Genomic DNA, 57,671 nt, shown 5'->3' on the forward strand with positions numbered 1-57,671 from the left:
GATTTGACACTCATACTCTGGCACATCTGATGCCGTTAAGATGGAGCGTCCATCTCATTATCCATGGCGCAAACGCTTTACTCTTCTATTCCGTTACTCCCGTTTTCATTCGGCAAATAGGTTGTCAACGATCTGAAGGCGCGGATTCCGCGCCTTTTTCGTAATGATTTTCTTATCTGTCGTTACCGCTTCGGTCCTGCTTTGACCAGCGCTGCGCCTGCCGGCGCATCGGTGTACTTATCGAAGTTGGTGATAAAGCGCTGTGCCAAATCGTCCGCTTTTTCCTGCCATTGTTCGACGCTGGCATAGGTATCACGCGGGTCGAGAATGTCAGGATTGACGCCAGGCAGCGAGGTCGGAATCGCCAAATCGAAGACAGGCAGCGTCTGCATTTCTGCATCATCAATACTGCCGTTCAGAATGGCATCAATAATCCCGCGCGTATCCTTAATGGAGATACGTTTGCCGCTGCCGTTCCAGCCCGTGTTCACCAGATAGGCCTGTGCGCCAGCCGCCTTCATGCGTTTCACCAGCACTTCAGCGTACTGCGTCGGGTGCAGCATCAGGAAGGCTGCACCGAAGCAGGCGGAGAAGGTCGGTGTCGGTTCCGTCACGCCGCGCTCGGTTCCTGCCAGTTTGGCGGTAAAGCCGGACAGGAAGTGATACTGCGTTTGATCGGACGTCAGGCGAGAAACTGGTGGCAACACGCCGAACGCGTCCGCCGTCAGGAAGATCACTTTCGTTGCATGGCCCGCTTTGGAGACCGGTTTAACGATATTCTGAATGTGGTAGATCGGATAGGAGACGCGGGTGTTCTCGGTTTTGGAACCGTCGTTGAAGTCCACTGTGCCGTCTGCCAGCACGGTGACGTTCTCCAGCAGCGCATCGCGTTTGATGGCACCGTAGATATCCGGCTCTGCTTCCTTAGACAGCTTGATGGTTTTGGCATAGCAGCCGCCTTCAAAGTTGAAGACGCCGTCGTCGTCCCAGCCGTGCTCGTCATCGCCAATCAGCTGGCGTTTCGGATCGGTGGACAGCGTGGTTTTGCCCGTACCGGACAGGCCAAAGAAGACCGCCACATCACCTTTTTCGCCGACGTTTGCCGAACAGTGCATGGAAGCGATGCCTTTCAGCGGCAGCAGGTAGTTCATGATGGAGAACATCCCTTTCTTCATTTCGCCGCCGTACCAGGTGCCGCCAATCAGCTGGATGCGTTCTGTCAGGTTGAACGCGACAAAGTTTTCGGAGTTCAGCCCCTGTTCCTGCCAGTTAGGGTTGGTGCATTTTGCGCCGTTCATCACGATGAAATCCGGCTCAAAGCCTTCCAGTTCTTCATCACTCGGGCGGATAAACATGTTTTTGACGAAATGCGCCTGCCACGCCACTTCCGTGACGAAGCGTACGCTGAGACGGCTGTCTGGGTTAGCACCGCAGAAGGCATCGATGATGAACAACCGCTTGCCGGACAGCTGTGTCGTGACCAGTTGCTTCAGGTGTGTCCAGGTTTCCTGGCTCAGCGGGTGGTTATCGTTCTTACCTTTGCCTTGATCGGACCACCACACGGTGTCGCGTGTGACGTCATCGCGCACGATGTATTTGTCTTTCGGGGAACGGCCGGTAAAGATGCCGGTATCGACGGCTACCGCACCCAGTTGGGTTTCGATGCCGCGTTCATAGCCTTGTAGGGTAGGGGAGCGTTCTTCTTCAAAAAGCAGTTCATAGCTGGGATTGTAGACAATATCGCGGACATCGTGGATTCCATAAGCCGTCAGGGCTTGCGGGGTAAGACCGTTGATCAGCATGTTGCTACTCCTCAAGTTATAGTCGTACTACTAAACATTGTAGGGAGTGAGCTTATTTTAACCGCGATAGCAATCATAAAATTAAATAAATTCATTAATAACTTTGCTTATTTAGGGTGTTTGAAAAATAATCACGTCGGTTGACAGATGGGAAAATAAGCAAAATAAAACGGGTACTGTCGTACCCGTTAAAAAGATTAATGCAACAGATTTCCTGATGAATCCTGCCGTATGGCGCGGATGTCCAGCGAATTAAACAGGTAGTGCGTACCGCAATAATCACAGTGCATATCGATTTCACCGTCCTGCTCGATCATCTCGTTCACTTCCTGATCGGACAGCGTCATTAATGCATCTGCGCAACGATCGCGCGAACAGTGACAGCGGAACTCGACATCCTGCGGCTCATACACGGTGACTTCTTCCTGATGATAAAGGCGGTACAGCACCTCGGTAGCAGGCAGGGTAAACAGCTCGTCGGCTTTAACCGTCGTGGTGAGCTGTGCCAGATGATCAAAATCATTACGGTCGGCATCCTGTGCGGGCAACACCTGAAGCAGCATGCCTGCGGCTGCCTGCTTCCCGTCGTGTTGACCAGTGCGGATAAACAGCCGTGTCGGCAACTGTTCGGACTGCTGGAAATAGCTCTCCAGACATTCGGCCACGGTTTCACCTTCTAAACCGACGACGCCCTGATAACGCTCGCCATCAGTCGGCGTAATGGTAATGACCAGATAGCCATTGCCGACCATTTCTTTCAGCGAACTCCCCGGAGCGATATCCCCTTGCAGACGGGCAACGCCGCGCATCTGCTGCTGGTGATTACCATTAATCACCGCCAGTTTCAGTGGGCCATCGCCCTGAAGCTGAACGGTAATATCGCCGCTGAATTTCAGCGTGGCCGTTAACAGGCTGGTGGCAACCAGCATTTCACCTAGTAGCGTTTGTACCGCAGCTGGGTAGTCGTGGTTGGTCAAAATACGTTGATACGTTTCGTTAACTGTCACCAACTCGCCACGAACGGCATAATTTTCAAACAGATAACGATGTAGTTGGTCATGAGCCATAATATTTTCTCGTCGTTGTGCGGAGATGAGTCGTGCGGCGATGAGTGGTGCGGCAATCGCTGGGTCTTCTCTCTATTGTCAGCAGTTTGATGACCAACAAATGAAGAGCGGAGCGTTATTCCTGATCGCTGTATTTAAATTTAATCAGATCGCGTCGCTCTTTTTTATCAGGGCGGCGATCGGGGTGTGGCATCGTCAGCGCATTCATTTTCCGCGCCTGTGCCAGCTTTTCTCGTTTCTCAATGCTTGCGGCTGTTTCCTGATACAGCGCCTGCGCCTCTGTCGCGCTTCTGCGCTGGCCGCTGACGGCTAAAATGACCACGGTGCGTTCATCATTGCCCTGACGCAGTTTGATCTCGGCATTCAGTTCGACCTGTTTGCTCGGCTTACCGCGTTGCCCGTTATAGTGCACTTTGCCGCCGTCGATCATTTCGCGAGCTATCGCCCGGGTTTTATAGAAACGGGCGGCCCAAAGCCATTTGTCCAGACGAACGGCGTCGTCGGCCTGTTCGGTAGCTTTCACCATAAATCCCCCTGATTACCCTAATGCCGATCGTTTAAGGATCGCGTTACTGGGGGCGACCACGGCGCGAGGCATCCCTGCGGGAACCTCATCTCCGTGTTTCCCCCTCAGGCCACCTGCATTACCCTGCGTTAACGGAGTGGCGCAGGGCTGGTAGCAGCGCAAGGTAGTCGTTCATTGACGGATGTTGCAGGAATGCCTTTTCCTGCTGGCCGGAATCGGGATTACGCACGCCCAGACAGTAATGGATACCGAACGTTTTCGCGGCATCCAGAATCGGTTCGCTGTCATCCACGAATAACGTTCTGGCGGGGTTGAAGCCAGTCTGCTGCTGTACGGCCTGCCACAAGCGCTGATTCTCTTTCGGATACCCATAAGTATGGGTGGAAAGTAATAAATCAAGGTGCTGATCCAGCCCGGTGTGTTCGATTTTTACCGCCAGACTGTGTGGATGGGCGTTGGTCAGCAGAATCGTCTCTTTACCGCATTCGCGCAGCGCCGCTAAAAACGGCGTCGTGTCATCGCGCAATCGGGCTCGCGTGCCGATATCCGTCGTCATTTGATAGATATCCAGATCGAGACGTTCTGACCAGTAATCGAAACAGTACCAGTTTAGCGTGTGCTGAACGGCCCGGTATTCCTGTTCGATAAGCTGGTGCGCCTGTTCAAGGCTGATGCGACGTTTTTCACTGAGCGACTGCGGCACCAGTTGAAGCCAGAAATAGCTGTCAAACGCCAGATCGAGCAGCGTGCCATCCATATCCAGTATCACGGTGTCGATGTCGTGCCAGTTAACGTGGGGATTCATAACGACTCCAGATGTCGCGTCGTGCTATAGGGGTGATGCAGCAGAAGACGCGCAATGCAATTGTGACAAGAGTGACGGCCGCTAGGTTAGCATAACCACAGAGCGGGCACGATGCCGTTAGCGGGGAAGCTGTGGGCGATTGTCCGGGAACGAATTCGTCATCATATTGAACCGTGAGGCGTAATAGCGCTGAATATCGGTCACTCGCTTCTGGCTTTTACGCATCTTAATCCCGGTCAAAACCGCATTAACGATAAACGTTGCAGAAAAGAGCAGCAGCAGCAGACACGTGCCGAGATAGCGCCAGACGGTAATCACGTCAGGTTCGCTGTGCAGGTTGATGTGCTGGGTTCCGTTGGCATCGGTATTCAGCTGCGTGATCACACCCGTGGCATTAAACGGTGTATGCAACAGCATCGCGGAAAGCCGCTGGAGTTCCTGCCACTGGTCCGATGGACGATATTCATTCAGCGGCATCGGAGGAAGCGGATGGTTAACGAACTGTCGGCCTTCGTCGCTGCGAATCAGGAATCCACCGGGCGGCGGACTGTTCAGTGAATCTGCCGCGTTATTGATTTCCTGATAAAAGAATTGATCGGTAGAACTGTTGACCAAGGATTCCAGCGTTTCTGCGCTGACGGCAGGCAGCACCACATTCATACCCTTCAGCGTGCCGGAGTTGGCGTCTTTTACCAGCGTATTCCAGTTTTTGACGTCGCTCAGATTCACCAGCGCATTTTTCAGGCGGGAGCAATCGTTTTCCTGTTTACACAAATCTTGTGTTCTCAGAACAACTTCAGCGAAGTTTTTCATCAGAATCAGCCCTGATTTCTGGATCGTAGACGCTAACTGAGAGTTAACCTGCCCTTCTTTTTCCGCTTGCGGATGGAGCTGGCTGTTGACGGATTTCAGTAAGGCAGAGGCTTTTTCAATCGTCTCGGATTCCGGTAATGGCAGCGGCGCCGCTTTATTCCAGTAAATAGCGGAGCAGTCAAAAGGGCTGAACGCATAGGAAGACGGTGCGGAAACGGGATGAATGCCTGCGGGCACATAGCACATGCCGTTGCCACGTACCGCCAGCGTGTCGCCAATGCGGAGCTGAGTGGTTTCCAGATCGCTGACCTGCGTGACCTGAATGCGCTGCGCACCTTGAAGCCAGGCTAGACTGAGCTTGAGCGGCAGTTCAAGCTGTACGTTAGTGACGAGCAAAATCAGGCTGAGCAGTGAACCAGCGGCCAGCAGCAGATTCCTGCCCCAGCGCTGTAGTGGGAAATGTTTCACTTCATCATGCAGCGACAGGTGCTCTCCCTGACGGATCACCTGTCGGTTGAGATAGATATCGACATCTGTTTTTCGCCCGAGATCCTGCGTGATATAGGGCTGCCAGTGAGGCGGGTAAATCAGATCGATATTACCGAGCGAGATATTACCGAGTGGCCCCTGATTGGATTCGCCAAACAGACCCAAGCCTTGCGGCGTGCCGTGAAGGCAGTGCACATCGCGCAGCTCCTGAGCGGACGGCGAGCGGAAAAGCTGCCACAGGCTCCAGCCTGCTAATAATGATGCGGTACCGATCAGCCAGGGGAGCAGGGCGATAGGGCTATTCAGACTGATGAACAAAAGCAGAAAAGACACGCAGAGCACGGCGGTTTCCTTCAAGCCCCCAGAGTGGTGCATGGCGTGTTCTTCACGTGTTTCCTTACGGATAGTGACCAACTCGGCATGCTCACTCCCTTCCTGGCGGATGGAGGCGTTCGGGACAGGGACTTCGCTCGGCAGTGGGGCGAGTGGACGATCGTCGAGACACTCGGTTAGTGAGTGTCCGTTCAAGGAAATAACCAGCGGGATCGAGCGCGTCTTAATCAGCTCGACGGTGTTATTTTCGGTAATGAACGGTTCCCAACTGGGCGGCAGATGGACTTCTTGCGTATCAATATAGTAGCGCCACTTATTCTGAGCATCAGTGCTCAGGCCATAGCGTGTAATCGTATGGGTGATGGGGTAAACCCGATTACTTTGCAGGGAACGCGGCAGTTTTGGCTGCTCGTTGGGCGTATCAAGCGGCGTGGTTTGCTGGCTGTTTTCCTGAGCCAGATAACGCTCAATCGCGATCCGTTCGTCTTCAGTTAACCGTCGGGGAAGCGATTGCGAAACGGGTAACGGCGGAGCTGAGAAGAAACGGTGTCGCATACGGTAGGCGATAAGACCTCCGACAGCGATCAGACAGGCAAGCAATATCGCCAATAGGGTAAATATTGTGCTCATCTCATCTCCATTCCAAAACGCGATGCTCCTTGTTCTCGTCGGAGTTTAACAAAATTATACAATCGATGATAACCCGTATGGCATTGTTTTCTTAGATTAATAACGTAATTGTGAATGGAATTAATCGCATAAGGTGATGATAGTAACAAGCAAAAAACGCCTCTTGAATGAGGATATTCCTATTTTTTTTAAGTTATTGACTTTTTCTGGTGGTTTCTCATACAGGATGTATCCTTCATGTTGCCCACACGTAAATTCATCGTCACGATAGTTGCAGCGAAGGTGACTGTTAACGCACAATGTGAACAGAATCAAAAAAGCATATTTACGATCTCTTCTTATTCAACAGCATGGCATATTCAGGCTGCGATAAACGCAGTCTCTCATGCGCGTTGGGCTAAGGTGCCGTTCTGGTCGTAACTCTCTGGGGGGCATCAATGAGTCATAACCTGAAAAAACCTAAAATCCTCAAGGTAGAAACGGTAGCGCATTCGCGCCTGTTCAATGTGGAATCCGTCGATCTTGAATTTAGCAACGGGGTACGTCGGGTTTATGAACGGATGCGCCCAAGTGGCCGACAGGCGGTGATGATTGTCCCGATCATTGATGATGAACTGCTGTTGATCCGTGAATACGCCGTCGGCATTGAAGAATACGAACTGGGCTTTCCCAAAGGGCTGATCGATCCCGGCGAAACGGTTTTCGAAGCCGCTAACCGCGAGCTAATGGAAGAAGTCGGTTTTGGAGCGGAAAAGCTGGAGTTGCTGGCGACGTTAACGATGGCCCCCTCCTATTTTTCCAGCCAGATGAATATCGTTGTGGCGCGTGGGCTGTATCCGCAGAGTCTGGAAGGCGATGAGCCGGAGCCGATGCCGCAAGTCCGCTGGCCGATAGATAACATGATGTCGTTGCTGCAAGAGCCTGATTTCCGCGAAGCGCGTAATGTCAGCGCGCTGTTTCTGGCCCACGACTGGCTGCGCCGCACACCTCGCTAATTTCCTGTGACATAACGGAGAGCGTACGTCTTTTCCGGTGAGGTTGGTCACACATCCTTTTTTCATTCGTTGTCGTGACAGGTGCAGGCGTCTATAACGTCTGCACAGGGCGTGACTGATAAATGAAGGCGAACCTGCCGTGGATAGCAAAACCTGCTATTCACGGCGGGTTTTTTTGTTTTTCAGCCCTGATAAATGTGTAAAACAACACCGACGAAAGAAGGAGATAAGATGAACATACCTAAGGGGATCATACGTGCGCCGTTGATGTTACTGGCGCTGGTGAGCACGCTGCTATTGCCTGCACTGGGGCAGGCGGCGGAAGCTGTGCCGGAGAAAACCCGAATACTTATCCTGACGGACATTGGCAATGAGCCGGATGATTCGCAGTCTTTGGTTCGTTTCCTGCTCTACAGTAATGAATTCGATGTTGAGGGAATTGTGGCAACCACCTCAACCTGGCTGAGGGATAAGGTCAACCCAGAGATGATCATGCAGCGCCTTGATGCGTACGAAAAGGTGTTGCCTAACCTGCGCCAGCATGCGTCCGGTTACCCGTCTGCGGAGGAGTTGCGTCAGGTTGTCAGATCTGGCCGTGCCGGATTTGGCATGGACGTCGTGGGTGAGAATAACGCGACGGAGGCCTCTCGGTTGATTATTCAGGCGGTGGACAAACAGGATGCGCGCCCGCTGTGGATCACGGTATGGGGCGGTGCGGTAGATTTAGCGCAGGCTCTCCATGACGTACGCGCTACCCGCACGCCGGATCAGGTAGCAACGTTTGTCAGTAAGATTCGCGTGTACGCGATCTCCGATCAGGATAATACCGGTGCCTGGATTCGGGCGAATTTCCCGACGCTGCGTTACATCACCAGTATCCACGCCTGGAATGATTACTTTATCTCCACCTGGATTGGCATGTCCTCGTCGTTTGCCGAAGGTAGCGACATGAGTCAGGTGAATAACGAATGGCTGAGCAAACATATCCGTAGCAAAGGCCCGCTCGGTGCGGTCTATCCTGCGATTGAATATACGATGGAAGGTGACACGCCTTCATTCCTCTACCTGATCCAAAACGGGCTTGGCGATCCAGAACACGCGGAATACGGCAGTTGGGGAGGACGCTATGCGCCCATCGTACCGGGCGACGCCAGCGGGCTGCGTGTCAGCACCTCCGATCAGGTCATGAGTAAAAATGGCAAAATGTACCGTACCGCATCGGCCACGATCTGGCGCTGGCGTGACGCATTCCAGAATGATTTTGCCGCCCGTATGGACTGGACGCTGCCGAAGGAGAGTAGCAAGGCTAACCATAATCCTGACCTTGTACTGAATGGCCAGGCTGGGCGTTCTATTGTGACGTTTAGTGTGAAATCGGGTGAGACGGTGACGCTGTCCGCCGATGGTTCGCACGACCGCGATGGCGCCAAGGTGAATTATACCTGGTGGCAATATAAGGAACCCACGGCCACCGCGATAGGCGTACATTTTGCACCAGAGGTGAAGTTGGCCAACGAGTCAGGCATGCAAACGCAGTTTGTCGCCCCAGACGTTAAAGTACCGACGCCTTTCCATATCATTTTGCAGGCGAAAGATGAGGGAACGCCGAACCTGTTTTCCTATCGTCGGGCGATTGTCACCGTGATGCCGAAGTGATGTGCTGTGAAAGGCTAAGAGATTGATTGCTGACAGCGCCACAAACAGGCAATCGCGCTGAGCGCGCCATAAAAAATGGCCTTCCGTCAGGAAGGCCATCAATAATGTGATGCCGGATATTAGAAAAGTTCTTCGCTTTGTCCGTTATCCATCAACGTGGTGCCGACTTCATGCACTTCGTATTCTTTCGGCTGCGTTCCATCAATGAAGTACTCGGAACGGCTATTCCCGCCACCGTTGGACAGCTTGCCGCTGCTGCGGTCAATGACCACACTGACGATGCCAGGCGGCGGCGTCAGCGGTTGCTCCGGTACGCCATCCAGCGCGGCTTTCATGAAATCATCCCACGCAGGCTGTGCTGATTTCGCACCGCCTTCATAACCGGAGATCTGATCTTTGATGACGCCAGATGCGCTGCTGGCACCCAGATCGCGACGGTGATCGTCGAAGCCAATCCAGACTGAGGTCACCAGATTCGGGCCATAGCCGGAGAACCAGGCATCCTTGGAACTGTTCGTGGTACCGGTTTTACCGCCGATATCACGACGTTTCAAATCACGGCCCGCACGCCAGCCCGTTCCCATCCAGCCCGGTTCGCCGAAGACGTTGCTGTTCAGCGCGTCTTTAATCAGGAACGCCAACGGCGTGTTGATCACGTGCGGTGCATAAGGCTGTGCAGCGCTTTGCTGTGCGGCTTCTGGCGTAACAGGTTCCAGTTCCGGCTGTGGCAGGCCTACCGGCGGCGCTTCGTTTGATGTGGCAACATCTTCAACGTTAGTGGTCGCTAACACTGGAGAACGTGGCGTTTCACCGTAAACCAGCGGTAGGTTACAGGTATCACAGACCACTTTCGGCGTCGCGGTAAACACCGTACCACCTGCTTCGCTCTCTATCTTACTAATCAGATAAGGGTCGACCAGATAGCCGCCGTTTGCCATGACGGCATAGCCACGTACGACCTGTAGCGGCGTAAATGAGGCGGCACCCAGTGCCAGCGATTCGGTATGGACGATATTCTGCGCCGGGAAACCGAAGCGTTGCAGGTAATCCGCGGCATAGTCCACGCCCATCGCACGCATGGCACGCACCATCACCACGTTTTTGGATTGACCCAGCCCCTGACGCAAACGGATCGGACCATCGTAGGTTGCCGGTGAGTTTTTCGGCCGCCAGTCAGAGCCTGCACCGGCATCCCAACGGGTGATCGGTACGTCGTTCAGAATCGTTGCCAGCGTTAAACCTTTGTCCATCGCAGCGGTATACAGGAACGGTTTGATGTTGGAACCAATCTGACGCAGTGCCTGCGTCGCACGGTTGAATTTGCTTTGGTTAAAGTCAAAACCGCCAACCAGCGCTTCAATCGCCCCGTTTTTCGGGTTAAGCGAGACGATGGCAGAGTTGACGTCCGGCACCTGTGCCAGCCACCAGTCATCATTCACTTTACGCACCCAGACCTGCTGACCTGCCTGTACCACGTCCGTGACGCGCTTCGGTGTTGGCCCTTGCTGCGTATCGGAACGGTATGCACGTGCCCAGCGCATGCCCGCCATCGGCAGGGCAATGTTGCTGCCGTCAGACAGGATCGCAATCGCGTTGTCAGCCGTAGTGCTGGTGACGATGGCCGGATAGAGCGGGCCGTAGACCGGCAACGCTTTCAGGGCGGCAATCATCTTCGCCTGATCCCAGACGCCTTCGCCTACCTTCCAGAGCACTTTGCTCGGGCCGCGGTAACCGTGGCGCATGTCATAGGCGAGGATGTTATTACGCAGCGCATCCTGTGCGGCGGTTTGCAATTTTTTGGTGACCGTCGTGTAGACCTTATAACCGTCGTTATAAGCATCTTCGCCGTAGCGTTTGACCATCTCCTGTCGTGCCATTTCTGCGACATACGGGGCGGAGAACGAAATATCCGGTGCGTGATAATTCGCGACCAGCTTTTCGTTACGTGCCGCATCGTATTGCGACTGCGTGATGTAGTTTTCATCCTTCATACGTGCAAGGACGACGTTGCGACGGGCAACGGCACGGTCGTAGGAATAGAGCGGGTTGAACGTCGATGGTGCCTTCGGCAGACCGGCGATCATCGCCATTTCGCTCAGCGTCAACTGGTCAACAGGGCGGCCAAAGTAAACCTGTGCCGCCGCGCCAACGCCATAAGCGCGATAGCCGAGGTAAATCTTGTTCAGATAAAGCTCAAGGATTTCATCCTTGGTCAGCAACTGCTCAATACGGATAGCCAGAAACACTTCCTTGATCTTACGAATCAGGGTGCGTTCCGGGCTCAGGAAGAAGTTCCTGGCGAGCTGTTGCGTAATGGTACTCGCCCCTTGAGAGGCGTGACCCGATGTGAGTGCGATAGACGCGGCGCGGATGATCCCGACGGGATCGACACCGTGGTGATCATAGAAGCGGCTGTCTTCGGTCGCGATGAAAGCGTGTACCAACTCCGGGGGAACCTGATCCAGCTTGAGTGGGATACGGCGTTTTTCACCAAACTGAGCGATCAGTTCGCCATCGGCGCTGTAAACCTGCATAGGCGTTTGCAGCCGAACGTCTTTCAGCGTGGCGACATCGGGCAGTTGGGGTTCGATATAACGGTATAAACCGTATATCGAGGCAGCTCCCAGCAGAATGCAAGAGACTGCAAGGATGAGTAGATACTTTACGAACTTCACCTGGGATTTTCCATTCAGTAGCGTTTGGACAGTTTATAAACAACCGGGCGCTAGTATAAAGGTAAGCCAGCACTGTGGATATGTTTATTGGATAAGGAAATCGGGTTGAACATGGGTTATCACATCTGGCGGGTTGGCGTTGATATACAAAACGGCTTCATGCGTGCGCTGGCGGTTCAGCGCCGCCGCGATGGCTGGCAGCTTCGTCACTGGTGGCAATATCCGCTACCAGACGACACCTTGCGCACGGGTAGTCTACACCATACTGAGGCACTTTGTGAGGCCTTGCGAACATGGCGTCGTTTACTGCCTGGACACATTTCGCTACGGGTAGGGTTCCCTGCTCAGTTGATTTTACAGCAGCATTTACCGATGCCCGACCCGCGTTTACAGGAGCCGGAGCGTAGTCTCTACATCGAAACTATGGCGGCTCGTAAGCTACCGATCAGCAGCGAATCGCTGGCGATAGACTATCGAGAAGATCCGCAGATGCGGGGTTCGCTGCTGGTGACGGCCGCGCGCCGACAGGAGGTCGATAACTGGCTGGCATGCCTGAATAGCGCGGGGCTACACCCCGATGTGCTTGAGGTTTCAACCTGTGCGCTTCGGGCGATGGCGCAGCGGGCCGGGCTTGAAACTCACCGTCTGTTGCTGCATCGCTTGTTGGATGGCTGGCTGTGGGTTTCCCCGTTGAACCATGCTTTTCACTCGGGCGTGATACTCCTTGATGAGCTGAATGGCGAGGCTGATATCTTATCGGTTGTAAGCACTCGCTATCAGAATGATGTCGATGACATAGCCTATTACTCTAGCGTCTCGCCCGATTTACCCAGCCAACAGACCGACGTATTACAGCCGTGGTCGCCGTTAACGGTGTTTAACCATATGCAGCCGCCGCTGCCGAGTTGCCCCTCGGCTTTTGCGATTGCGGGTGGATTGGCATTGCGTCCTGAGGATGCCTGACTATGTTGCTGATTAATCTTTTACCCTGGCGCAACACTCGGATGCGTCAGCGGGCACGTCGTTGGTTAGGGCTGCTGTGGCTACAGACGGGGTTGATGCTATGCCTTATTGCGGCGAGCTATCTGCTTTGGCAAAACAGACAGCAACGCGCGCAGGATGAACTCAATGCGGTGCTGGCTCAACAGCAGCAACTGACGGTGCAGTATCAACAAACGCATCAGGCGCGAGAAGCGCTGCGTCGCTATCTGGAACAGGAGCGTGTCGAGACGATAGTCCAGCACGACAATCGTCGTAACCTCCATCTGTTAGATCAGCTTGCTGGCATGGTTCCCGCGCGTCTGTGGCTGACGGAAATTGCTGACCGCGGATCGCATCTGCTGCTGTCCGGTGTAAGTGAAAACTATCACGATATCATTACGCTACAGCACGCGTTATCACGTCATGTTTCCGTCGAGCGTGTGCAGTTGCTGCATACGTCCCGAGAGCGTGGTGTGAATACCCCGTTGCGCTTTTCCTTTCAGACCAACTGGCGCGATACGGGTGTTTCCTTACCGGGGGAAGACCATGATTAATCAAGCGATCGTGACTGCCGTCGTACTTAATCGGCCTGGGCTAGTGAATAAACCGCTTTGGCAGCAGCTAGCGCTTCAATTGGCGTTTGTCGCTGCTGCTGGGCTGTTAGCAGGCTGGTTCCTCATCGGTGAAGTACGGCAGGCGGTGATTGGCATAGAAGAGCAAACTGTTCAGGCGCGTCTGGATATAGGGGAACTCCAGCAAAAGCTCGATGCGATGCCGCTGCTCTCGGTGCTACGCACGCAATTAGCGGAGAAAACCGCGCAAGACGATCCCTTTCAGCCTGACAGGCTGGCACAGCTTATCGTTGAGCCGCTGTCGCTGGCGGGGGCGTCGCTTCTATCCTGGCAGCCTGCTCCGCCTCATGCGGGAGCACCCCATCAGGAACGTTGGCAATTGGCATTTAGCGCGAATTACACGGGCGTATTGCAGGTGCTTCGTGCGCTGACGGCATTACCTTATGTGCTGCGAATAACGCAACTGACCGTAAAGCCTGATGGCGCTCCAGCGGAGCAGTCAACAGAAATACCACGGTTGCAGGTTGAGCTATCGCTAATCAGGCCGGAGATGTCGCCATGAGCCACATAACACGTTGTATCGCATTGATATTGCTCTTACCCCATAGCGTGCAAGCGGAAAATCACGCAGAACGTATCGACCCTTTCCAGCCTCTGGCTGCTTCACGCTGTCTGCCCTCAGCGACACTGCCAGCGTGGCAGCTAAAAGGCGTGATTGGTTCTGGCGACCGTTGGACTGGCTGGTTAGCGCAGCCGGAGGCTGGTTGGCTCAGGCTGACACGCGGCGAGACGATCCCTCCGGGGAATTGGGTGGTCAGTCAACTGGATAAATCAGGGGCCAAACTTGTCCCGATAGCGCATGAGGCAGGCTGTGACGGTCTGCCAGAGAATCTGCTGCTGATTTCTCCGTTTATCACTAAGCCAATGGAATAGATGCAGTCTGCCTGACGTACGTATTTTGAACGCCGTCTTTGGACAACCGTTTTTTGAAAACAGTGCTGGCAACAGCGTATCGCGATAACAAGGAAGGTTATGAATATGAGGATGTTATGTCGGGTGGTGGTGTGGAGCGGGTTACTTCTTCTCGCCGCGCCGTTTCAGGCCAGTGCGGAAAGTTCGGTATCGATGGCGTTTGAAGATTCACCGATACCTCGGGTGCTACAGGCGTTAGCCGATCACCAACAGCTCAATGTGGTGATCGCTCCGGGCGTGACGGGGAATCTTAGCCTGAGGCTGGCTGATATTCCCTGGCAGCAGGCATTGGATATTGTTCTACGTATGGGGAAGCTCAGCGTCGAGCGGAACGGTAACGTGCTGATGGTTTTCCCTGCTGGGCACCTTGAATCCTTACAGAAAGAACGAGACGAACAGGCGGCGGAGCAGGCGCAGAAATTGCCGCTGCATAATATCTCTGTTGCATTGCAATATGCTGATGCGGCGGAAGTGGCGGCCAGCGTTCAGGCTCAGCGTGGAACGCTACTCTCTACGCGTGGCAGCGTAACCGTGGATAAGCGGACGAACACTTTATTGATTCGCGATACGGAAGAGGCTCTGGCACAGCTCGAACCGTGGGTGAAAGAGCTCGATCTGCCACTAGCGCAGGTACAACTGGCGGCGCATATCGTCACCATCAGTAGCGAGCACCTGCAGGCGCTGGGCGTGAATTGGGGACTGGGTGAAGGGAACGCGGCGAGCAAGGCGCTCAGGCTGAATAATTTTAACGTTGGCCTGCCAGTCGATGCGCCCGCGATCAATGCCGGATTCCATTTGGCGCGCTTGAATGGTCGCCTGCTGGACCTGGAATTAATGGCGCTGGAACAGGAAAGTCAGGTCGAGATTATCGCCAGCCCTCGCTTGTTTACCGCGCACCAGCAGACCGCCAGTATTAAACAAGGCACGGAAATTCCGTATCAGGTCTCCAGCGGTGCCAGCGGATCGACGTCTATCGAGTTCAAGGAGGCGGTATTAGGGATGGAAGTTACACCCGACATTCTGCGTGCCGGACGGATTACTCTGAACCTGAAAATCAGCCAAAACATGCCGGGGCAGACGATTAAGCAGGGCGATAATGGCGAAGCATTAGCGATCGATAAACAGGAAATCCAAACCCAGGTGACGGTCGCTGATGGAGAAACCATCGTTTTAGGCGGTATTTTCCAGCAGCAAAAAAAGAACAGCGACAGACAGGTCCCCATATTGGGCGAGGTTCCCGTATTTGGTCATCTGTTCAGAAACCATACTCAGCAGCATACGCGGCGAGAATTGGTCATTTTCATTACGCCGACGCTGATACCCGCATCATCGTGAGCAAACTCAGGCGGGCTCTGATGTCATGCGGTGTTTTTTTTTCGGATTGGGCGCAATATTTTGTCACGTTCGTCGCTTATGAGTTTGACGCTGCGGCGGATTTAGCTTACAAGGGTTAGCGAATTGAGCACTGAAGTGTTGTTCCACCGAAAATGTCGATAAAACATACTACATTGACCCCCTGTGGTCGGTGTGACATTTTATTCGGTTGCCAAACTACCCTGAGTCTTGAGATAATTTTTTGTCTGATTCTCGCACTATCGCTCATGAGGTTTCAGTTTAGGTCCCGCCGCTGGGTTGATTGGCGGGGCGGGTTATCATTAACGAATTGTCTTAGTAATACCAAAAAACATGGCAGAGAAACGCAATATCTTTCTGGTTGGGCCTATGGGTGCCGGCAAAAGCACTATTGGCCGTCAGTTAGCTCAGCAACTCAATATGGAGTTTTTCGACTCCGATCAAGAAATTGAGCGACGCACTGGGGCTGATGTGGGCTGGGTATTCGATGTGGAAGGCGAAGAAGGCTTCCGCGATCGTGAAGAGAAAGTCATTAATGAATTGACGGAAAAGCAAGGCATCGTACTGGCGACAGGCGGTGGCTCAGTCAAATCACGTGAGACGCGCAATCGTCTTTCCGCGCGCGGCGTTGTCGTTTATTTGGAAACGACAATCGAGAAACAGCTTGCCCGCACGCAGCGTGACAAGAAGCGTCCGTTACTTCAGGTTGAAACCCCTCCACGTGAAGTATTGGAAGCGTTGGCGAAAGAGCGGAACCCGCTTTATGAAGAAATCGCTGACGTTACCATTCGGACTGACGAGCAAAGTGCCAAGGTCGTTGCTAACCAGATTATCAATATGCTGGAAAGTAACTAAGAGCATACCTTATCCGCATTGAGCGGATCCTGAACGGGTTGTTTAACGCGCATGGAAAGAATTACCGTAACACTAGGGGAACGTAGTTATCCCATTACGATAGCCGCTGGATTATTTGATGATTCGGCTTCTTTTATGCCGTTGAAAGCGGGGGAGCAGGCCATGCTGGTGACGAACCAGACGTTGGCTCCTCTGTACCTTGACCGCGTTCGTGGCGTGTTGGAAAACAGTGGCGTGCATGTCGATCAGGTTATCTTACCTGACGGCGAGCAGCACAAATCGCTGACCGTATTGGATCAGGTTTTTACCGCGCTGTTGGCGAAACCGCATGGTCGTGATACGACGATTGTTGCCTTGGGTGGCGGTGTCATCGGCGATTTAGCCGGTTTTGCCGCGGCCAGTTATCAGCGTGGTGTCCGGTTTATTCAGGTGCCGACAACGCTGCTATCGCAGGTAGATTCTTCCGTCGGTGGTAAAACCGCCGTCAATCACCCGTTGGGTAAAAACATGATCGGGGCGTTCTACCAGCCCGTATCGGTTGTGATCGATCTGGACTGCCTGAAATCTTTACCGGCACGGGAATTGTCATCCGGGCTGGCGGAAGTCATCAAGTACGGCATTATTCTGGATCGCGATTTCTTTCTTTGGCTTGAAGAAAACATTGAAGCCGTGCGTGCGCTACAGCATGACGCGCTGGCTTACTGCATTCGACGCTGCTGTGAAATCAAAGCGGCGGTGGTTGCAGCAGATGAACGCGAAAGCGGTATGCGTGCGCTGCTCAACTTGGGCCATACTTACGGGCATGCCATTGAAGCAGAAATGGGCTACGGTAACTGGCTTCACGGCGAAGCGGTTGCGGCAGGCATGGTGATGGCTGCACATACGGCACGTCGCCTTGGGCAGTTCTCCGTTGAGGATGTCGAGCGAGTCAAGTCTCTGCTGATTCGCGCTGGCTTACCCGTAAACGGCCCAACGCAAATGACACCTGAATCCTATCTTCCTCATATGATGCGCGACAAGAAAGTGCTGGCGGGCGAGTTACGTCTGGTGCTGCCAACGGCAATCGGTCAATCTGAAGTTCGTGGCGGCGTTGCGCATGACATGGTGTTGGCGTCGATAGCTGATTGTCTTGCCTGATGCGTAATGCTATCGGGTTATGAAAGACAATCCGTTATGAAAGACTGACAGTTATGAAAGATAAGTATTAACGACAGACACGCCCTGATGGGTTATGGTTAATAAAATACAATGCGTTACGATTCAATGATTCGCCTTGGCGACCGCGTGGTGAATTCGAGCTTTTTAGTGGGGAGATGTTAAATGGATGAGTTCAAGCCGGAAGATGAGCTGAAGCCTGATACCAGTGACCGTCGACCTACTCGTCAGCAGAAAAGCAGCAACTTCGCGGTACCTAAAATCGCGCTTTCCAGACAGCACCTGATGATTGGCATCGGGATTGTGGTGCTGGTGTTGCTGATCGTGGGTATTGGATCGGCCTTGCAGGCACCTTCTCAGCCACAAACCTCACAGACGCAGAATCAAGCGAGTGGCGAGCGAAATATCGATCTCTCTTCCTCGTCCTCCATGACCCAGAGCACGCAGCCTTCCTCTCCGAGTGAAAGCCCCGCGGTCGTTTCCGGCGAGGCCAGTCATGGTCAAATGTCAGGGCAGGCGTCTTCTCAAACGCCGACGTCGCCTCAGACATTGAGTGCTCCACCGATTTCCGGTACGCCGACGGATGCACAGATTCAACCGCCGGTGGCAGGCCAGCAGCGTATTGAGCTGCCGGGCAATATCACTGATGCGCTGTCGCAACAGCAAGGGCGCGTGAGCGAATTCTCTCAGGGTGCGGCAGGAAACTCGACGTTGCCAACAGCACCTGCGACGGTTGCTCCGGCGGGGAAAACGCCTGCGGCCTCATCTGCTAAAAATACGCACAACACGACGCCTGCACACGCTAGCAACGCTAAGCCTGCTGCGAACAGCGCGCCAAAAGCGCCAGTAGCAAGCAAACCCGCAGCTAACGCAAAAGCGGCTCCTGCAGCGGCCGGGCAGAACGTTTCCGTACAGAATGCGCCCGCCAGCAGTTTTACGTTGCAACTGAGCAGCGCATCACGCTCGGATACGCTGAAAGCCTACGCAAAACAACATAATCTCGCCCATTCTTGGGTGTATGAAACGAAACGAGACGGAAAATCCTGGTATGTGTTAGTGACCGGAGTCTATGCTTCTTCTGCGGAAGCGAAACAGGCAATTGCCGCGTTGCCCGCAGAGGTACAAGCGAAAAAACCATGGGTTAAGCCGATCCGCCAGGTGAAGCAGGACTTGAATAAGTAACACCAATTTTAGCCCTGATGTGCTGTCTGACACAGAGTACAATCCGCGGCTCTGAAACGTATGAGTAACTAACGACGGCATGAAGAAGAACCGCGCTTTTTTAAAATGGGCTGGTGGTAAATATCCGCTGGTAGAAGAAATTCGTCGCTATTTACCCGCAGGAGACTGTCTCATTGAGCCCTTTGTTGGCGCGGGTTCCGTGTTTCTGAATACGGAATACGATCGCTACATACTGGCTGATATTAATAGCGACCTGATTAATCTCTACAATATCGTTAAATCGAATGCAGATGAGTTTGTTACCGACGCCCGTAAACTTTTTACGGATGAGGTCAACACGTCAGAGACGTTTTATCTGCTGCGTGACGAATTTAACCTTTGCAGCGATGCCTATCGGCGCGCGCTGCTGTTTCTCTATTTGAATCGCCACTGCTATAACGGCCTGTGCCGTTACAATATGCGCGGTGAATTCAATGTTCCTTTCGGGCGCTACAAGAAGCCCTATTTTCCTGAAGAAGAAATTCGCTGGTTCGCCTTCAAAGCGCAAAATGCCACTTTCGTCTGTGAGCATTATCAGGACACGCTGGAAAAAGCAGAGAAGGGATCGGTCATTTATTGCGATCCGCCTTATGCGCCGCTGTCTGCGACCGCGAATTTTACGGCCTATCACACCAATAATTTCAGTCGTGCCGACCAGCAGAGCTTGGCGCAATTGGCGCGCCGTTTATCAGCAGAAAGCCAGATTCCGGTACTGATTTCCAATCATGACACGTTACTGACTCGTGAGTGGTATCAGGAAGCGGTGCTTTATGTTGTTAAAGCACGCAGAACGATTAGCCGTAATATTTTAGGGCGTAGTAAAGTAAACGAGTTATTAGCCCTATATCGGTAATACCGTTTGGGGTAAACAGAGCGCGGTGAATCGGTTAATGCCGTCTGAGAGGCGTCATTAGCCGGGAATAGGTTACCCGCAGGCATTCAGACTTTACCGTTTGGAGAAATGAATGAAACCGTTTTTAATCGCGCCGTCCATTCTGTCGGCTGATTTTGCCCGTCTTGGTGAAGATACCGCTAACGTATTGGCTGCCGGGGCGGATGTGGTCCATTTTGATGTCATGGATAACCACTATGTGCCAAATTTGACGATTGGCCCGCTGGTCCTGAAATCCCTGCGCGATTACGGCATTACTGCGCCGATTGACGTCCACCTGATGGTGAAACCGGTCGATCGTATCATCCCGGATTTCGCCAATGCGGGAGCCAGTTTCATTACCTTTCATCCCGAAGCCACGGATCATCTCGATCGTTCACTGCAACTGATCAAAGATCACGGCTGCAAGGCTGGGCTGGTGTTTAACCCAGCGACGCCGCTGAGTTATCTCGATTACGTCATGGATAAGCTGGATATCATTCTGCTGATGTCGGTTAACCCTGGATTTGGCGGCCAGTCCTTTATTCCCAGCACGCTGGATAAACTGCGTCAGGTTCGTCGCTTGATCGACGACAGCGGTTACGACATTCGACTGGAAGTCGATGGCGGCGTAAAAGTAGAAAATATCGGCGCAATTGCTGAAGCGGGCGCGGATATGTTTGTGGCGGGATCGGCGATTTTTGGTCATCCAGATTACCGTGCCGTCATTGATCAAATGCGTAGTGAAATTTCAAGGACGACACATGACTGAATTAACCGCAGTTCGCGGATTAGCTTTTGATTTGGATGGGACGCTGATTCACAGCGCACCGGGTCTGGCGGCGGCGATCGATCAGGCTTTAGTGGCGCAGTCGTTGCCTGCTGCGGGCGAAGCTCGTGTCGCAACCTGGATTGGTAACGGTGCGGACGTGATGGTCGAACGGGCGCTGCGCTGGGCTGGCGTTGAGCCTACAGGTGTACGCTTGCAAGAAACCCGTGAGCGGTTCGATGTCTATTATGCGCAGACGGTGGATAGCGGTAGCACGCTGTTTCCACAGGTAAAAGAGACGCTGGCGCAGTTGGCGCAGCAGGGCGTTCCGATGGCGGTGGTGACCAATAAACCCACGCCGTTCGTTGCCCCGCTCTTGGCAGGCCTGGGGATTGGCGACTATTTTTCGCTGATCATCGGTGGCGATGACGTCATTGTGAAAAAGCCGCATCCTGCGCCGCTCTATCTGGTGCTCGGTAAGCTGGGGCTGCGTGCCAGCGAGCTTCTGTTCGTCGGCGATTCCCGCAATGATATTCAGGCGGCACAGGCGGCGGGCTGCCGCAGTGTCGGCATGACGTATGGTTATAACTATGGTGAAGCGATCGAGCTGAGTCAGCCGGATGTCATTCTGGATCGTTTTGCCGATATTTTGCCCCTGATCGGGCATTCTTCTTCACACAATCAGGAACCCTTAGTATGAGCAAGCCCATTGTATTTAGCGGTGCGCAGCCGTCTGGTGAATTGACCATTGGTAACTACATGGGGGCGTTACGTCAGTGGGTCAACATGCAGGACGATTACGACTGCATCTATTGCATTGTGGATTTGCATGCCATCACGGTGCGTCAGGATCCGCAGGCGCTGAGAAAAGCGACGCTGGATACGCTGGCGCTGTATCTGGCCTGCGGCATCGATCCGAAAAAGAGCACCATTTTTGTTCAGTCGCACGTGCCTGAGCACAGCCAACTGAGCTGGATACTGAACTGCTACGCCTATTTCGGCGAACTGAGCCGCATGACGCAGTTCAAGGATAAATCCGCGCGCTATGAAGAGAACATCAACGCCGGTCTGTTTAGTTATCCGGTGCTGATGGCGGCCGATATCCTGCTGTACCAAACGAATCAGGTGCCAGTGGGTGAAGATCAGAAACAGCATCTGGAACTGAGCCGTGACGTCGGACAGCGTTTCAACAGCCTGTATGGCGACATTTTCAAAGTGCCAGAGCCGTTCATTCCGAAATCGGGTGCCCGCGTGATGTCGCTGCTGGAACCGACCAAGAAGATGTCCAAGTCCGACGATAACCGTAACAACGTGATCGGTCTGCTGGAAGATCCGAAAGCGGTGGTGAAGAAGATCAAACGCGCGATGACAGATTCCGATGAGCCGCCAGTCATTCGCTATGATGTGAAGAATAAAGCCGGGGTATCGAACCTGTTGGATATTCTGTCTGGCGTGACGGGAAAACCCATCCCTGAGCTGGAGCAGGAATTCGATGGCCAGATGTATGGTCACCTGAAAGGCGCGGTGGCGGATGCCGTATCCGGTATGCTGTCTGAGCTGCAAGAACGTTATCACCGTTTCCGCAACGATGAGGCTTTCCTGCAACAGATCATGCGTGAAGGGGCTGATAAAGCGAGTGCTCGCGCACAGGAAACGCTGAAGAAAGTCTACGACGCTATCGGTTTTGTTGCCCGTCCGTAAGTCTTAATTACCGTCAGGGGGCTCTCTCCTGACGGTTTCCTGCTACTGCTTATCTATTCCTTCGCATCCGCTCTCTTATCCTTGTGGGATAGGCGGAAACACGTCGTCTGGAATCGGGTTCTCAAACGGTGTCTGCTGCAATCTTTCCTGATGGTCGGCTTTTGCCTGTGCAACCAGTTCGGGCGTGACCAGCAGATCGATAGCCAGTGAGGCCATCGCTTTCGCCGCATACTCCGTGCCTTTGTGTGCGGCCCCGGTTTTCCCCTGTGCGACCAACTGCCATGAATGTGCTGGCGTGCCGATGGCATAGGTGGCGCTGCGAATCTGTACGGTTGGCACAACCCAGCTAACCGTTCCCACGTCCGTAGAACCGATGAAGGCATCATTCGGGCTATACAGCGGATAAATTCCGTCGTGCAGCGTTAAGCCCGGCTGCGGTTTAACGCCGAAACGCGCGTAGGATTCGGCAATGTCTTCGGCGCTCAGCGCGGTCTGGAACATCGCTGCCATTTTGCGGTCTTCGTCATCGAACGGTATCGGGCCGAGCGCCAGCAGATGTTCGTGCATACGCGCTTCCAGCGGCGGGTTTGCCAGCAGATTGGCATCACCGCTAATCACTTCGCTGCTGACCTCGGTTTCCGTCATCAGCGCCGCGCCTTCGGCAATTTTCTTCACGCGTTTGACTAGCTGGTGCAGTTCCGGCAACTGGCGAGCTCGTACGAGGTAACGCACGGTGGCGTTGGCCTGTACGACGTTCGGGGCGTGGCCACCGCTGTCGGTAATCGCATAGTGGATGCGGGCGGAGGACGGCATGTGTTCGCGCATGTAGTTCACGCCAACGTTCATCAGTTCCACTGCATCCAGCGCGCTGCGTCCCAGATGTGGGCTGCTGGCGGCGTGAGCCGCGCGACCTTTGAAGTAAAAATTCAGTTCATTACAGGCCAGTGAGACCGGGCTGTTGACGCCGGTGAAGGTTGCTGGGTGCCAGCAGAGGGCGATATCGACGTCGTCAAAAACGCCTTCCTTGACCATAAAACCTTTGGACGATCCGCCTTCTTCCGCAGGGCAGCCGTAAAAGCGCACGGTTCCAGATAATGCGTGTTTTTGCAGATAATCTTTCACTGCCGTCGCTGCCTGTAGTGCCGCGGTGCCGAGCAGGTTATGTCCGCAGCCGTGGCCGTTGCCACCGTTTTCCAACGGCTTTGGCTCAGCGACATTCGCCTGCTGGCTCAGGCCCGGCAGTGCATCGTATTCCCCCAGGATGGCGATAATCGGCAAACCTTCGCCGAATTCACCCAGCAGTGCGGTCGGCATGTCGGCGATGCCTTTCGTCAGACGGAAGCCTTCTGCTTTCAGGATGGCTTCGTGCTGTGCCGCCGAACGATGCTCTTCGTAGTTCAGCTCTGGCGTATCCCAGATGCCGTCGCTCAGCGTACAGAACTGCTGCCGCTTGGTGGCAATCAGATCGCAGATTTCTTCCACGTTCTGGCGATTAACGGCCGGCAGCGTTCCTTCATTGTGTGTTGCATTCATGCGTGGTGTGCTCGTTTGATTTCTCGGATGGCATTGGCGAGGAGCGTGTCACAGCCAATCGGCCATGACACGCGATTCTGCGATTGGGTAACGCTTAGAGCGGCGTGGTGTCCATGCCGAACCATTTTTCGCTCAGTTTCCGGATGGTGCCGTCTTGCTTGGCCTGATCGATTGCTTTGTCGAACATGGCTTTCAGCTCAGGATCGCTTTTGCGCAGGCCAACGGAAGAACCGCTGCCCAGAATGCCACCGATGAACTGTGGTCCTGGCATCACGATGTTGTCATTGCCCGGTTTGTCCGTCGTACTTTTCAGGTAAGGTGCGGAAGCGATGACCAGATCCACACGGCCTGCTTTCAGATCCAGATCGTGTTCCTGAGTGGTTTTATATTCGCGCACTTTCATCACGCCTTTCATGTATTTATCCAAAAAGGCGCTGGCGATAGAGGCGGACTGCACGCCGATGGTTTTGCCTTCCAGCAGCGGTTTCAGCTTCTCAACTTCTGCCAGAGCTTTCGCTTCATCGGCGGGTTCAATAGAGAAACGCACGCCCGCGTCTGGGAAATCTTTGGCGAGTGAGCTGGATTTCAGCACGGCGAAAGTCTGTCCTGCCTGCGTGTACGGCTGGCTGAAATCGATCACTTCACGGCGTTTTGCCGTGGCGGACATACCCGCGATGATCGCGTCATATTTACCCGCGTTCAGCGCAGGAATCGCGCTGGCGAAGGGCTGAACCATGATCTCGCATTTCACCTGCATGTTGTTACACAGCACTTTGTACAGTTCGATCTCCATACCATCCAGCGTACCGTCTGGTTTGGTGAAGTTATACGGGTGGTAAGCGCCTTCGGTCGCGATGCGGACGGTCGTCCATTTTTTCTCTTCCGCTGAGGCGGTGAATGAAGCGGCCAATGTTCCTGCCATACACAGTGAACAGGCGAGCAGTGTGAGTTTCGATTTGATCATTGGTGTTCTCCCGGCGTTTTATATCGTTATATTTTGTTTATTTCCCACCACGGTAACGATAGTGGCGGGTTTGTGTTTACCAACTGGCAATAAATTGCCGGAAGCGAGCCGATTGGCTGGCAGTGAAAACGTGCTCCGGCGTTCCCTGTTCTTCAATTTCCCCCTGATGGAGGAAGACGATGCGGTTAGAGACTTCGCGGGCAAAATCCATTTCGTGAGTCACGACCAGCATGGTCATCCCTTCGTCCGCCAGCGTGCGCATGACGCGCAGCACTTCGCCGACCAGCTCTGGGTCAAGTGCGGAGGTCGGCTCATCAAACAGCATCACTTTGGGTTCCATCGCGAGCGCACGGGCAATTGCGGCGCGCTGCTGCTGTCCACCGGACAAATGCGCAGGATAATAGTGACGCTTATCCGCCAGGCCGACTTTCTCTAGCAGCTGCTCGGCGTGCTCCACGCACTCCGCCTGTGGGCGTTTTAAGACGTGCACGGGCGCTTCGATGATGTTTTCCAGCACGGTCTTGTGTGACCAGAGGTTAAAATTCTGGAACACCATGCCCAACTGGGTACGAATTCTGTCGATCTGCTTGAGGTTCGACGGGCGGTTCTGGCCTTTGCGGTTCGGCTTCATTTCAATCGCTTCTCCGCCGACGATAATCTCGCCCTGATCGGGAAGCTCAAGCAAGTTGCTACAGCGCAGCAGCGTCGATTTGCCTGAACCGGACGATCCCAGAATTGAGATGACTTCTCCCTGATTGGCTTCAATCGAAATCCCTTTCAGGACGTCCAGAGAGCCAAAGCTTTTATGAATGTTGCGCAGGCTAATGGCGGGTGTCGTCATTGCAGATCTCCCAATTTCTTAATTTTTTTCGCTGCCGGTTGCGCACCCGGCGCACGGAGATGAGGGGTAAGCCTAAATTCTGTCCACATCAGTAAACGTGTCAGAATCAGGTTAATAAACAGATAAATAGCACCAGCGACCAGAAACACTTCGAGCGCCCGGTAGGTTTCCGCGATGAGACGTGCAGCAATTCCGGTGATTTCCATCAGCGTGATGATGGAAGCCAGCGAGGTCGATTTGACCATCGAAATCAGCTCGTTGCCGTAAGCAGGGAGCGCCTGACGAATGGCCAGCGGAAAAACGATACGCTTGAAAATCATGAACGACGGCATGCCGCAGGCGCGCGCCGATTCGATCTGACCAACCGGAACGGACTGCAATCCACCACGGATAATTTCACTGGCATAGGCACCGGTACACAGGCTGAGCGACAGCAGGGCACACCAGTGCGGTTCTCGCAGGAATGGCCAAAGCATACTTTCCCGAACCCAGGTGAATTGTCCCAGCCCGTAGTAAATCAGGAACAGCTGAACCAGTAGCGGCGTACCGCGGAAAAACAGTACGTAGGTCCGGGCAATGGAGCGCAGTACGGCAAAGGATGACAGCTGCATCAACGCCAAACCCAGCGCCAGGAAGAAGCCCAGAAAGACCGAACTGACCGCCAGCTGCAGGGTTAACGGGATACCGGGAATAATCTCCAGAAACGTTTCGTACAGAAAAGGAAAATCCATCAGCGTTTCACACCCCGGGAATAATGAGACTCAGCACGGCGCATAATCCAGCCGGAACAGATTGAGATAGCCAGATACAGCAGCGCGGCCGCCATGAAGAAATCAAACGGTTTGCCGGTAGAGCCCGCGCCAGTTTGCGCCTGCGTCAATAGTTCAGCGACGCCGGTAACGGAAACCAGCGCAGAGGTTTTCAGCACCAGCTGCCACACGTTGCCGAGTGGGGGGATCGCGTGGCGCAGCAGGAGCGGTATGATGATGCGGCGCAGGCGCAGTAACGTTGGCATACCGCAGGCTTTGGCGGCCTCAATTTCCCCTTTGGACACGGCGTAGAAGGCACCGCGGTAGACTTCCGTCTGCTGCGCACCGGAGGAAATACCGACGGCGATTACCCCGGCGAGGAAGCCGGGAAAGCCAAAGAACTCATTGCTGCCAAATAGTTTGGCGAGCAGGGTTAACGCGGAGCTGCCGCCGAAATACAGCAGGTAGATGATGAGTAGATCGGGGACGCCACGGATAAGCGTCGTGTAGCCATCGGCCAGATAGCGCACGGGGCGATTGCCGCAAATTTTGGACCAGGCACCGATCGTGCCGATCACCGCCCCCAGCAGAAAGCCGCCGATCGCCAGCGCGAGCGTCATTCCTGCCCCGATGAGTAATAATTTCCCCCAGCCATGTTCACCAAAACTGATGAGGTGCCAGAAAGTAACGTCTTCCACAAGTGACTCCAAACTGCTTGCTTATTGTTCTGCTGAGCAGAACTGTTTTTGTGATGAGAGGACTACATACTCCGTTCAGGAACGAGAGTAGAAATACGTAATGACGCGATGTATCACCTTTCGATATGTATTCGTTCGATGAGGCACTAATTTCGATAAACCACGATGGCTTGACGATGAAATCGGTTCGATAGGAACGATTCAGAGGTCGTGCCGCGAATCTATTAGAAAGCTAAGCAATAGTCGGGCCACGTTTTACGTAAACGATTATTGATTATTTATTCATATAGTCTGCTTATTAATGGGTTTTGTTTTAGTCAAAATAAGGCAGATGTGGCCTGCGGTAAAGCATTAAAGTGACATTTTGTAAGGGAGTATGTTCAAAATAGTGCATTGTTATGCTATTTGACGGGGCGTTGCATTATGATGGTGCATAACCGCTATCCGGTAGAGCGGATAGCGGGTGAGTAGGGTAGTAAGGAGAGGATTATGCTGTCTGGTCAGAGAACCAGCTTAATTTTTCCCGCAGCCCGACAACGTTGCCGATGATGATCAAACTCGGGCTGCTGGCTTGTTGTGCTAATTCGCGCAGTTGGGAGAGCTGTCCAGTCAGAACGCGCTGTTTGGTTGAGGTGCCGTTTTCGATAATCGCGACAGGCACGGTTTCCGGTAACCGCTGTTCGATGAGCTTACTTTGAATGTGCTCAGCCTGCTGAAGCCCCATGTAAAACACCAGCGTTTGTTTTTCCGCTGCGAGGCTGGACCAGTCCAGATCGGTGTCGTGCTTGACGTGTCCGGTGATCAGCCTGACGCCCTGCGAGTGATCGCGATGGGTGAGCGGGATACCGCTGTAGGCTGAACAGCCCGACGCGGCCGTAATTCCAGGGACGACGGAGAACGGTACGCCGGCCTGTTGCAGGTGCTCCAGCTCTTCGGCTCCACGGCCGAAGATAAAGGGATCACCGCCTTTCAGCCTGACGACCCGATGCCCCGCTCGTGCCTTTTCTTCCAGCAGTTGATTGATTTGATCCTGCGGCACGCTGTGATAGCCAGACGCTTTACCGACGAAAATTCGCTCGGCGTCTCGGCGTGACAGGTTGAGGATCTCTTTCGATACCAGTCGATCGTAAACGACAATATCAGCCTGCTGGAGATGCTGAAGGCCTTTCAACGTCAGTAATCCCGCATCGCCCGGCCCTGCGCCGACCAGCGTGACTTCACCTCGGTCATCGAGCGGCGCGGAGAAAAGCAGCTCCGTCAGTTGTTGAACGCTCTGGCTATTGTCATTTGCCAGCGCCTGCGCCAGCCGATCGTGTACGAAGAGCTTTTCCCAGAAGCGACGGCGCGCGCTCATATTGCGGAACCGGCTTTTGACCCGACTGCGCAATTCACCTGCGTAGGTCGCCAGCTTACCGAGATTTTGCGGCAGAATACTTTCCAGCTTTTCCCGCAGTAGTCGAGCCAATACCGGAGCAGCGCCGCCAGAAGACACCGCGACCATCAGCGGTGAACGGTCGATGATCGACGGCATAATGAAGCTGGCGCGTTCTGGTGAATCCACCACATTACAGAAAATCCGGCGCTCGCTGGCGCTGGCATAGACATGGTTATTGACGTCCTGATCGTCGGTAGCGGCAATCACCAGCCACACCGCGTCCAGTAACGTGGGATCGAAGGTGCCGTGTACCAGCGTTAATTGAGCATCCTGCTCCCACGCCCGAAATTGATCGTTAAAATCGAGCGCATTGACGGTAATCACTGCGCCAGCATCCAGCAATAGCCGGGCTTTACGCTCGGCTATTTCACCCCCTCCCACCAATAGACAAGGTTTATCGTGCAACTGACAGAATATTGGCAGGTAATCCATGTAACGCCTCTTGAAAGCTCAGGTTATTAGGGTAATGGTTGGCTATTATCAACCGCGATGTCACGGTCTGCGATGGATATTTGCACATTACCGTTTGTTACCTGAGTATCATAAGCTGCAACAGAATAGGCTCCATCCTCCAGACAGAAGCCATCATAAAGGCGGAAATGCTGTTTTTTCAATGGGCTTGCGACCCAAAGATCGTCCTGATGTTCTCCCACTATCCCGCGACTTAATACGCTCGCCTGCGCGAACGGATCGATATTACTGATGGCGTAAACCTGCTCATCGTTACGTGGGCGGAACACGGCAATCTGTTTCTGCTCGACGAGTGCGCAAACGCCAGTGCCGGGCAGGATGTCGTCTAACTTACATACGGTCGTCCACTGGCTCATGCGTTTTCCTCCGCTAGTTCAATCTGTTTCACCGGAATACGCTCGGCAGGGCGCGCCGGACGGTGTTGTTGACGTTCACTCACCATTTGCACGTTCGGGTCACGTACCGGGCTGTTAATGAAGTGGGCAAAGCGTTTCTGTGCTTCTGGATCTTCCAGCGTCGCCTGCCATTCGCAGACGTAGCCTTCTCGCAGCCGTGCGATATCCGCTTCAAGCTGATCGTTAATGCCCAGTTTGTCTTTCACAATCACATTACGCAGATAGTCGATGCCGCCTTCGAGATTATCCAGCCAGACGGACGTACGTTGGAGCTTATCGGCCGTGCGAATGTAGAACATCATGAAGCGGTCCAGATAGCGGACTACCGTTTCGCGGTCTAAGTCGGCTGCCAGCAGGTCGGCGTGGCGCGGCTTCATCCCGCCATTGCCGCATACATAGAGGTTCCAGCCTTTTTCGGTGGCGATAATCCCCACGTCTTTACCCTGTGCTTCTGCACATTCCCGCGTACAGCCGGAGACGCCAAATTTCATTTTGTGCGGCGTACGGATGCCTTTGTAGCGGTTTTCCAGCTCGACGCCAAAGCCCACGCTGTCGCCGACGCCAAAGCGGCACCAGGTGCTGCCGACGCAGGTTTTTGCCATACGTAATGCCTTGGCGTAAGCGTGGCCGGTTTCAAACCCGGCTTCGATGAGCTGAGCCCACACGTCAGGCAGGTCGTCTTTCTGTACGCCGAATAGCGCCATGCGCTGAGAGCCGGTCATTTTGGTGTACAGGTTGTATTGCTTCGCGATGCGACCGATGGCGATCAGGCCATCCGGCGTGATTTCCCCGCCTGCGGAGCGTGGGATCACGGAGTAGGTGCCGTCTTTCTGAATGTTGCCGAGGAAGTTGTCGTTAGAATCCTGCAACGGCGTGTGCTGCGGTTTGAGCACGTACTCGTTCCAACAGGAAGCCAGCAGGGACGCGACGGTCGGTTTACAGACCTCACAGCCGTAGCCTGAACCGTGTTTCTCCAGCAGTTGATCGAACGTTTTGATTTTTTCGATTTGGATCAGGTGGTACAGCTCCTGACGCGAATAGGCGAAGTGTTCACACAGGTGATTATTGACTTCGATCCCCTGTTTGCTGAGTTCAGCGTTCAACACCTGCGTAAGCAGCGGAATACAGCCGCCGCAGCCCGTACCGGCTTTGGTGGTTTCCTTAAGCGCCGCGACGGTATGACAGCCGCCGTTAATCGCTTTGATGATATCGCCTTTGGACACGTCGAAGCAGGAGCAGATTTGCGCACTTTCTGGCAGAGCATCGACACCCAGCGTCGGTTTGGCACTGCCAGCGGACGCAGGAAGAATCAGCGCTTCAGGAGAATCCGGCAGCGGGATTTTGTTCAGCATGAATTGCAGCAGGTTGCCGTAATCCCGCGTGTCGCCGACCAGCACAGCACCAAGCAGCGTTTTATTGTCGGCGCTGACGATCAGTCGTTTGTAGGTTTCTTTATTTTCATCCAGCCACATGTAGCTGCGAGAGCCCGGCGTGTGGCCGTGTGCATCACCAATCCCGCCGACATCGACGCCCATCAGCTTGAGCTTGGCGCTCATGTCGGCACCCTGGAATCGGTTTTCGTGCCCTAACAGATGATCGACGGCAACCTGCGCCATTTTGTAGCCAGGTGCGACCAGACCAAATGGCCGACCATGCCAGGCGGCACATTCGCCGATAGCGTAGACGTCCGGGTCGGAGGTTTGGCACCAGTCGTTAATCGCGATACCGCCGCGTGGGCCGATTTCCAGCGCACACTGACGCGCCAGTTTGTCCTGTGCGCGGATACCGGTTGAGAACACGATGAAGTCGACTTCCAGCGTGCTGCCGTCGGCAAAGACCATCGTTTTGCGGTTTTCCAGACCGGAATGCTGAATGGCCTGCGTATTCTTGCTGGTGTGTACACGCACACCCATGTTTTCAATCTTGCGTTGCAGCAGGGCGCCGCCCTGTGCATCCAGCTGTTCGGCCATGAGCACCGGGGCAAACTCAATGACGTGCGTTTCCACGCCAAGGTGTTTCAGCGCGCCAGCCGCTTCCAGACCCAATAGACCCCCGCCGATCACCGCGCCGCGTTTGCTACGGCGTGCACAGTTTTCGATGGCGTTCAGATCTTCAATGGTGCGGTAGACGAAACAGTCTTGCCCGTTTGATCCTTTGATTGACGGGATCCACGGATAAGAGCCGGTGGCCATGATGAGCTTGTCGTAATACACGGTACGGCCGGAATTGGAGTGGATGGCTTTTTCACTGCGGTTGATGGTGATGGCGCGTTCACCGAGCAGGACTTTAACGCCATTTTTTTCGTAGTAGCCTTCGCGTACTAAAGAGAGCTCTTCTACCGTGTGGTGCGCGAAGTAAGAAGAGAGGTGGACACGATCGTAGGCGACGCGGGGTTCTTCACAAAAAACGGTAATCTCGTAGGTGGACGTTGGGGCCTTATCCAGCAACTCTTCGATAAAACGGTGGCCAACCATCCCGTTACCGATAACAGCGAGTCTGACTTTGTTCATTTTTGCCTCAAAATTGCTTCTTCTGAGGTTACCTTATCGCTCCACACTGGACGCTTATTGATGTACATCAAATTGTCTTTTATATACTACTTTATAGGTATCTTGATGATTTTACTTATTTTTTCTTAAGTCTTGGTTTTTGCTGGAGTTTTAGTGGCGGTCAAAAATGAGATCTATAGCACGCTTTTGGTCAGAAGCCGACTGGTTAGCGGGCAATCCGCTATCAGAGTAATCGTCCCCTTCGTCAATCATTCACGTTCCTGATCGCTTAGAAATAAAACTAAGGGATTATCCATTTGTTTAATAAGGATATGAAATTTTCTGGTGATAATGCTCACAAGGTTGTGTGCAATTGCACAATTATCGGTGACATAATTTCATCATATGGAAGAAATTGCCTAATGACTAACGGCGTCGCAACCTTAATAATTGAAAATAAAACAGCATTTTTTTTTAATTAGCACGCTATTTCTTTTCTGTGACATTGATCGACTTATAAGGTCGTACCAGAAAAATAGCGGTGTTTTTTAGCGACAAGGCCAACACAGTCAGTGGAGTTATTCTTTAATTATTTATACGGCTTACATTCGTCAATCTTGTACATGAGTTGTGTTAAACATCAAGGCAGGTAACAACGTGAAAATAGAATCAATTGATGTCACCGTCTTCACTTATCCCACACGCCGGGTTTCCGACAGTGCGGGTCATTCACACCCGGGACCTGAAAATCAGGCCAAGATGGCGCTGTTAACCATCACGGCAGATGACGGCCAGAAAGGCTACGCTTTCGCGCCGCCGGAAGTGATTCGTCCTCATATCGTTAATGCTTTCTTCCGCAAAGTGTTGATTGGGCAAAACCCGTTCGACCGTGAGCGCCTGTGGCAGGATCTGGTGCACTGGCAGCGCGGTAGCGCCAACCAACTGACCGACCGCGCGCTGTCGATTGTGGAATCCGCACTGTGGGATCTGCAAGGTCGCGTGCTCAATATGCCAGTGCATAAGCTGCTCGGCGGCTATCGTGAGAAAGTCCCTGCTTACGGCAGCACCATGTGTGGTGACGAGCTGGAAGGCGGCTTGTCTACGCCAGAGGAATACGGCCAGTTTGCAGAAAAGCTGGTGCAGCGCGGCTATAAAGCCATCAAGTTGCATACCTGGATGCCACCGGTGTCATTCGCGCCTAGCCCGAAGATTGACGTACAAGCCTGTGCGGCAGTACGTGAAGCGGTCGGCCCGGATATCTGCCTGATGCTGGATGGTTACCACTGGTACAGCCGCAGCGATGCACTGTACATCGGCCGTGAACTGCAAAAGCTCGATTTCACCTGGTTTGAAGAGCCGATGGAAGAACAGAGCATGGCGTCTTACAGCTGGCTGACTAAGAGTCTGGATATCGATGTTATCGGGCCAGAAAGTCTGTCAGGCAAATACTTCAGTCGTGCTGACTGGGTTAAAGAAGGTGCATGCGACATTCTACGCGCAGGCGTGCAAGGCGTGGGCGGTCTCTGGCCGTGTATGAAAGTCGCGAGCCTGGCGGAATCCTTCGGTATGGACTGTGAAGTTCACGGTAACGGCGCGCCAAACCTCAACGTCGTGGGTGCGATCAAAAACTGCCGCTGGTATGAGCGCGGGCTGCTGCATCCTTTCCTCGATTACGATGAACCTGCTGCGTATCTGAATTCGATTGTCGATCCAATGGACAACGAGGGCTTTGTGCATCTGCCGCAACGTCCAGGGCTGGGAGAAGATATTAATTTTGACTGGATTGAGGAGCATACCCTAAGTAAAGAATAACGTTTTGTTCTAATCGTTTTTTGTTCGACCTGAAAGATAGCCTTACCTAAAAAATAAAAAGTTGTCGTCTTCCATGCTCCCACACCTTGGAGAATAATGATGAAAGCACGAGCAATACTCCGTACCCTGCTGTTAGGTTCACTCTGCATGGCCGCTACACCGGCCATTCTATCGGCAAAAACCCCTGACGATCAGCTGATCGTGGGGATGAACATGAACAACATGCTCTCACTCGATCCGGCCGCGATGACCGGTAACGAAGTGGTGGGCATTATCGTCAACCTCTATGACTCGCTGGTGGTGCTGGATCCCGCCAACCTGAGTAACATCCAGCCTTCTCTGGCGAAAAGCTGGAGCGTCAGTGATGATGGTAAGGTCATTACCTTCAATCTGGTGGATAACGCCAAATTCCATTCCGGTAACCCCGTAACGGCGCAAGACTTCGCCTGGTCGATGAAGCGTCTGCTTAACCTCAACATGGCACAGGCCACGACGTGGAAATCCTACGGCTTCACCGCGGAAAACGTGGAGAAAATGATCCGTGCCAAAGATGCTCACACCGTTGAAATCGAACTGCCAAAACCGAACGATCCAAAACTGGTGCTCTACTCGCTGGCGACGCTGGGTAGCGGCTCGGTGCTGGATAGCAAAACGGTCATGCAGCATGAGAAAAACGGCGACTGGGGTAACGGCTGGCTGACTACGAACGAAGCCGGTTCCGGCCCGTTCAAGCTGGACGTGTGGCAGGCGAAAGACGTGCTGCGCATCAGCAAAGTTGAGAACAACTGGCAGGGCGATGCGAAAATGCGTCGCGTGATTTTCCGTCACATGACTGAATCACAGGCGCTGCGCCTGATGATTGAAAAAGGCGATATTGACGTGGCCTCTGGCATGTCGGTGCCGGATATCAATGCATTGAAACAAGATAAAGACGTTGTGGTTGATGAGGTGCAAAAAGGCACGCTGTACTACGTTGCCATGAGCCTGAAGAACGAATACTTCGCCAAACCGAAAGTACGTGAAGCGGTTCGTTACCTGATTGATTACGACGGCGTGAATAAGACGGTGATGCCTGGCTATGGTTTCTATCATCAGCGTCCTATCCAGAAAGGAATGGATGCGACGTTGCCGGATCCTGGCTACAAGCTGGACGTGCCACGTGCCAAGGCACTGCTGGCCGAAGCGGGCTACCCGAATGGATTTGAAACCACGCTGCGTGTCTTGTCCGATCAGCCGTTCCTGAATCTGGCGACCTCGGTACAGTCCACGTTGGCACAGGCGGGCATCAAAGCCAAAATCATCTCCGGCACCGGTAATCAGGTTTACGGCGCAATGCGCGATCGTAACTTCGATATGCTGGTTGGCCGCGGCGGTGGCGGCGTCGATCCACATCCTCACTCCAGCCTGCGTTCTGTTGTCTATAACCCAGATAACAGCGACGAAGCCAAACTGACCAACTTCCAGGGCTGGCGCACGTCTTTCTACGATAAGCCTCTGAACGACATGATCGATCAGGCGCTGTTGGAGAAAGACCCTCAGAAACAGAAGCAGATGTATATCAACGTGCAGAATCGCTATGAAGAACTGTTCCCGGCCATCATTCCGGTGTCGCAGATGATCGATTCTGTGGTGTTGCGTAAGGACGTGAAAGGCTATGTGCCGCATCCGTCTTCTACGACGCATCTGCGTGAGGTGTATAAGCAGCGCTAGTGTCCACACGTTAAACCGGATGATTAGCCGATACGTTCCCGGCTAATCATCCCGATCAGATACGTTAAAAAGAGATGACCGCGTGAGTGGTGATTTGCTGTCGCCGCTCACCGGGATATCAGGAGAAAGAACATGGTTTTCTCTGATTGGATCAAGCCGGGTGGAGTACTGCGTCGTTTGGCAAAACGTCTGTTTCAGGTCGTCGTCACGCTGTTCGGATTATTAATCCTGACCTTCGTGATCGGCCGCGTGATGCCAATCGATCCAGTCCTGGCTATTGTCGGACAGGACGCCGACCAAAGTACCTATCAACAGGTTTACCAACAGCTGGGGTTGGATAAGCCGCTGTATGTGCAGTTCTTTATTTACTTCAATTCACTGATGCATGGGGATTTGGGCAATGCCCTCCTGACCGGGCGACCGGTCGTGGATGACATTATCCGCGTTTTCCCTGCCACCATCGAGCTTGCCACCATGGCGATTATCGTCGGTGCCGGTCTGGGCGTGCCATTAGGCGTGCTGGCTGCGGCGCGACGCGGCAAGTGGGCGGATTATGTGGTGCGTTTTATCAGTCTGGCCGGTTATTCCACGCCGATATTCTGGGTCGGGATGATGGGGCTGCTGGTGTTCTACGCCTGGCTGAACTGGGTGGGCGGTGCCGGACGGGTTGATATGGCCTACGACGGTCTGGTGGAGAACCGTACCGGCCTGCTGCTGGTGGATTCGCTACTGGCGGGCGAGTGGGATGTGTTCCGCAGCGCGCTGAACCATCTGGTGTTGCCAGCCACGATTCTCGGTTTCCACTCGCTGGCCTATATCAGCCGTATGACGCGTAGCTTCATGCTGGCGCAGCTTTCGCAGGAATACATCATTACCGCGCGAGTGAAAGGGCTGTCTGAGTTCCGCGTTGTCTGGGCGCACGCGTTTCGCAATATTCTGGTTCAGCTTCTGACGGTGGTGGCGCTGGCGTATGGCTCGCTGCTGGAAGGGGCGGTACTGATCGAAACGGTCTTCTCATGGCCTGGCTTTGGTTCCTATCTGACAGGCAGCCTGCTGCTGGGGGATATGAACGCGGTTATGGGATGTGTGCTGCTAGTCGGGTTGATCTTCGTGACGCTTAACCTGCTGTCGGACATGTTGTATCAAATCTTTGATCCGAGGACGAACGCATGAATATTTCCTCTGAGCCGCCAGTCAGCCGTGAATCGGTAATGCGGACACCGCCGGAAAAACGTGTGAGCCGCCTGCGGCTACGCGGTGCGCGAATCGGCGGGTTTCTCTTGACGATGATGCGCAATCCGCTGACCGCGATTGGTTCTGCGATTGTGCTGATGTTGATTCTGGTCGCTATTTTCGCTCCGTGGATCGCCACGCACGATCCGCTGGTACAGGATTTGGCTAACGCGCTACAGGCCCCGAGTGCGGCGCATTACTTTGGCACCGATGAGTTTGGGCGCGATGTGTTTAGTCGTCTGGTCTATGGTTCACGCATCACGCTGTATATCGTTGCGCTGGTGTCGGTAACCGTGGGGCCTATCGGGCTGGCGCTGGGCGTGGTGGCAGGGTATTACGGCGGGATCGTCGATACCATCCTGATGCGTATTACCGATATCTTCATTTCGTTCCCTAGTCTGGTGTTGGCGCTGGCGTTCGTTGCGGCGCTTGGTCCAGGACTGGAGCATGTGGTGATCGCGATTACGCTGACGGCCTGGCCGCCGATTGCCCGTCTGGCAAGGGCGGAGACGCTGTCGCTGCGTCACGCGGACTTTGTGTCTGCTGTGAAGCTGCAAGGCGCATCCTCTATCCGCATCCTGCTGCACCACATTGTGCCGCTGTGTCTGCCGTCGGTGATTATTCGTATCACCATGAATATGGCGGGCATTATTCTGACCGCGGCGGGTCTGGGCTTTCTGGGATTGGGGGCACAGCCGCCCGATCCTGAATGGGGCGCGATGATCTCTGCGGGTCGTCGTTACATGATGGAGTGCTGGTGGTTAGTAACTATTCCGGGGCTGGCGATTTTGATTAACAGCCTGGCGTTCAACTTCCTTGGAGACGGCCTACGTGACATCCTCGATCCCAGAACTGAATAAGTCTTCTCAACGTGCGCCGGGAAGCTCGCCCCTGATGGAAGTGGAAAATCTGCGGGTAAGCTTCGTGAACCGTGGTGCCGTGACGGATGCCGTGCGCGGCGTCTCCTTCACGCTGGGCTGTGAAAAGCTGGCTATTGTCGGCGAATCTGGCTCCGGTAAATCGACGGTCGGTCGTGCGCTGCTGCAACTGCATCCGCACAGTGCGCGGATTACGGCAGACAAACTGCGCTTCGGCGATACCGACCTGCTGAAAGCGGATGAGGCGCGGATGCGTCAGATTCGCGGCAAGCGTATCTCCATGATTATGCAGGACCCTAAATATTCGCTGAACCCAGTGGTGTGCGTTGGAGATCAGATTGCCGAGGCGTATCTGGCACACCATAAAGTGTCGCACCGCGAGGCGAAGGCAAAGGTCATGGCGATGCTGGATGTGGTACGTATTCGCCAGCCAGAGCGCGTCTACAATCTGTACCCTCATGAAATCTCGGGCGGGCAGGGGCAGCGCATCATGATTGCGATGATGCTGATTACCGAACCTGAAATCGTGATTGCCGATGAACCGACCTCCGCACTGGATGTGTCCGTGCGTTTGCAGGTGCTGGCAATGCTGGACGATCTGGTCAGCGAGCGCGGTCTGGGGCTGATTTTCATCAGTCACGATATCAATCTGGTACGTAGCTTCTGCGATCGGGTGCTGGTGATGTATGCCGGACGCGTCGTGGAGTCCATTGCTGCCGCCGATCTGGACAACGCGCAGCATCCTTATACGCGTGGGTTGCTGAATTCGCTGCCGGATATCGACCATCGACGCCCGCGTTTGCCGGTGATGAATCGCGATCCAGCCTGGATTAACGGATAAAGGGGATAATCATGGCAACTGAAGCAATGAGTCAGCGCAAGCCGATGATCGAAGTGAGTAACCTGAATCTCTCTTTTGGGCAGGGCAGCACGGCGAATCAGGTGTTGTACGATGTGAACCTTACCGTCAACGATGGCGATATCTTTGGTCTGGTAGGGGAATCGGGTTCCGGTAAAACCACGGTGCTGAAGTGTCTGGCCGGGCTTTTTAATCATTGGGAAGGCACGCTGCATATTGACGGGAAGAAACTGGCGCACCGAATTGATCAGGCGCGCTGTCGCCGGGTGCAGATGGTGTTTCAGGATCCGTACGGATCGCTGCATCCCCGTCATACCGTAGAGTCGATTCTGGAAGAGCCGCTGTCGATCCACCGCTTTGACGATCGTGATGATCGTATCGATACCTTGCTGGAGAAAGTGGGGCTGGGAACACATTTCCGTCGCCGCTATCCGCACCAGCTTTCGGGTGGACAGCGTCAGCGTGTGGCGATTGCCCGAGCGCTGATTCTGGAACCGAGAGTGCTGCTGTTGGATGAGCCGACGTCGGCGCTGGATGTGTCGGTACAGGCGGAAATTCTCAACCTGCTGACGGAGTTGCAGCAGCAGGAAAAGCTGACCTACCTGATGGTGACGCATGACTTGGGCGTGATTTCCCACCTGTGCCATAAAGTGGCGGTGATGCAATACGGGAAGATACTGGAAACGTTGGAAACCGACGACCTGACCAGCGATGTACCGAAGGACGCGTATACCTCTATGCTGGTGGACGCTAGCCGTCAGTACAGCCGCGATCTGGCGGTGCGTTCGGAGCGTATGGGCTAGGTACGTATGGACAGGCGCGCTGCGCGATAATCATCATCAATGAGGGCCGAGCAATCGGCCCTTTTTTTATCTTACGTACAGGTTTTCGTTCATAGTTGGTTACGAACAGACTTTTATACGTAAAAAAAGGTAAATGGGTAGCGTTGAAGGGTGTGGATACTTACAATCATTACGCTTTCTGTAGTCGGCTTCTTCAAAAAGGAATTCTCATGTTCAAACGTACTCTGGTTGCTGCGGCAGCCCTTATTTCACTGACGGCATTTTCTCCCGCCTTTGCGGCTTCCGACACCACCACACGTGTGCTGTTGACGACGTCCGCGGGCAATATCGAACTGTCTTTAGATAATCAAAAGGCACCGGTTTCGGTAAAAAATTTCGTCGAGTACGTTAACAACGGTTTTTATAACGGGACGACGTTTCACCGTGTGATCCCTGGCTTTATGGTGCAGGGCGGCGGTTTTTCTGGCGAAATGAGCCAAAAAGCGACGAACGCGCCGATCAAGAATGAAGCCGATAACGGTTTACGTAACCAGCGCGGCACGATCGCGATGGCACGCACGTCTGATAAAGACAGTGCAACCAGCCAGTTCTTTATCAACGTCGCGGACAATGCGTTTCTCGATCACGGCCAGCGTGATTTTGGCTACGCCGTGTTCGGTAAAGTCGTGAAGGGCATGGACGTCGTGGATAAGATCTCTCAGGTGCCAACGAAAAACGTCGGGCCTTATCAGAACGTACCGACTACGCCAGTGGTGATTCAGTCTGCGAAAGTGCTGCCCTGATTGGCAAGATAGATAAGCAAAGAACCGAGAATACGCAAAAGGCCACTAATGTGGCCTTTTCGCGTTTTTGACAAAGCTAGCGGAGCGGTAGTAATGGATAGATCGTAAAGACGCTGTAAATACTTCCCTGTACGCTCGGCTTGCGCCATCCATGGCGCAAACGCTTTACTCTTCTATTCCATTACCACCGTTTTACTGCGTAGATAGACGTTATTAACGTCTCGACTACCGCATTATTCCAGCGCTTTAGCCATCTGCTGTAGCCACGCGTCCACGCCGGTGCTCGGCACGTTCAACTGACGGTAGGTCGCTGTGGCAACAGGATAGCCGCCGACGTCTTCCTGACTATTCACGAAGCCACCTTTCCGCTGTTTGAAATTCTCCACGATACGTTTATCAACAGCATCACGATCTTTAGGACGTGCGCCTGCGCTTTGCAGTACCTGATTGGTGACGGCGCTGGCCGGTGATGCCGTTAAGCCCGCAGGCCAAATAGGGGAGACTTTGAGTAAATTAATCCCGCTGCCTGACGTTTGCGGTGCAGCTTTGCCCTTAGCATCGTACGCGAGGTTATCTGACATCCAGACATCGCCGGAGCTGTTGCTTCCTACGAGCCCTAAACCTGCTTTGGTATTCGCGCCGTAGTGCATCACGTTACCCGCCACGGAGACGCGTGGGCTGGCAGGCATGGTTTTCCCTTCCCACTCGCCTTTGACTCCACCGACGCGAACGCCCCAAATGCCGGGGTTGTAGATCAGGTTATTGACCATGACGCCCGTAGAGCCAGCCTTGAACCAGGCATTGCGCTCGTTATTGTGTGCATAGAGGCTGCCCACAATCGATACGTCAGTCACGTTATCGTGAACCAGCGTACCCATCGAGTGAATACCTTTGGTGTGAGCCGAATCGTATAGGCCTTCAGCAACGATATTATTCGAGAGTGTGATGCGGTGCGCCGTGCCCTGCGGTCCGTCATAGCGTGGGCCGGAAATAGACAGGTTTTCGTCCGTGCCCCAGGCGAAACTAGAATGATCGATCACGACGTTGTAGGCATCTTTGCCGTTGATGGAAACATCGCGTTCAAAACCACTTTTTTTACCCGTACCGGCATCGCCGATGCGAAAACGAATATGCTGCATGAGCACATCATGGGTGCTGATCCCCATTCCACCGCGAATGATGGTGATACCGGGAGAGGGAGCGGTCTGGCCGGCGATGGTGACAAACGGCTCCGTTAAACGGAGGTCACTTTTATTCAGGTCGATAATGCCGCCAACCTCAAAAACGATAATGCGTGGCCCTTTGGCGGCCAGCGCTTCCCTGAGAGAACCTGCCCCGGAAGAGGCCAGCGTTGTGACGCGAATAATGCGTCCACCGCTGCCTGCAACCGTATCCGTTCCGAATCCTTTCAACTCTGGTGCTGCCGGAGTGGCGGCGCTAGCCATCGGTACGCCAATACTGAATACTAATCCAGTGCTGAACAGTGCGGCGAACAGAAGAGAACGTTTCATTTCATTTCCTTGAATATTAACGATAAAAATGAGCGAGCCCTTAGGACTCGCTCAAGTGCGGCCCGAACGATAAACCGACGGGCGTTAAGCGCGCTTGCAGGCTCCGGTTAGCACAGGACAATGAGGGGCAGAGCCTGCAGTTTGCTTACCCTTCACGCGTTACACATCGCAATTAGTTGCAATTTGCTGCTGTCAGCACGGCAAGGTTTTTGTTCACGCCAGCATAGTTCGCCAGTTTGTCCTTCACGCACTGTGCCGAAACCGGAGAGTAGCTGTAAGGAACAGAAGCGAATGTGCCAGTGCTTTTCCAGTCTTCCGCATTCACGTAGGGCTTGGAATCTTTATCCCAGGTGATGTTGTATTTCGCGAAGTCGGCTGGGCTCATGACGTTGTTATTACGCAGCTCCCAGGTACCGAAGTTGGAACCGTCGTAACGTGAGGTCACTGGGTTTTTCGCATTCTCGAACCAGTTACGTTCGATCAGCGCAATCCCTTTCTGACGCACGTTCAGGCCAGAACTGGTGATGCCGGTATACAGGTTGTTATACGCGTGAACCTGACCGCCACGTTGCAGCGGGAGGCGAGCGTTAACGTCGTCGTAAATATTGTGATGGTAAGTCAGGTCACGGCCCGTATCGCTGCTGCTGAAGCCGCTCAGCCCCACTTTTTTGATGCCGTGAATGTAGTTGTACGAAATGGTCACGTTGGTTGAGGCTTTCTTGATATCAATCGCGGATTCGAATGTGGTGTCACCGTCTTTTGTGCCTGCGCATTCAAAGTTTTTCGCGAAGATCTCGTTGTGGTCAATCCAGACGTTCGGCGTGTTATCGATACGAATGGCATCACCATCCTGCGCGCCGCCCGGCATGTAACCAAAACGCATGTTACGGATGACGACATCGGATGATTTTGTCAGCCAGATCCCGAAGTTGGCGGACGAGCCATTGGTTCCGATGATGGTAATGCCTTTGGTGAACTCTTTGATTTCTACACCGCGGGCGTCTTTCTTCCACTGACCGCAGATATCGTTCTCTGCGGCTTTGATCAGCGCGTCTTCATTACCGTTATAGGTGATGACGAGCGGGTAAGCGCCACCTTTGACTTTCTTACCTTTGGAATCCAGCTTTGCGGCTTCGATGATATCAATGATGTCTTGCATGGAGCGCGCCGTTTTTTTCACGGCACCGGCAACGTCACCACCGTCAGTGGTAGCATAACCCCCCGTATTTGCCGCCATCGTTGGTTGGGCCGCAAGCAATAACAGCCCAGCGGCTGCAGAAGGCAGTAGGTATTTCATTAAGGTACTCTCCTTGGAATTGAATTTTTGTTTGGGCATTTATGATCCACATAGCCCAGATTATATTATTTTGGTGTTTCAATAAAAATGAAATCAAGGTTTATTGAAATCCCAATTAAGTCTTACCATAAAAGTAAAAGAATTCAATATTTCAATATTAAATATATAGGGTGAATAACGATGTAAATACGCACGGATAATAAGTGACTATTTTAAAAGGTAATATTTTTTTCATTTTTTCTAAAATCAATCCGCTTTGAATTTTTATGAAAAATAAAATTATATTTCGTTTTATTACTCGCTGCTGGATGCGATTTGATAGAGGTGATAAATGTGAGCGACATCAATAAATAAGTAAAATTTCCTTATTGAGATGATGACGTAAGAAATATTTGATGCCGATCAAGTTATTAATTAATCACGTGTTGACTGAATGCTGTTATTTTTATCGATTAATCCTTAATTAAAGAATGGTTTCTTCATTAATAAATTAAGCTATTAATTTAATATCTAAATAATTAGCATGATATTTAATTTGTGCATACTTTTTAGGAATGCCTATCCAGTCTCATGCGTAGGTTCCATAAAAAACGAGCGAGCTCTTAGAGCTCGCTCGGATAGAACCATGTCTCAGCGTGAAGAGTCATGGCGCGGAACATTCAGGCTTATTGCTTCCTGTCTTGATTCGACAGAGAAAGCCTGACCGCGTTTATTTGCAGTTAGCTGCTGTCAGCACTGCCAGGTTTTTACCTACGCCAGCATAGTTTGCCAGTTTATCCTTCACACACTGCGCAGAAACTGGAGTGTACTTATAGGAGACGGTAGGGAATTTTCCTGTGGTCTTCCAGTCATCCGCATTGATGTGAGGGGAGGATGGTTTGCCCCAGGTAATTTTGTATTTCGCGAAGTCGGCTGGGCTCATGACGTTGTTATTACGCAGCTCCCAGGTACCGAAGTTGGAGCTGTCGTTACGTGCCGTCACTGGGTTCAGCGCATTTTCGAACCAGTTGCTTTCGATGAGGGCTTTCCCTTTCTGACGGACGTTAAAGCCTGAACCAGTGATGCCGTCATACAGGTTGTTGTACGCGTGAACCAGACCACCGCGTTGCAGCGGCAGGCGTGAGTTAACATCGCGGTAGATATTGTGATGGTAAGTCAGGTTACGAGCCGTCGTATCCGAACTACTTGAACCGCTCAGGCCGACTTTCTTGATGCCGTGGATGTAGTTGTAGGACACCGTGACGTTCGTTGACCCTTTCTTGATATCAACCGCTGATTCAAAGGTGGTGTCATTGTCTGGCGTACCAGCGCATTCGAAGTTCTTGGCGAAGATCTCGTTGTGGTCGATCCAGACGTTCGGTGAGTTATCGATACGAATGGCATCGCCGTCTTGCGCGCCGCCCGGCATATAGCCAAAGCGCATGTTACGTACCACGACGTTAGAAGAATTCACGATCCAAACACCGAAGTTGGCAGATGAGCCATTGGTGCCCTGGATAGTAATGCCTTTGGTGAACTCTTTGATTTGTACGCCGCGGGCGTCCTTACTCCACTGGCCGCAGATATTCTTTTCAGCCGCTTTGATTAATGAATCTTCATTGCCGTTATAGGTGATGAAGAGCGGGTAAGCACCGCCTTTTACTTTCTTGCCTTTTGAATCCACTTGCGCGGCTTCAATAATATCCACAATTTCTTTCATAGAACGTGCCGTTTTTTTCACGGCACCGGATACGTCTCCACCATCCGTAGTGGCATAGCCGCCCGTATTTGCGGCCATCGCGGGTTGAGCTGCGAGTAATAACAATCCCGCGGCTGCCGTAGGCAATAGGTATTTCATTATGATTGTCTCCTTGGAATAGAATTTTCATGGGCATTTATCGATCCCTATGCCCGATGTAACAGGTACAAATTTTTCAACAAAAATGAAACTCAGTTTTGGTGAAAAACCAAGGGGAGTGTGGTCAAAAAATAAGATCAGTTCAAGGGTGAAATGTTAAATGTATTACGGTTGAAACATTTTGTAATACTGATGATTGGATAATTTGGAGTTTATAAGAAACTATTTTCTTTTAAAGTGGCAGGGAATCATAAGGTTACTTTTTGTGGCAGAGAATAAATGTACTTGAGTTTCTTTATTGATTGGGTTTCAAATGATTATTTTGGTTGAGGCAATGACTGCCGCTAGCGTAAGGAAATCATCTTAAGTCAAAATATACTATCACAGGCATATTCAATATTGTTTACGTGATGCGTCAATTTTATCGTGAATTTTAGTTTGTTAAAAAATAATTATTATTAGTCGCTATATGGCGTTTCTTTAGGTGATAAGCCAAAAATAGACCTCATTATTCATCGCGGTTTATTGGCTAAATTATCATTGGCATGGCGTCTATTTTCATGAAGGTCACGCTGACAATCTTGCGCAGGTCCCTTAAAAATGAGCGAGGCCGAAGCACTCGCTCAGGAAGAACCCGACGCAGAATGAATGCGTCGGGCTTAACGCGTTTATTTACAGTTAGCTGCTGTCAGGACGGCCTGGTTTTTACCTACGCCAGCATAGTTTGCCAGTTTATCCTTCACGCACTGTGCGGAAACTGGTGAGTAGCTATACGGAACGGCTGGGAATTTACCGGTGCTCTTCCAGTCATCCGCATTGATGTGCGGAGTAGACGGTTTACCCCAGGTGATCTTGTATTTAGCAAAATCAGATGGGCTGGTAATGTTGTTGTTACGGAGTTCCCAGGTACCGAAGTTGGAATCGTCGTTACGTGCAGTCACCGGGTTGAGTGCATTTTCGAACCAGTTACTTTCGATCAGCGCGATCCCTTTCTGACGGACGTTAAAGCCTGAACTTTTGATACCGTCATACAGGTTGTTATAAGCATGCACTTGACCACCACGTTGCAGCGGCAGACGTGAGTTAACATCGCTGTAAATATTGTGATGGTAAGTCAGGTTACGACCGGTATCCGTGTTGCTTGAGCCGCTCAACCCGACCTTTTTCACGCCATGGATATAGTTGTACGACACGGTGACGTTGGTTGAGGCTTTCTTGATATCAACCGCTGATTCAAAGGTGGTGTCGTTGTCTGGCGTACCAGCACATTCGAAGTTCTTGGCGAAGATCTCGTTGTGGTCGATCCAAACGTTCGGCGTGTTATCAATGCGGATAGCATCGCCATCTTTTGCACCGCCCGGCATATAGCCGAAGCGCATGTTACGCACGACAACGTTGGAAGAGTTAACCATCCAGATACCGAAGTTAGCGGAAGATCCGTTGGTACCGAGGATGGTGATCCCTTTGGTGAACTCTTTGATTTCTACACCGCGCGGATCTTTGCTCCATTGGCCGCAGATGTTAGCTTCAGCAGCTTTGATTAGCGCATCTTCATTACCGTTATAGGTAATGACGAGCGGGTAGGCGCCACCTTTGACTGCTTTACCGCTTGAGTCCTTTTTCGCGGCCTCAATGATATCGACGATCTCTTGCAGAGAGCGTGCGGTTTTTTTCACAGCACCGGAAACGTCGCCGCCGTCAGTGGTGGCATAACCTCCCGTATTTGCCGCCATTGTCGGTTGGGCAGCGATCAGCAACAGCCCAGCGGCTGCAGAAGGCAGTAGGTATTTCATTATGTACTCTCCTTGACATAGAATTTTCTTGGGTATTTATCACTACACACCCTGTGTAATAAAAAAGGCTGTTTCAACAAAAATGAAACTAAGGTTTGTCTATAAAGCCGAGCTAAGTGTTAACAGAAAAAATAAACAATACAAGATGGGGCGTTAAATATATTAATTAAATAACAGAGGACAGCTGAGAGGATTTGTGTTTATTACTTTTAAATAGAAACTAATTTCCATTTAAATCATTTGAATTCATTGAGTTATGTTTTTTAATATGTGTTTTTTCAATCTGGATTCTTTATTTTTTATCCATCTAACATGCGTGGTTTATTCGCTTTCTTAGCAATTGTGATCGTCATCAAAAATTAAAAATAAATATCAATGGGAAGGTTTTTTTACCTGACTACCCTCTTCCTTTTTCAAAAAATTAATTAATCCATGGGATTTTGTGGTTATTTTTTTTGTTAAAAATGATTTCAGGGTAATCGTTTACTGTAATGAATCTAATAAATAAGGCCTATTAATAAAGATGATTATTACGGAAATAAATGATTTATGATCTATATAATTATTATCGTGCTAACTTTATGTTCTGACATCGTGTAAACGCATAGCCCCGATTTTCCTCTGTTTGCAGAGACGTTGTGCCGTTGAAGATTGCCGCTCACTGTTGTGGAGCGCTAAAAAAAACTAAAAAGAGGGAAGTTGGCCATGTGTTGCAACCGTTTATCTGCATAAATATTTTCGCCACATATTTTTTGTTGACAAGATTGGTTTTTCTTGACTGTTAAATGTGTGAGGGGTAGCGTGATTGAAATACAGGGAAGCCATTTTCAAACACATCACCAGGATCGTAATATGTTCATTTCAGATAAAAAAATCGCAGCAAGTTTAATTGATAAATCAATCATTCTTATCGAACAAATCAAAGCAGAATTAGCGGTGCTGAAAACGGAATTACCTCAGGAAGAGTATGAAAAATGCCAGCATGTTGCCGGGCACTTAATTTATACGCTAACGGGTAAAGTGATAAACGATATTTCGATTGATCATCCCGATTTAAAACCAGACGGCTTCACGGTTTACGTGAATAAGGATGTGAATGAGGCATAACGGTTAGGTTTTTCTAATGGGAAATGAAGTGAATTATAGGGTTTAAGTCATCGTTAGCCTTTATCCTGGATGACGTTTAACGATCATGCTTGTCGCTTAATCAATATCGAACCAAACCAGAGATTCCGCACTGTTCTCCAATTTCATTCGGAATCTCTGTCTCCTATCATCCACTCGCCTCTGGATGCAGCTAACGTCATGTCGTGTCATCCTTCTAACATATTGAAGGGCGGGGACGGTTGCTTTGCTGGTCAGGCAATGGTCATTTGCGATATTTCGTTACGCCAGCCTAAAGTTGAACATCATAAACCTTGTCGCGTACCGAAATTGCGGATTTTATGCAGGCACTGAATCGCTATGGTGGCTATCGAACCACGGTGATTGCCTTAGAATTGATGTTACTGACGTTTGTCAGAACCGTTGAGCTTCGCAAAGCAGAATGGCGTGAATTTGATCTGGATGGATCCGGGTGGCGAATCCCTGCCGGAAGAATGAAGATGCGTGAGAGCATATCGTTCCGTTATCAACGCAGGCGATAGTGCTGCTACGAGAACTACAGACATACACTGGCGGACGCGGCTGGCTGTTTCCAAATTATCGGAACCCACAGGATTGTATGATTGCGACCACTCTTAACCGTGCGCTTGAGCGTATGGGGTTTAATGGCAAGGGCAGCATAGGTTTTTCCGCGCACGGCTTTCGTGCTACTGCATCAACTACTTTAAATGAAATGGGCTACCGCCCGGATGTGATTGAGCGCCAGCTTGCTCATACTGAACGTAACAAGGTACGGGCAAGTTACAACCGTGCGGAGTATCTGGATGAGCGACGGAAGATGATGCAGGTGTGGGCGGACTTTGTCGGTAATTTGCATTGTAAATAATTTCATTGGGCGACAAAAACTGCCCACGACATGAGAGCTTTTCTAGAAGCACTATACGCCACGTCCGCTTCGCACGGAGCGGACTTGGGCGATATTTTATATAATAAATAGTTTAAGGTTTCCGAACTATTCAATCAATGAACGATGACAATATTAGTCTATTTTACTATTAATACCATTAATAAAAAGCCTGTTAATCTCTTACAGGCTCTAAGTGAAAAATATACAGGGAAACTCACATACTAACGGACTTAGCAGAGGATTAATGTTATCCCTTTATTTTCTCAAGTCTAGTTGTTAGCTTTTTCATATCAGCATTGCTTCGTCTTCTGTAGCCTATTTGATCATTCAATTCAAAAGATGATATTAATTGTTCTAGTTGATTAACAGATAATTTATCAAATATTTCGTTTTCGAAAATCAGATTAAATCTGTTATCAGCATCATCGAAGCTTGTGGATTTTGAAGCATACAATATTGCAATATCATAGATTTCTTTTTCACACTGATGATCATGATAAGCTTCAATTATATATTTTATCTGTGAAAGCGTGATTTTATTTATTTCATATTCTTCAATGCTGTTACGGATGTATTCAAAATATCCCCCGGCATTATCAAATAAAAACATTGTTGCGATTTTATAAACATACTCTATATCATCATTATCATCTCGCGAGAGATATTCTTTTAAGCGCGCCTGAAGTTCAGGGGAAAGCTTTTTGTAGAAATCAGGATGCTTACAGAAAAATGAAAATAAATGCGTTAACGCATCGTATTTGAATGATATTTTTTCAAAGTAGTCTACATCACCTTTAATTTTCTCTGTTAATTCAGCGCTCCTTTTTACCTCGTCATATAGATACATACATGCAAAGTGGAGAATTCTTCTATGCTTTGAAGATTCATCATCTTCAAATCTAAAGCTAAACTTCCAAAACTCTTTGAATATCTGATAAAGTGCCAATGGAGTTACTCTTTTGCAGTATTTAGATATTAGAGGTTTTATATTTTTTACAGTGGCATAATATTCACTGTTCTCTACTAGAGTATCTCGTATTATTGGGAATAAATCTTTCCCATAATAATTCTTCCGTAATAAAAAATCATCAAGTGCATTTATAATCATGCTTTTTACTAGATATTTATTTGGAGTGTAAAGCACATCATCCTCAGAAAGAATAGGATGGGCACATAGATGCCTTTTCTGCTGTATATCTCTAATGTTGGTTATTTCGCCAATCCCAATGAATTTCTTTTGGTCATAAAACCCTTCAAACAATTTTAATTCCCAGTCGGATTTAGTACTGTTTTGGCGCTGAGAGGCTTCAATGGAGTTAATTTGCTGCTCAGCCCAATGATCATTAGTCAGATCAACTAAACGGCGGGCTTTGTATACGGCATCACAAACCAAAACAGACCATAAAGAAACTACAGCTGCTCGATAATTACCATTTAAATAACTGCTATATACTTCTTTAAAATAAATCTTTGTAGAACTTGACTCTATAAGCTCTATCTTATCTTCGATTCCTATATTACTTTCAAACATAAAATATTTATTCCTTTAAGTTAAGCGACTAAAATCGTTGGTATAGTATTAAAAAATCACCTCATAGACTTCAGTTGTCATTTTTTCACAAATGTGATGAAGAAGTATCTTGGATGTATCTGTCCCAGATAATCGCTTTCTGTTCCGGCGTGTAGTTAATACGCGTTCTTCGTTTCATGGCAACGTCCCCCTTCGATTAAGGATAGCGTGCATCGACCCGTTGAACTCACAGTACATAGCAAACCGTCAATCTATCTCCCAAAACACCCAGCCCAATAAATCAAACCAACACCTTTAACCCATGCTTCTGCACCACGGTAAGCAGTTTCAGCGATAACCCGCTGGGACGTTTTACGCCGCTTTCCCACTTTTGTACCGTTGAAACACTGGTGTTCAGGTAGCGGGCGAAAACTGGCTGGCTGACGTTCAGTTTCTCACGTAGCGCCTTAATCTCAAGAGGTTGAAGATCGTCCACATTGTTGAGGCACGCTTTGTCAAAGTTGCGCATGGTTTCCTGTGGAATAGCGTCGACACTGAATAATCCAGAAGCCGCGCTGTGGATAGCCTCAAATGCAGGACTCTTGAATTTACTTTTTGCGGTCATGGCAAATCTCCACCAGTTCTTTACTCTTAATCAGTGCCGTAATCTTTTCATCGGCAAGGGTTGCGTAGTGCTTCGCCAACTCGCGGAATCCGGCCAGTTCGCGATTATCAATGTTCGCCATATCCTGCTTGGCATACAGGAACGTGTAAAACCAGTGCTGTCCACCTTTCGCCAGTATGATGGCGCGATCGCGATTCTGGTTCAGCCGCTTCTTATAAACGCCGCCGCCGAGATCGTCGGCTTTCCCTTGCATTACCGCCTCAATAGCTTCATATAACTCGCTATCCTTGATGGCGTGGGATTTAGCCGCTTTAGTGAACCATTTGGTTTTGAATACACGCATCAGGCCGACATCCTGTAACCTTAACTATAGCACTTGGTGCTATATTACTCGCTTTTTATGCAGAGTCAAAGTGCTTGGAATCTGCAAAAAATTTGTCGTATTTTTGACCGTAAAACCCTGCTGTCGATGACAGCCACCAATGTTTCCAGTATCGGGATGATACGAGTGACCTGTGAGAAACGCCTTCGGGCGACCACAAACACTTCCGTAGCCTACAAGGAAAAATACGCTCAGTTGCGTGTAGTAAATCAGCCAGCCTTTGAAAGCAGATATCACCGGGTAGTTTGAACGTCGTTGCGAGCGTGGTGATGAAGGTCGTTTTGACTACTTTACTTCAAGCCCAACATTGCCGTGGGCTTACTATACCCAGTCAGAGAGCGGCTTCCATACCGCAGCCGAAGACCCCATTATCCCCTGAGACATGCACCTCAACTGCTGTGTCATGCATCTGACACACCCCTTTCATGCCGGAGACGGGTACAATGGTTTTTCCGTTTTAGCCCAATAAGAAGGTATTGAAGAAAATTGCGGGTATTACAGCGGGCATCAAAAGGGTGTTTAAATTATAAATTCATTATTTATAAATAACTTAAGTAAAATATGCTGCTAATTATCGATAACTACGACTCCTTTACCTACAACCTTTACCAATACTTTTGTGAGCTTGGTGCACAGGTTGTGGTGAAGCGTAATGATGAACTGACGCTGCGTGAGATTGAACAGCTTGCGCCTGAGCGGTTGGTTATTTCACCGGGCCCTTGTACGCCGGACGAGGCGGGCATTTCACTGGCTGCAATCCGTCACTTTGCCGATAAATTGCCTATTTTGGGCGTGTGTCTTGGTCATCAGGCGATGGGACAGGCGTTCGGCGCGCGCGTGGTGCGGGCACGGCAGGTCATGCACGGGAAAACCTCAGCGATTGCGCATAGCGATACGGGGGTTTTCACGGGGTTGGCGCAGCCGTTGACGGTCACCCGTTATCATTCACTCATTATTGATTCCGCCTCGCTACCCGATTGCTTTGAAGTTACGGCCTGGAGCGAACATGAAGGAAAGCGTGATGAGATTATGGGGATTCGCCATCGCGCATTGCCGCTGGAAGGGGTGCAGTTTCACCCAGAGAGCATTCTTAGCCAGCAAGGGCATCAGCTTTTGGATAATTTCCTTAAAATTTAGTGATATAGAAAGTTATTCTCCTCAGTAGCCGATTTAATATTGCCTGAAATTGATTTTTTATGCATATTTAGTGACTATATTTTCATTCCGATATGATGGACAGCAGAGTGAGGCAGCAAATGGCAGCAGAGCAGAAAGCAGTGACACGGGATACTCACGATAAAGTGATTTTGCCAGTTTATGCACCCGCGAAGTTTGTACCCGTGAAAGGTAAGGGGAGCCGCGTCTGGGATCAGGACGGCCGCGAGTATATCGATTTCTCCGGCGGTATTGCGGTTACGGCGCTGGGTCACTGTCATCCTGCATTGGTGAACGCGTTGCAGCAGCAGGGTGAAAAGCTGTGGCATACCAGCAATATTTTCACTAATGAGCCTGCGCTACGCCTCGCCAGCAAATTGATTGATGCGACTTTTGCCGACCGTGTGTTCTTTGTTAACTCCGGTGCCGAGGCTAACGAAGCTGCCTTTAAGCTGGCGCGTCACTATGCGGTTAAACGCCATAGTCCGTATAAAACCAAGATCATCTCCTTCTACAATGCATTCCATGGTCGTACGCTGTTCACCGTCTCAGTCGGCGGACAGCCTAAATATGCCGATGGCTTCGGGCCTAAGCCTGCCGATATTGTTCATGTACCCTTCAACGATCTGGCTGCTGTTAAAGCGGTGATGGACGATCACACCTGTGCAGTCGTGCTGGAACCGGTTCAGGGTGAAGGGGGGATTACGCCTGCTACGCCTGAATTTTTACAAGGCGTTCGCGATCTGTGCGATCAGCACAAGGCGCTGCTGGTGTTTGATGAAGTGCAGAGCGGAATGGGGCGTACTGGCAAACTATTCAGCTACATGCACTACGGCATTACGCCGGATATTCTCACAACAGCTAAAGCACTGGGCGGTGGTTTCCCAATTAGTGCAATGCTGACGACGGAAGAGATCGCATCGGCCATGACGGTTGGGGTACACGGCACCACCTATGGCGGCAACCCGCTGGCCTGTGCGGTGGCGGAAGCCGCGCTGGATATTATCAATACGCCAGAAGTGCTGTCAGGCGTGGCGGATCGCCACGATCGCTTTGTCAGTGAGCTTGAGAAAATCAATCAGCAGTTCGGTGTATTCGAACAGGTTCGCGGTATGGGTTTGCTGCTGGGTGCAGAACTGAAACCGCAATGGCATGGTCGTGCGGGCGAGTTTCTGGCGGCGGCAACGTCTCAGGGTCTTATGGTGCTGATGGCTGGGCCGAATGTGATCCGCTTTGTACCGTCTTTGATCATTGATGAAGACGATATTGTGCAGGGGATGGCGAAATTCGCCAAAGCCGTCGCGCAGGTCGTTAACGCAGCAAACTGATTACGTTACGCCATAAAAAAACGTAGGGAACGTTTTTCAACGTTGCGTCAGCAACGGCCCGTAAGGGTGGCGGCCAGGGATGGCACGCCATAAAAAAACGTAGGGAACGTTTTTCAGCGTTGCGTTAGCAACGACCCGTAGGGTGGTGAGCAGGAAGCTCGCCATAAAAAAAAAGCGTGAGGCCGAGGCTTCACGCTTGTTTATTGGTAGGGTACAGCGACAGGGGCTTAGCGAGTGCCGTAAACGACAATCGTTTTACCATGTGCAGAGATCAGGTTCTGGTCTTCTAACATTTTCAGAATGCGGCCCACGGTTTCACGCGAGCAGCCAACGATTTGCCCAATTTCCTGACGGGTAATTTTTATTTGCATGCCATCTGGATGCGTCATGGCATCAGGTTGTTTGGCCAGGTTGAGTAGGGTTTGGGCAATACGGCCGGTCACATCAAGGAAGGCGAGGTTGCCGACTTTCTCAGAGGTAACCTGAAGTCTGCTTGCCATTTGCGCAGACAGACGCATGAGGATATCCGGGTTAACCTGGATGAGTTGGCGGAATTTTTTATAGGAAATTTCAGCCACTTCACAGGCAGTTTTTGCCCGCACCCAGGCGCTGCGCTCCTGACCTTCTTCAAACAGGCCGAGCTCGCCGATAAAATCGCCCTGATTGAGGTAGGAAAGAATCATTTCCTTGCCTTCTTCATCTTTGATTAGCACTGCGACAGAGCCTTTCACGATGTAGTAAAGCGTTTCTGCTTTTTCACCTTGGTGAATCAGCGTGCTCTTCGATGGATACTTGTGAATATGACAATGGGAAAGGAACCATTCGAGAGTTGGATCTGTTTGCGGTTTGCCGAGAACCATTCGCTATCATCCTCTGTTGTAATTCACTGCGCAAATTACAGGGGTCAGAGTTCCCTGTACGGCGTGTTTAACTGCTAAAAAAATAAAATTCAGTCTAGGCAGAATGACGTCAGGGAATATACTGAAACCACTGTACCCTTTATTTTCCGGTTGCTGCCTTGCCGCACCGTAAACGTGGCTGGGGTATGTCTGGCCAGGTCATCATCTTCTTCGTTTCTGGGTTTGTCCAGAAAAGGTCTATTCTGTTTTCGTTTTAACACAGCTTTAAGGACGTGTCTTGTGTTGTCTCGCTTCAGCATGACAAAGCGCTGGTTAACGCTGGTTTTTGTACAGTAACGGTATAAATTTTCAAAAAATTTTTAGTGGAGAGGCACCATGCAGGCACGGGTAAAATGGGTTGAAGGCTTAACGTTTTTGGGCGAATCCGCATCAGGGCATCAGATATTGATGGACGGCAATTCCGGTGATAAAGCGCCCAGTCCGATGGAAATGGTGTTGATGTCTGTAGGGGGATGCAGTGCGATTGATGTGGTATCGATTCTGCAAAAAGGCCGCAACGATGTGGCGGATTGTGAAGTGAAATTAACGTCAGAACGTCGGTCTGACGCGCCGCGTTTATTTACCCACATCAATCTGCATTTTATCGTGACGGGAAAAGGGTTGACCGACAAAGTTGTCGAGCGAGCTGTCGCACTGTCGGCGGAAAAATACTGCTCTGTGGCACTGATGCTGGGTAAAGCCGTTGAGGTAACGCACAGCCACGAAATTAGAGTGCTGGAATAATCCCTTTCTCTGGGCACTCATTCTGGTCACTTAAGCCTGTTATTAGGGGAAACACAGGGGGAGGTTCTCGTAGGGAGGCCTCACCCCTGTGGTCGCCCCGTGTATCTCGATGCTTATTCGATGGTTTTCCCTTCAATTAACCGCTGTACCAGCGGCGCCATGATTAATTCCATCGCCAATCCCATCTTCCCGCCGGGAACGACCAGCGTGTTGATGTGGGAGATAAAGGAACCCTGCAACATGGCGAGCAGATAGGGATAATCAATATTGTCCAATCCCTGAAAATGAATCACGACGAAGCTTTCGTCCAGTGATGGAATCGATTTGGCGGCGAACGGATTGGAGGTGTCTACGGTAGGCACTCGCTGGAAGTTGATGTGTGTGCGAGAGAACTGTGGCGTGATATAGGTGATGTAATCTTCCATTGAGCGGACGACGGAATCCATCACCGCTTCACGCGAGTGGCCGCGCTCATTAACGTCACGAATCAGCTTTTGAATCCATTCCAGGTTGACGATCGGCACCACGCCGACGAGTAAATCCACATGCTGTGCCACATCATTTTGCTCTGTGACCACGCCGCCGTGGAGCCCTTCATAGAACAGGATGTCGGTGGGTTCTGGCATTGGCTCCCACGGCGTGAACGTTCCGGGAACCTGATTATAGGGAATTGCTTCATCGTAGGTATGAAGGTATTTACGCGTCTGGCCGCGCCCGTGCAGGCCATATTCGATAAACGACTGTTCCAGCAGGCTGAAATCATTCGCTTCCGGGCCGAAATAGCTAATGTGGCGTCCTGAATCACGCGCTTTACGAATCGCCATATCCATTTCCGGGCGGGTATAGCGGTGAAAGCTATCACCTTCTAACTGGGCTGCGCGCAGATCAAACTGCTGGAAAATCTTACGGAAGGCCAGACTGGTTGTTGTGGTTCCCGCTCCGCTGGAGCCGGTAACCGCAATAATCGGATGCTGATGTGACATAAGGTGCGTGACTCCGTGATCGCGATGCCCGCGTAGACCGAAGGCCTGCGCGCATCCTCAAAAAAGACGTAATTGTCATCATTGTTAGCATGTTTGACGCGTTCTTTCACGACTTTCGGCATGCTCAATAGGGGGCATGACCTCCGGAATTGAGCTGGTTACGCGGCATGATATTGAGAGTTTCATGCAACTCAGACCACACCAACACCACCTCGCCAGACTGGAATTGGCCGCGGATATCTTCCACTTTCTGCGCCAGTGAACGCTCCTGTTCGCCATAATCGGTGCCTTCCCGCAGAACGAAAGATTCGATGATGTTATCCAGCGTTTCTGGATCGAGCTGTTGCCAGGGAATAATCACGCTATGTTTCCTGATTCAAAGGGTTCCTGAGTAAAAACGGTTCCTGAAGGAAAAGAGTCGCTGGCCTGGTCCAAAAATGGGCTAAGCCAGTTGGGAATGCGCTGTTCCAGCCACATTTCCGGTTTCAGCAACGTTCCGCCGACGAAGCCGACATGCCCGCCATGTTTCGTTAGCTGATACTCAATATTAGACGGTAACTGCGACAGATCGGGAATCACCTCTGAAGTCATGAAAGGATCGTCCTTCGCATGGATGATGAGCAGCGGTTTACGTATCTGAGGCAACAGCGGCAGAGCGCTACAGCGTCGATAGTAGTCTGCTGCATCGCGGAAGCCGTGGATACGTGAGGTAATGACGTCATCAAACTCGCGTAGCTGGCGAATTCGCTTCAGCTGCGGCAACTGAATTGGCAGCGTATCTGGGTAAGCCGCCAGCTTGCGGCCAGCGTTTTGTTTCAACAGGCGCAGCAGATAGTGCTGGTAGACACGGGAGAAACCTTGTTCCATCCGACGGCTACAGGGTTCGAGCATCAATGGTGCGGAAACAATGACGGCCGCGGACAGTGAACAGGCTTCGCCTTGCTGCGCGAGCAGGTAGGCCAGCATGTTACCGCCGAGGGATACGCCGATGGCGGCGGTAGGTGCATCGCCCAGCGTCTCCTGCATCCAGCGCAGGAAATAGCTGGCATCGCTGGTTTCGCCGGAATGATAAATGCGCTTCATCCGGTTGGGTTTCCCGCTGCATCCACGAAAATGCATGATGACGGCCAGCCAGCCGCGCTGCTTACAGGCATGTAGCAGGCCGTGAGCGTAGGGGCTATGAAAGTTGCCCTCTAGCCCGTGGAACAGCACCACGCGCGGTTTGTGCAGTGCCTGTTCAGGGGCTTCGCTCCAGGCCAGATCGACGAAATCGCCGTCCGGCAATTCAAGTGGCTGCCAGACTGGCGAGAATTGCGCATGACGGCGGATCAGGCGCGGCAATAGCGTTTGCAGATGTGGATTATGCGCGCCGCTCAGCGGACGAAAATGGTCATACATAAAGGATATAGAAATCTTGTTGTCGGCTCTTGTACGATCAATATCACACTGTTAGCTTCAATGCTGCCAGTTGGTACGACATTTGGGTCAGGAGCGCCCACAAATAATGGAACTGAGTTTATTTCTTTCGATGTTGGGGTTTTTGTGGGTAGCGGCCATCACACCAGGGCCGAATAATATGCTGTTGACCACCTCGGGCGCGAATTTTGGCTTTATGCGTTCACTGTGGCTGATGATTGGCATCATGCTGGGCATGCAGAGCATTTTGCTGCTGGTGGCGTTCGGTGTCGGTGGTTTGATTCTGA

52 protein-coding genes (1 of these 52 running past the window's edge) are annotated in these 57,671 nt (G+C 51.7%); 27 read left to right on the plus strand and 25 right to left on the minus strand.

Translation table 11 applies throughout. The features are described 5' to 3' along the window. Nucleotides 1-182 precede the first annotated feature (182 nt). The 5 genes from pckA to ACIPUG_RS18335 all read right to left on the minus strand — a co-directional run bounded on the left by pckA (nt 183) and on the right by ACIPUG_RS18335 (nt 6,465). Nucleotides 183-1,802, minus strand: coding sequence for a phosphoenolpyruvate carboxykinase (ATP) (gene pckA / locus ACIPUG_RS18315; protein ID WP_400339606.1), 1,620 nt, complete (start codon nt 1,800-1,802; stop codon nt 183-185). A 197-nt stretch (nt 1,803-1,999) separates the two neighbouring features. Continuing rightward, the gene (hslO, locus tag ACIPUG_RS18320; protein ID WP_010277708.1) at nt 2,000-2,869 is read right to left on the minus strand and encodes an Hsp33 family molecular chaperone HslO; all 870 of its coding nucleotides are present in this window, start codon (nt 2,867-2,869) and stop codon (nt 2,000-2,002) included. 115 nt (nt 2,870-2,984) lie between these two features. Continuing rightward, nucleotides 2,985-3,395 carry a ribosome-associated heat shock protein Hsp15 gene (gene hslR, locus ACIPUG_RS18325; protein ID WP_010277707.1) on the minus strand — a complete coding sequence of 137 codons (411 nt, stop codon included), beginning with the start codon at nt 3,393-3,395 and terminating at the stop codon, nt 2,985-2,987. Nucleotides 3,396-3,513: 118 nt separating this feature from the next. Beyond that, nucleotides 3,514-4,200 carry a GMP/IMP nucleotidase gene (gene yrfG, locus ACIPUG_RS18330; RefSeq protein ID WP_130633989.1) on the minus strand — a complete coding sequence of 229 codons (687 nt, stop codon included), beginning with the start codon at nt 4,198-4,200 and terminating at the stop codon, nt 3,514-3,516. 117 nt (nt 4,201-4,317) lie between these two features. Then, nucleotides 4,318-6,465, minus strand: a complete 2,148-nt coding sequence (locus tag ACIPUG_RS18335) for an intracellular growth attenuator family protein (protein WP_400339609.1) — start codon at nt 6,463-6,465, stop codon at nt 4,318-4,320. Nucleotides 6,466-6,902: 437 nt separating this feature from the next. Here ACIPUG_RS18335 and nudE point away from each other — a divergent pair, with 437 nt between their 5' ends. Both nudE and ACIPUG_RS18345 read left to right on the plus strand, forming a co-directional pair. Further along, complete coding sequence (nudE, locus tag ACIPUG_RS18340) at nt 6,903-7,460, plus strand: ADP compounds hydrolase NudE (RefSeq protein WP_014916864.1); 558 nt, start codon at nt 6,903-6,905, stop codon at nt 7,458-7,460. A 231-nt stretch (nt 7,461-7,691) separates the two neighbouring features. Next, a complete protein-coding gene (locus ACIPUG_RS18345; RefSeq protein WP_400339612.1) occupies nt 7,692-9,116 on the plus strand; it encodes a nucleoside hydrolase-like domain-containing protein in 1,425 nt (474 codons plus the stop codon). A 119-nt stretch (nt 9,117-9,235) separates the two neighbouring features. On the opposite strand, the gene mrcA is transcribed toward ACIPUG_RS18345, so the two are convergent. Continuing rightward, nucleotides 9,236-11,791: a peptidoglycan glycosyltransferase/peptidoglycan DD-transpeptidase MrcA gene (gene mrcA / locus ACIPUG_RS18350; RefSeq protein ID WP_039529891.1), complete on the minus strand. Its 2,556-nt coding sequence runs from the start codon at nt 11,789-11,791 to the stop codon at nt 9,236-9,238. A 111-nt stretch (nt 11,792-11,902) separates the two neighbouring features. Here mrcA and pilM point away from each other — a divergent pair, with 111 nt between their 5' ends. The 12 genes from pilM (at nt 11,903) to trpS (ending at nt 22,241) form a co-directional block, all read left to right on the plus strand. Next, nucleotides 11,903-12,754: a type IV pilus biogenesis protein PilM gene (pilM, locus tag ACIPUG_RS18355; RefSeq protein ID WP_400339658.1), complete on the plus strand. Its 852-nt coding sequence runs from the start codon at nt 11,903-11,905 to the stop codon at nt 12,752-12,754. A 2-nt stretch (nt 12,755-12,756) separates the two neighbouring features. Next, nucleotides 12,757-13,326: a PilN domain-containing protein gene (locus ACIPUG_RS18360; protein WP_400339615.1), complete on the plus strand. Its 570-nt coding sequence runs from the start codon at nt 12,757-12,759 to the stop codon at nt 13,324-13,326. Continuing rightward, a complete protein-coding gene (locus ACIPUG_RS18365; protein WP_400339618.1) occupies nt 13,319-13,906 on the plus strand; it encodes a hypothetical protein in 588 nt (195 codons plus the stop codon). The genes ACIPUG_RS18360 and ACIPUG_RS18365 overlap by 8 nt, the downstream gene beginning before the upstream one ends. Beyond that, nucleotides 13,903-14,277: a HofP DNA utilization family protein gene (locus tag ACIPUG_RS18370; protein WP_400339619.1), complete on the plus strand. Its 375-nt coding sequence runs from the start codon at nt 13,903-13,905 to the stop codon at nt 14,275-14,277. The genes ACIPUG_RS18365 and ACIPUG_RS18370 overlap by 4 nt, the downstream gene beginning before the upstream one ends. 99 nt (nt 14,278-14,376) lie before the next feature. Then, nucleotides 14,377-15,651: a DNA uptake porin HofQ gene (hofQ, locus tag ACIPUG_RS18375; RefSeq protein WP_400339620.1), complete on the plus strand. Its 1,275-nt coding sequence runs from the start codon at nt 14,377-14,379 to the stop codon at nt 15,649-15,651. 351 nt (nt 15,652-16,002) lie between these two features. Beyond that, on the plus strand, nt 16,003-16,524 hold the full coding sequence (aroK, locus tag ACIPUG_RS18380) for a shikimate kinase AroK (protein ID WP_005969451.1): 522 nt from the start codon (nt 16,003-16,005) through the stop codon (nt 16,522-16,524). A 51-nt stretch (nt 16,525-16,575) separates the two neighbouring features. Further along, entirely contained in the window at nt 16,576-17,661 is a 1,086-nt protein-coding gene (aroB, locus tag ACIPUG_RS18385; protein ID WP_010277670.1) for a 3-dehydroquinate synthase, read from the plus strand. Nucleotides 17,662-17,844: 183 nt separating this feature from the next. Further along, a complete protein-coding gene (locus ACIPUG_RS18390; RefSeq protein ID WP_400339622.1) occupies nt 17,845-18,861 on the plus strand; it encodes an SPOR domain-containing protein in 1,017 nt (338 codons plus the stop codon). A 79-nt stretch (nt 18,862-18,940) separates the two neighbouring features. Continuing rightward, nucleotides 18,941-19,753, plus strand: a complete 813-nt coding sequence (gene dam, locus ACIPUG_RS18395; protein ID WP_014916855.1) for an adenine-specific DNA-methyltransferase — start codon at nt 18,941-18,943, stop codon at nt 19,751-19,753. A 112-nt stretch (nt 19,754-19,865) separates the two neighbouring features. Continuing rightward, nucleotides 19,866-20,543 carry a ribulose-phosphate 3-epimerase gene (gene rpe / locus ACIPUG_RS18400; protein WP_010297113.1) on the plus strand — a complete coding sequence of 226 codons (678 nt, stop codon included), beginning with the start codon at nt 19,866-19,868 and terminating at the stop codon, nt 20,541-20,543. Then, nucleotides 20,536-21,240, plus strand: a complete 705-nt coding sequence (locus ACIPUG_RS18405; RefSeq protein ID WP_075278410.1) for a phosphoglycolate phosphatase — start codon at nt 20,536-20,538, stop codon at nt 21,238-21,240. The genes rpe and ACIPUG_RS18405 overlap by 8 nt, the downstream gene beginning before the upstream one ends. Further along, the gene (trpS, locus tag ACIPUG_RS18410) at nt 21,237-22,241 is read left to right on the plus strand and encodes a tryptophan--tRNA ligase (protein ID WP_010277651.1); all 1,005 of its coding nucleotides are present in this window, start codon (nt 21,237-21,239) and stop codon (nt 22,239-22,241) included. The genes ACIPUG_RS18405 and trpS overlap by 4 nt, the downstream gene beginning before the upstream one ends. A gap of 75 nt (nt 22,242-22,316) precedes the next feature. On the opposite strand, the gene ACIPUG_RS18415 is transcribed toward trpS, so the two are convergent. From ACIPUG_RS18415 to nirB, 8 genes are all read right to left on the minus strand, one after another. Beyond that, nucleotides 22,317-23,774, minus strand: coding sequence for a M20 family metallopeptidase (locus ACIPUG_RS18415; protein WP_039288667.1), 1,458 nt, complete (start codon nt 23,772-23,774; stop codon nt 22,317-22,319). A gap of 94 nt (nt 23,775-23,868) precedes the next feature. Beyond that, nucleotides 23,869-24,738 carry a transporter substrate-binding domain-containing protein gene (locus tag ACIPUG_RS18420; RefSeq protein ID WP_014701663.1) on the minus strand — a complete coding sequence of 290 codons (870 nt, stop codon included), beginning with the start codon at nt 24,736-24,738 and terminating at the stop codon, nt 23,869-23,871. Nucleotides 24,739-24,814: 76 nt separating this feature from the next. Continuing rightward, complete coding sequence (locus tag ACIPUG_RS18425; RefSeq protein ID WP_010277637.1) at nt 24,815-25,579, minus strand: ABC transporter ATP-binding protein; 765 nt, start codon at nt 25,577-25,579, stop codon at nt 24,815-24,817. Continuing rightward, nucleotides 25,576-26,310, minus strand: a complete 735-nt coding sequence (locus tag ACIPUG_RS18430) for an ABC transporter permease (RefSeq protein ID WP_014916851.1) — start codon at nt 26,308-26,310, stop codon at nt 25,576-25,578. The genes ACIPUG_RS18425 and ACIPUG_RS18430 overlap by 4 nt, the downstream gene beginning before the upstream one ends. Beyond that, complete coding sequence (locus tag ACIPUG_RS18435; RefSeq protein ID WP_039288675.1) at nt 26,310-27,026, minus strand: ABC transporter permease; 717 nt, start codon at nt 27,024-27,026, stop codon at nt 26,310-26,312. The genes ACIPUG_RS18430 and ACIPUG_RS18435 overlap by 1 nt, the downstream gene beginning before the upstream one ends. 487 nt (nt 27,027-27,513) lie before the next feature. Continuing rightward, nucleotides 27,514-28,893, minus strand: a complete 1,380-nt coding sequence (cysG, locus tag ACIPUG_RS18440) for a siroheme synthase CysG (protein WP_039522038.1) — start codon at nt 28,891-28,893, stop codon at nt 27,514-27,516. A 26-nt stretch (nt 28,894-28,919) separates the two neighbouring features. Next, the gene (gene nirD, locus ACIPUG_RS18445) at nt 28,920-29,288 is read right to left on the minus strand and encodes a nitrite reductase small subunit NirD (protein ID WP_400339626.1); all 369 of its coding nucleotides are present in this window, start codon (nt 29,286-29,288) and stop codon (nt 28,920-28,922) included. Then, nucleotides 29,285-31,837 (minus strand): nitrite reductase large subunit NirB, encoded by a 2,553-nt coding sequence (nirB, locus tag ACIPUG_RS18450; RefSeq protein WP_039498082.1) that lies wholly within the window; start codon nt 31,835-31,837, stop codon nt 29,285-29,287. The genes nirD and nirB overlap by 4 nt, the downstream gene beginning before the upstream one ends. Nucleotides 31,838-32,473: 636 nt before the next feature. Between nirB and ACIPUG_RS18455 the strand changes: the two genes are divergently transcribed. The 7 genes from ACIPUG_RS18455 (at nt 32,474) to ppiA (ending at nt 39,893) form a co-directional block, all read left to right on the plus strand. After that, entirely contained in the window at nt 32,474-33,628 is a 1,155-nt protein-coding gene (locus tag ACIPUG_RS18455; protein WP_010297089.1) for a mandelate racemase family protein, read from the plus strand. A 99-nt stretch (nt 33,629-33,727) separates the two neighbouring features. Further along, entirely contained in the window at nt 33,728-35,338 is a 1,611-nt protein-coding gene (locus ACIPUG_RS18460; protein ID WP_039288682.1) for an ABC transporter substrate-binding protein, read from the plus strand. 132 nt (nt 35,339-35,470) lie between these two features. Further along, nucleotides 35,471-36,511: an ABC transporter permease gene (locus ACIPUG_RS18465; RefSeq protein WP_010277605.1), complete on the plus strand. Its 1,041-nt coding sequence runs from the start codon at nt 35,471-35,473 to the stop codon at nt 36,509-36,511. Nucleotides 36,512-36,549: 38 nt separating this feature from the next. Next, complete coding sequence (locus tag ACIPUG_RS18470) at nt 36,550-37,431, plus strand: ABC transporter permease (protein ID WP_100018545.1); 882 nt, start codon at nt 36,550-36,552, stop codon at nt 37,429-37,431. Next, nucleotides 37,403-38,290 carry an ABC transporter ATP-binding protein gene (locus ACIPUG_RS18475; RefSeq protein ID WP_080162982.1) on the plus strand — a complete coding sequence of 296 codons (888 nt, stop codon included), beginning with the start codon at nt 37,403-37,405 and terminating at the stop codon, nt 38,288-38,290. Before ACIPUG_RS18470 ends, ACIPUG_RS18475 begins: the two co-directional genes overlap by 29 nt. Nucleotides 38,291-38,334: 44 nt before the next feature. Beyond that, nucleotides 38,335-39,111: an ABC transporter ATP-binding protein gene (locus tag ACIPUG_RS18480; protein WP_172645013.1), complete on the plus strand. Its 777-nt coding sequence runs from the start codon at nt 38,335-38,337 to the stop codon at nt 39,109-39,111. 209 nt (nt 39,112-39,320) lie between these two features. Next, entirely contained in the window at nt 39,321-39,893 is a 573-nt protein-coding gene (gene ppiA, locus ACIPUG_RS18485) for a peptidylprolyl isomerase A (RefSeq protein ID WP_010277593.1), read from the plus strand. 233 nt (nt 39,894-40,126) lie between these two features. On the opposite strand, the gene pelZ is transcribed toward ppiA, so the two are convergent. The 4 genes from pelZ to pelA form a co-directional block, all read right to left on the minus strand. Further along, a complete protein-coding gene (gene pelZ / locus ACIPUG_RS18490) occupies nt 40,127-41,404 on the minus strand; it encodes a pectate lyase PelZ (RefSeq protein WP_014916843.1) in 1,278 nt (425 codons plus the stop codon). A gap of 172 nt (nt 41,405-41,576) precedes the next feature. Beyond that, entirely contained in the window at nt 41,577-42,701 is a 1,125-nt protein-coding gene (pelC, locus tag ACIPUG_RS18495; RefSeq protein ID WP_014916842.1) for a pectate lyase PelC, read from the minus strand. Nucleotides 42,702-43,410: 709 nt separating this feature from the next. After that, nucleotides 43,411-44,538 carry a pectate lyase PelB gene (pelB, locus tag ACIPUG_RS18500; RefSeq protein ID WP_014916841.1) on the minus strand — a complete coding sequence of 376 codons (1,128 nt, stop codon included), beginning with the start codon at nt 44,536-44,538 and terminating at the stop codon, nt 43,411-43,413. 668 nt (nt 44,539-45,206) lie between these two features. Beyond that, on the minus strand, nt 45,207-46,331 hold the full coding sequence (gene pelA, locus ACIPUG_RS18505) for a pectate lyase PelA (protein ID WP_010277576.1): 1,125 nt from the start codon (nt 46,329-46,331) through the stop codon (nt 45,207-45,209). 801 nt (nt 46,332-47,132) lie between these two features. Between pelA and ACIPUG_RS18510 the strand changes: the two genes are divergently transcribed. Then, nucleotides 47,133-47,438: a hypothetical protein gene (locus tag ACIPUG_RS18510; RefSeq protein ID WP_400339629.1), complete on the plus strand. Its 306-nt coding sequence runs from the start codon at nt 47,133-47,135 to the stop codon at nt 47,436-47,438. Nucleotides 47,439-47,949: 511 nt separating this feature from the next. Beyond that, nucleotides 47,950-48,321, plus strand: coding sequence for a tyrosine-type recombinase/integrase (locus ACIPUG_RS18515; protein WP_400339660.1), 372 nt, complete (start codon nt 47,950-47,952; stop codon nt 48,319-48,321). A gap of 268 nt (nt 48,322-48,589) precedes the next feature. Here the strand turns inward: ACIPUG_RS18515 and ACIPUG_RS18520 are convergent, their stop codons facing one another. From ACIPUG_RS18520 to ACIPUG_RS18530, 3 genes are all read right to left on the minus strand, one after another. Continuing rightward, on the minus strand, nt 48,590-49,873 hold the full coding sequence (locus ACIPUG_RS18520; RefSeq protein ID WP_051906107.1) for a hypothetical protein: 1,284 nt from the start codon (nt 49,871-49,873) through the stop codon (nt 48,590-48,592). A 280-nt stretch (nt 49,874-50,153) separates the two neighbouring features. Further along, on the minus strand, nt 50,154-50,477 hold the full coding sequence (locus ACIPUG_RS18525; protein WP_039277278.1) for a DNA-binding transcriptional regulator: 324 nt from the start codon (nt 50,475-50,477) through the stop codon (nt 50,154-50,156). Beyond that, nucleotides 50,461-50,820, minus strand: a complete 360-nt coding sequence (locus ACIPUG_RS18530; RefSeq protein ID WP_039277280.1) for a type II toxin-antitoxin system RelE/ParE family toxin — start codon at nt 50,818-50,820, stop codon at nt 50,461-50,463. Before ACIPUG_RS18530 ends, ACIPUG_RS18525 begins: the two co-directional genes overlap by 17 nt. A 600-nt stretch (nt 50,821-51,420) precedes the next feature. On the opposite strand from ACIPUG_RS18530, the gene ACIPUG_RS18535 reads away from it, so the two are divergent. Both ACIPUG_RS18535 and ACIPUG_RS18540 read left to right on the plus strand, forming a co-directional pair. After that, nucleotides 51,421-51,996 carry an aminodeoxychorismate synthase component II gene (locus ACIPUG_RS18535; RefSeq protein ID WP_014916837.1) on the plus strand — a complete coding sequence of 192 codons (576 nt, stop codon included), beginning with the start codon at nt 51,421-51,423 and terminating at the stop codon, nt 51,994-51,996. 119 nt (nt 51,997-52,115) lie between these two features. Beyond that, the gene (locus ACIPUG_RS18540) at nt 52,116-53,342 is read left to right on the plus strand and encodes an aspartate aminotransferase family protein (protein WP_039510454.1); all 1,227 of its coding nucleotides are present in this window, start codon (nt 52,116-52,118) and stop codon (nt 53,340-53,342) included. A 227-nt stretch (nt 53,343-53,569) separates the two neighbouring features. On the opposite strand, the gene crp is transcribed toward ACIPUG_RS18540, so the two are convergent. Next, on the minus strand, nt 53,570-54,202 hold the full coding sequence (crp, locus tag ACIPUG_RS18545) for a cAMP-activated global transcriptional regulator CRP (RefSeq protein ID WP_004090925.1): 633 nt from the start codon (nt 54,200-54,202) through the stop codon (nt 53,570-53,572). A gap of 375 nt (nt 54,203-54,577) precedes the next feature. Here crp and ACIPUG_RS18550 point away from each other — a divergent pair, with 375 nt between their 5' ends. After that, complete coding sequence (locus ACIPUG_RS18550; RefSeq protein ID WP_014916835.1) at nt 54,578-54,985, plus strand: OsmC family protein; 408 nt, start codon at nt 54,578-54,580, stop codon at nt 54,983-54,985. Nucleotides 54,986-55,098: 113 nt separating this feature from the next. Here the strand turns inward: ACIPUG_RS18550 and ACIPUG_RS18555 are convergent, their stop codons facing one another. The 3 genes from ACIPUG_RS18555 to ACIPUG_RS18565 all read right to left on the minus strand — a co-directional run bounded on the left by ACIPUG_RS18555 (nt 55,099) and on the right by ACIPUG_RS18565 (nt 57,366). Further along, nucleotides 55,099-55,968, minus strand: a complete 870-nt coding sequence (locus ACIPUG_RS18555) for a phosphoribulokinase (RefSeq protein ID WP_010297039.1) — start codon at nt 55,966-55,968, stop codon at nt 55,099-55,101. Between the two features lie 124 nt (nt 55,969-56,092). Next, on the minus strand, nt 56,093-56,329 hold the full coding sequence (locus tag ACIPUG_RS18560) for a YheU family protein (RefSeq protein WP_400339633.1): 237 nt from the start codon (nt 56,327-56,329) through the stop codon (nt 56,093-56,095). Further along, a complete protein-coding gene (locus ACIPUG_RS18565; RefSeq protein WP_400339635.1) occupies nt 56,326-57,366 on the minus strand; it encodes a hydrolase in 1,041 nt (346 codons plus the stop codon). Before ACIPUG_RS18565 ends, ACIPUG_RS18560 begins: the two co-directional genes overlap by 4 nt. A 106-nt stretch (nt 57,367-57,472) precedes the next feature. Here ACIPUG_RS18565 and ACIPUG_RS18570 point away from each other — a divergent pair, with 106 nt between their 5' ends. Then, nucleotides 57,473-57,671 carry the 5' portion of a LysE family translocator gene (locus ACIPUG_RS18570; RefSeq protein WP_039466375.1) on the plus strand. It continues 404 nt past the right edge of the window, so 199 of the gene's 603 nt are visible here — the first part of the coding sequence; the start codon lies at nt 57,473-57,475; its stop codon lies beyond the right edge, outside the window.

The sequence above is a fragment of the Pectobacterium sp. CHL-2024 genome (genome assembly GCF_044751765.1).
GTDB classification, from domain to species: domain Bacteria; phylum Pseudomonadota; class Gammaproteobacteria; order Enterobacterales; family Enterobacteriaceae; genus Pectobacterium; species Pectobacterium brasiliense.

What these genes read in the sequence shown, in the direction of transcription:
- pckA (WP_400339606.1), bottom strand. Translation starts at nt 1,802, where the DNA reads ATGCTGATCAACGGTCTTACCCCGCAAGCCCTGACGGCTTATGGAATC.
- hslO (WP_010277708.1), bottom strand. Translation starts at nt 2,869, where the DNA reads ATGGCTCATGACCAACTACATCGTTATCTGTTTGAAAATTATGCCGTT.
- hslR (WP_010277707.1), bottom strand. Translation starts at nt 3,395, where the DNA reads ATGGTGAAAGCTACCGAACAGGCCGACGACGCCGTTCGTCTGGACAAA.
- yrfG (WP_130633989.1), bottom strand. Translation starts at nt 4,200, where the DNA reads ATGAATCCCCACGTTAACTGGCACGACATCGACACCGTGATACTGGAT.
- ACIPUG_RS18335 (WP_400339609.1), bottom strand. Translation starts at nt 6,465, where the DNA reads ATGAGCACAATATTTACCCTATTGGCGATATTGCTTGCCTGTCTGATC.
- nudE (WP_014916864.1), top strand. Translation starts at nt 6,903, where the DNA reads ATGAGTCATAACCTGAAAAAACCTAAAATCCTCAAGGTAGAAACGGTA.
- ACIPUG_RS18345 (WP_400339612.1), top strand. Translation starts at nt 7,692, where the DNA reads ATGAACATACCTAAGGGGATCATACGTGCGCCGTTGATGTTACTGGCG.
- pilM (WP_400339658.1), top strand. Translation starts at nt 11,903, where the DNA reads ATGGGTTATCACATCTGGCGGGTTGGCGTTGATATACAAAACGGCTTC.
- ACIPUG_RS18360 (WP_400339615.1), top strand. Translation starts at nt 12,757, where the DNA reads ATGTTGCTGATTAATCTTTTACCCTGGCGCAACACTCGGATGCGTCAG.
- ACIPUG_RS18365 (WP_400339618.1), top strand. Translation starts at nt 13,319, where the DNA reads ATGATTAATCAAGCGATCGTGACTGCCGTCGTACTTAATCGGCCTGGG.
- ACIPUG_RS18370 (WP_400339619.1), top strand. Translation starts at nt 13,903, where the DNA reads ATGAGCCACATAACACGTTGTATCGCATTGATATTGCTCTTACCCCAT.
- hofQ (WP_400339620.1), top strand. Translation starts at nt 14,377, where the DNA reads ATGAATATGAGGATGTTATGTCGGGTGGTGGTGTGGAGCGGGTTACTT.
- aroK (WP_005969451.1), top strand. Translation starts at nt 16,003, where the DNA reads ATGGCAGAGAAACGCAATATCTTTCTGGTTGGGCCTATGGGTGCCGGC.
- aroB (WP_010277670.1), top strand. Translation starts at nt 16,576, where the DNA reads ATGGAAAGAATTACCGTAACACTAGGGGAACGTAGTTATCCCATTACG.
- ACIPUG_RS18390 (WP_400339622.1), top strand. Translation starts at nt 17,845, where the DNA reads ATGGATGAGTTCAAGCCGGAAGATGAGCTGAAGCCTGATACCAGTGAC.
- dam (WP_014916855.1), top strand. Translation starts at nt 18,941, where the DNA reads ATGAAGAAGAACCGCGCTTTTTTAAAATGGGCTGGTGGTAAATATCCG.
- rpe (WP_010297113.1), top strand. Translation starts at nt 19,866, where the DNA reads ATGAAACCGTTTTTAATCGCGCCGTCCATTCTGTCGGCTGATTTTGCC.
- ACIPUG_RS18405 (WP_075278410.1), top strand. Translation starts at nt 20,536, where the DNA reads ATGACTGAATTAACCGCAGTTCGCGGATTAGCTTTTGATTTGGATGGG.
- trpS (WP_010277651.1), top strand. Translation starts at nt 21,237, where the DNA reads ATGAGCAAGCCCATTGTATTTAGCGGTGCGCAGCCGTCTGGTGAATTG.
- ACIPUG_RS18415 (WP_039288667.1), bottom strand. Translation starts at nt 23,774, where the DNA reads ATGAATGCAACACACAATGAAGGAACGCTGCCGGCCGTTAATCGCCAG.
- ACIPUG_RS18420 (WP_014701663.1), bottom strand. Translation starts at nt 24,738, where the DNA reads ATGATCAAATCGAAACTCACACTGCTCGCCTGTTCACTGTGTATGGCA.
- ACIPUG_RS18425 (WP_010277637.1), bottom strand. Translation starts at nt 25,579, where the DNA reads ATGACGACACCCGCCATTAGCCTGCGCAACATTCATAAAAGCTTTGGC.
- ACIPUG_RS18430 (WP_014916851.1), bottom strand. Translation starts at nt 26,310, where the DNA reads ATGGATTTTCCTTTTCTGTACGAAACGTTTCTGGAGATTATTCCCGGT.
- cysG (WP_039522038.1), bottom strand. Translation starts at nt 28,893, where the DNA reads ATGGATTACCTGCCAATATTCTGTCAGTTGCACGATAAACCTTGTCTA.
- nirD (WP_400339626.1), bottom strand. Translation starts at nt 29,288, where the DNA reads ATGAGCCAGTGGACGACCGTATGTAAGTTAGACGACATCCTGCCCGGC.
- nirB (WP_039498082.1), bottom strand. Translation starts at nt 31,837, where the DNA reads ATGAACAAAGTCAGACTCGCTGTTATCGGTAACGGGATGGTTGGCCAC.
- ACIPUG_RS18460 (WP_039288682.1), top strand. Translation starts at nt 33,728, where the DNA reads ATGAAAGCACGAGCAATACTCCGTACCCTGCTGTTAGGTTCACTCTGC.
- ACIPUG_RS18465 (WP_010277605.1), top strand. Translation starts at nt 35,471, where the DNA reads ATGGTTTTCTCTGATTGGATCAAGCCGGGTGGAGTACTGCGTCGTTTG.
- ACIPUG_RS18470 (WP_100018545.1), top strand. Translation starts at nt 36,550, where the DNA reads ATGCGGACACCGCCGGAAAAACGTGTGAGCCGCCTGCGGCTACGCGGT.
- ACIPUG_RS18480 (WP_172645013.1), top strand. Translation starts at nt 38,335, where the DNA reads ATGATCGAAGTGAGTAACCTGAATCTCTCTTTTGGGCAGGGCAGCACG.
- ppiA (WP_010277593.1), top strand. Translation starts at nt 39,321, where the DNA reads ATGTTCAAACGTACTCTGGTTGCTGCGGCAGCCCTTATTTCACTGACG.
- pelZ (WP_014916843.1), bottom strand. Translation starts at nt 41,404, where the DNA reads ATGAAACGTTCTCTTCTGTTCGCCGCACTGTTCAGCACTGGATTAGTA.
- pelC (WP_014916842.1), bottom strand. Translation starts at nt 42,701, where the DNA reads ATGAAATACCTACTGCCTTCTGCAGCCGCTGGGCTGTTATTGCTTGCG.
- pelB (WP_014916841.1), bottom strand. Translation starts at nt 44,538, where the DNA reads ATGAAATACCTATTGCCTACGGCAGCCGCGGGATTGTTATTACTCGCA.
- pelA (WP_010277576.1), bottom strand. Translation starts at nt 46,331, where the DNA reads ATGAAATACCTACTGCCTTCTGCAGCCGCTGGGCTGTTGCTGATCGCT.
- ACIPUG_RS18520 (WP_051906107.1), bottom strand. Translation starts at nt 49,873, where the DNA reads ATGTTTGAAAGTAATATAGGAATCGAAGATAAGATAGAGCTTATAGAG.
- ACIPUG_RS18525 (WP_039277278.1), bottom strand. Translation starts at nt 50,477, where the DNA reads ATGACCGCAAAAAGTAAATTCAAGAGTCCTGCATTTGAGGCTATCCAC.
- ACIPUG_RS18530 (WP_039277280.1), bottom strand. Translation starts at nt 50,820, where the DNA reads ATGCGTGTATTCAAAACCAAATGGTTCACTAAAGCGGCTAAATCCCAC.
- ACIPUG_RS18535 (WP_014916837.1), top strand. Translation starts at nt 51,421, where the DNA reads ATGCTGCTAATTATCGATAACTACGACTCCTTTACCTACAACCTTTAC.
- ACIPUG_RS18540 (WP_039510454.1), top strand. Translation starts at nt 52,116, where the DNA reads ATGGCAGCAGAGCAGAAAGCAGTGACACGGGATACTCACGATAAAGTG.
- crp (WP_004090925.1), bottom strand. Translation starts at nt 54,202, where the DNA reads ATGGTTCTCGGCAAACCGCAAACAGATCCAACTCTCGAATGGTTCCTT.
- ACIPUG_RS18550 (WP_014916835.1), top strand. Translation starts at nt 54,578, where the DNA reads ATGCAGGCACGGGTAAAATGGGTTGAAGGCTTAACGTTTTTGGGCGAA.
- ACIPUG_RS18555 (WP_010297039.1), bottom strand. Translation starts at nt 55,968, where the DNA reads ATGTCACATCAGCATCCGATTATTGCGGTTACCGGCTCCAGCGGAGCG.
- ACIPUG_RS18565 (WP_400339635.1), bottom strand. Translation starts at nt 57,366, where the DNA reads ATGTATGACCATTTTCGTCCGCTGAGCGGCGCGCATAATCCACATCTG.